This is a genomic window from Microbacterium sp. 77mftsu3.1 (assembly GCF_900100525.1).
Lineage (GTDB): Bacteria > Actinomycetota > Actinomycetes > Actinomycetales > Microbacteriaceae > Microbacterium > Microbacterium aquilitoris.
The window spans coordinates 393585-448929 of record NZ_FNCR01000003.1 but is presented as its reverse complement, the minus strand read 5'-3'; the positions used below and the strand labels follow the sequence as shown (position 1 = coordinate 448929).

General features: G+C 70.8%; 58 protein-coding genes (2 of these 58 only partly in view). 33 read left to right on the top strand and 25 right to left on the bottom strand.

All coding sequences use genetic code 11. The features are described from left to right. On the top strand, positions 1-66 hold the final stretch of the coding sequence (locus BLR68_RS17985) for a hypothetical protein (RefSeq protein ID WP_018186813.1). 84 nt of this gene lie to the left of the window's left edge; 66 of the gene's 150 nt are visible here — the last part of the coding sequence; the start codon falls outside the window, past its left edge; its stop codon occupies positions 64-66. Between the two features lie 3 nt (positions 67-69). Here the strand turns inward: BLR68_RS17985 and BLR68_RS10755 are convergent, their stop codons facing one another. Then, positions 70-864 (bottom strand): aspartyl protease family protein, encoded by a 795-nt coding sequence (locus BLR68_RS10755; protein WP_018186814.1) that lies wholly within the window; start codon positions 862-864, stop codon positions 70-72. A 20-nt stretch (positions 865-884) separates the two neighbouring features. Next, positions 885-1451 carry a TetR family transcriptional regulator gene (locus BLR68_RS10750; RefSeq protein WP_018186815.1) on the bottom strand — a complete coding sequence of 189 codons (567 nt, stop codon included), beginning with the start codon at positions 1449-1451 and terminating at the stop codon, positions 885-887. Positions 1452-1532: 81 nt separating this feature from the next. Between BLR68_RS10750 and BLR68_RS10745 the strand changes: the two genes are divergently transcribed. After that, positions 1533-2657: a zinc-binding alcohol dehydrogenase family protein gene (locus BLR68_RS10745; RefSeq protein WP_018186816.1), complete on the top strand. Its 1125-nt coding sequence runs from the start codon at positions 1533-1535 to the stop codon at positions 2655-2657. Between the two features lie 22 nt (positions 2658-2679). On the opposite strand, the gene BLR68_RS10740 is transcribed toward BLR68_RS10745, so the two are convergent. Together BLR68_RS10740 and BLR68_RS10735 are read right to left on the bottom strand one after the other, a co-directional pair. Then, positions 2680-3516: a GNAT family N-acetyltransferase gene (locus BLR68_RS10740; protein WP_018186817.1), complete on the bottom strand. Its 837-nt coding sequence runs from the start codon at positions 3514-3516 to the stop codon at positions 2680-2682. Positions 3517-3541: 25 nt separating this feature from the next. Beyond that, on the bottom strand, positions 3542-3754 hold the full coding sequence (locus BLR68_RS10735; protein ID WP_018186818.1) for a hypothetical protein: 213 nt from the start codon (positions 3752-3754) through the stop codon (positions 3542-3544). Between the two features lie 68 nt (positions 3755-3822). Here BLR68_RS10735 and BLR68_RS10730 point away from each other — a divergent pair, with 68 nt between their 5' ends. Beyond that, the gene (locus BLR68_RS10730; protein WP_018186819.1) at positions 3823-4644 is read left to right on the top strand and encodes an alpha/beta fold hydrolase; all 822 of its coding nucleotides are present in this window, start codon (positions 3823-3825) and stop codon (positions 4642-4644) included. Between the two features lie 3 nt (positions 4645-4647). Here BLR68_RS10730 and BLR68_RS10725 read toward each other — a convergent pair whose 3' ends face one another. Beyond that, positions 4648-5583 carry a DNA-3-methyladenine glycosylase family protein gene (locus BLR68_RS10725; RefSeq protein WP_018186820.1) on the bottom strand — a complete coding sequence of 312 codons (936 nt, stop codon included), beginning with the start codon at positions 5581-5583 and terminating at the stop codon, positions 4648-4650. A gap of 61 nt (positions 5584-5644) precedes the next feature. Continuing rightward, the gene (locus BLR68_RS10720; protein ID WP_018186821.1) at positions 5645-6361 is read right to left on the bottom strand and encodes a winged helix-turn-helix domain-containing protein; all 717 of its coding nucleotides are present in this window, start codon (positions 6359-6361) and stop codon (positions 5645-5647) included. 422 nt (positions 6362-6783) lie between these two features. Here BLR68_RS10720 and BLR68_RS10715 point away from each other — a divergent pair, with 422 nt between their 5' ends. After that, positions 6784-7083 (top strand): GNAT family N-acetyltransferase, encoded by a 300-nt coding sequence (locus tag BLR68_RS10715; RefSeq protein WP_018186822.1) that lies wholly within the window; start codon positions 6784-6786, stop codon positions 7081-7083. On the opposite strand, the gene BLR68_RS10710 is transcribed toward BLR68_RS10715, so the two are convergent. Then, positions 7080-7412, bottom strand: coding sequence for a hypothetical protein (locus BLR68_RS10710; protein ID WP_018186823.1), 333 nt, complete (start codon positions 7410-7412; stop codon positions 7080-7082). The genes BLR68_RS10715 and BLR68_RS10710 overlap by 4 nt on opposite strands. A 120-nt stretch (positions 7413-7532) precedes the next feature. Here BLR68_RS10710 and BLR68_RS10705 point away from each other — a divergent pair, with 120 nt between their 5' ends. Genes BLR68_RS10705 through BLR68_RS10680 form a run of 6 tightly spaced genes read left to right on the top strand, consistent with a single transcriptional unit; the run spans position 7533 to position 14061 of the window. Then, positions 7533-7790, top strand: coding sequence for a hypothetical protein (locus BLR68_RS10705; RefSeq protein WP_018186824.1), 258 nt, complete (start codon positions 7533-7535; stop codon positions 7788-7790). 42 nt (positions 7791-7832) lie between these two features. Further along, on the top strand, positions 7833-8150 hold the full coding sequence (locus tag BLR68_RS10700) for a DUF2277 domain-containing protein (protein WP_018186825.1): 318 nt from the start codon (positions 7833-7835) through the stop codon (positions 8148-8150). Positions 8151-8192: 42 nt separating this feature from the next. After that, the gene (locus BLR68_RS10695) at positions 8193-9674 is read left to right on the top strand and encodes an MFS transporter (RefSeq protein ID WP_026302857.1); all 1482 of its coding nucleotides are present in this window, start codon (positions 8193-8195) and stop codon (positions 9672-9674) included. 55 nt (positions 9675-9729) lie between these two features. After that, positions 9730-10878: an exonuclease SbcCD subunit D gene (locus BLR68_RS10690; protein ID WP_020665440.1), complete on the top strand. Its 1149-nt coding sequence runs from the start codon at positions 9730-9732 to the stop codon at positions 10876-10878. Next, entirely contained in the window at positions 10875-13877 is a 3003-nt protein-coding gene (locus tag BLR68_RS10685; RefSeq protein WP_018186828.1) for an AAA family ATPase, read from the top strand. The genes BLR68_RS10690 and BLR68_RS10685 overlap by 4 nt, the downstream gene beginning before the upstream one ends. Positions 13878-13881: 4 nt before the next feature. Next, positions 13882-14061, top strand: coding sequence for a hypothetical protein (locus BLR68_RS10680; RefSeq protein ID WP_018186829.1), 180 nt, complete (start codon positions 13882-13884; stop codon positions 14059-14061). A gap of 15 nt (positions 14062-14076) precedes the next feature. On the opposite strand, the gene BLR68_RS10675 is transcribed toward BLR68_RS10680, so the two are convergent. Next, on the bottom strand, positions 14077-14634 hold the full coding sequence (locus BLR68_RS10675; protein WP_018186830.1) for a nucleosidase: 558 nt from the start codon (positions 14632-14634) through the stop codon (positions 14077-14079). A 22-nt stretch (positions 14635-14656) separates the two neighbouring features. Continuing rightward, complete coding sequence (locus tag BLR68_RS10670; protein ID WP_018186831.1) at positions 14657-16723, bottom strand: NAD(+) synthase; 2067 nt, start codon at positions 16721-16723, stop codon at positions 14657-14659. Positions 16724-16779: 56 nt separating this feature from the next. On the opposite strand from BLR68_RS10670, the gene BLR68_RS10665 reads away from it, so the two are divergent. Together BLR68_RS10665 and BLR68_RS10660 are read left to right on the top strand one after the other, a co-directional pair. Then, positions 16780-17679 (top strand): hypothetical protein, encoded by a 900-nt coding sequence (locus tag BLR68_RS10665; RefSeq protein WP_018186832.1) that lies wholly within the window; start codon positions 16780-16782, stop codon positions 17677-17679. A gap of 22 nt (positions 17680-17701) precedes the next feature. Further along, entirely contained in the window at positions 17702-21238 is a 3537-nt protein-coding gene (locus tag BLR68_RS10660) for a TM0106 family RecB-like putative nuclease (protein WP_040570558.1), read from the top strand. Here BLR68_RS10660 and upp read toward each other — a convergent pair. Beyond that, complete coding sequence (gene upp / locus BLR68_RS10655) at positions 21223-21855, bottom strand: uracil phosphoribosyltransferase (RefSeq protein ID WP_018186834.1); 633 nt, start codon at positions 21853-21855, stop codon at positions 21223-21225. The two genes, BLR68_RS10660 and upp, sit on opposite strands and share 16 nt — an antisense overlap. Positions 21856-21923: 68 nt before the next feature. On the opposite strand from upp, the gene tadA reads away from it, so the two are divergent. Then, positions 21924-22352, top strand: a complete 429-nt coding sequence (tadA, locus tag BLR68_RS10650; protein ID WP_018186835.1) for a tRNA adenosine(34) deaminase TadA — start codon at positions 21924-21926, stop codon at positions 22350-22352. Between the two features lie 9 nt (positions 22353-22361). On the opposite strand, the gene BLR68_RS10645 is transcribed toward tadA, so the two are convergent. Then, positions 22362-23474 carry an alpha/beta fold hydrolase gene (locus tag BLR68_RS10645; RefSeq protein WP_026302858.1) on the bottom strand — a complete coding sequence of 371 codons (1113 nt, stop codon included), beginning with the start codon at positions 23472-23474 and terminating at the stop codon, positions 22362-22364. 59 nt (positions 23475-23533) lie between these two features. On the opposite strand from BLR68_RS10645, the gene proC reads away from it, so the two are divergent. Further along, on the top strand, positions 23534-24367 hold the full coding sequence (gene proC / locus BLR68_RS10640) for a pyrroline-5-carboxylate reductase (protein WP_018186837.1): 834 nt from the start codon (positions 23534-23536) through the stop codon (positions 24365-24367). Positions 24368-24376: 9 nt separating this feature from the next. Here the strand turns inward: proC and BLR68_RS10635 are convergent, their stop codons facing one another. Beyond that, positions 24377-25633 (bottom strand): MFS transporter, encoded by a 1257-nt coding sequence (locus BLR68_RS10635; protein WP_018186838.1) that lies wholly within the window; start codon positions 25631-25633, stop codon positions 24377-24379. A 65-nt stretch (positions 25634-25698) separates the two neighbouring features. Between BLR68_RS10635 and BLR68_RS10630 the strand changes: the two genes are divergently transcribed. Then, complete coding sequence (locus tag BLR68_RS10630; protein WP_018186839.1) at positions 25699-26196, top strand: MarR family winged helix-turn-helix transcriptional regulator; 498 nt, start codon at positions 25699-25701, stop codon at positions 26194-26196. A gap of 9 nt (positions 26197-26205) precedes the next feature. Here the strand turns inward: BLR68_RS10630 and BLR68_RS10625 are convergent, their stop codons facing one another. Both BLR68_RS10625 and BLR68_RS10620 read right to left on the bottom strand, forming a co-directional pair. Further along, positions 26206-26904 carry a potassium channel family protein gene (locus tag BLR68_RS10625; protein ID WP_371130025.1) on the bottom strand — a complete coding sequence of 233 codons (699 nt, stop codon included), beginning with the start codon at positions 26902-26904 and terminating at the stop codon, positions 26206-26208. Beyond that, the gene (locus BLR68_RS10620; RefSeq protein ID WP_018186841.1) at positions 26870-28312 is read right to left on the bottom strand and encodes a TrkH family potassium uptake protein; all 1443 of its coding nucleotides are present in this window, start codon (positions 28310-28312) and stop codon (positions 26870-26872) included. The genes BLR68_RS10625 and BLR68_RS10620 overlap by 35 nt, the downstream gene beginning before the upstream one ends. 67 nt (positions 28313-28379) lie before the next feature. Between BLR68_RS10620 and BLR68_RS10615 the strand changes: the two genes are divergently transcribed. From BLR68_RS10615 to BLR68_RS10595, 5 genes are all read left to right on the top strand, one after another. Next, positions 28380-28784 carry an ArsR/SmtB family transcription factor gene (locus tag BLR68_RS10615; RefSeq protein ID WP_018186842.1) on the top strand — a complete coding sequence of 135 codons (405 nt, stop codon included), beginning with the start codon at positions 28380-28382 and terminating at the stop codon, positions 28782-28784. Positions 28785-28883: 99 nt separating this feature from the next. Next, positions 28884-29075: a helix-turn-helix domain-containing protein gene (locus BLR68_RS10610; protein WP_018186843.1), complete on the top strand. Its 192-nt coding sequence runs from the start codon at positions 28884-28886 to the stop codon at positions 29073-29075. A gap of 80 nt (positions 29076-29155) precedes the next feature. Next, entirely contained in the window at positions 29156-29254 is a 99-nt protein-coding gene (locus BLR68_RS10605; RefSeq protein WP_003792170.1) for a 30S ribosomal protein bS22, read from the top strand. A gap of 97 nt (positions 29255-29351) precedes the next feature. Continuing rightward, positions 29352-29609 carry a glutaredoxin family protein gene (locus BLR68_RS10600; RefSeq protein ID WP_018186844.1) on the top strand — a complete coding sequence of 86 codons (258 nt, stop codon included), beginning with the start codon at positions 29352-29354 and terminating at the stop codon, positions 29607-29609. Beyond that, positions 29606-29905: a Dabb family protein gene (locus BLR68_RS10595; RefSeq protein WP_018186845.1), complete on the top strand. Its 300-nt coding sequence runs from the start codon at positions 29606-29608 to the stop codon at positions 29903-29905. The genes BLR68_RS10600 and BLR68_RS10595 overlap by 4 nt, the downstream gene beginning before the upstream one ends. 5 nt (positions 29906-29910) lie before the next feature. Here the strand turns inward: BLR68_RS10595 and BLR68_RS10590 are convergent, their stop codons facing one another. The 6 genes from BLR68_RS10590 to aspS all read right to left on the bottom strand — a co-directional run bounded on the left by BLR68_RS10590 (position 29911) and on the right by aspS (position 36571). After that, complete coding sequence (locus tag BLR68_RS10590; RefSeq protein WP_018186846.1) at positions 29911-31023, bottom strand: ABC transporter ATP-binding protein; 1113 nt, start codon at positions 31021-31023, stop codon at positions 29911-29913. Beyond that, on the bottom strand, positions 31020-31823 hold the full coding sequence (locus BLR68_RS10585; protein WP_018186847.1) for an ABC transporter permease: 804 nt from the start codon (positions 31821-31823) through the stop codon (positions 31020-31022). Before BLR68_RS10585 ends, BLR68_RS10590 begins: the two co-directional genes overlap by 4 nt. After that, entirely contained in the window at positions 31820-32725 is a 906-nt protein-coding gene (locus tag BLR68_RS10580; protein WP_051082807.1) for an ABC transporter permease, read from the bottom strand. The genes BLR68_RS10585 and BLR68_RS10580 overlap by 4 nt, the downstream gene beginning before the upstream one ends. Beyond that, a complete protein-coding gene (locus tag BLR68_RS10575; RefSeq protein ID WP_018186849.1) occupies positions 32722-33855 on the bottom strand; it encodes an ABC transporter substrate-binding protein in 1134 nt (377 codons plus the stop codon). The genes BLR68_RS10580 and BLR68_RS10575 overlap by 4 nt, the downstream gene beginning before the upstream one ends. Before the next feature lie 114 nt (positions 33856-33969). Next, the gene (locus BLR68_RS10570; RefSeq protein WP_018186850.1) at positions 33970-35142 is read right to left on the bottom strand and encodes a mechanosensitive ion channel family protein; all 1173 of its coding nucleotides are present in this window, start codon (positions 35140-35142) and stop codon (positions 33970-33972) included. An 88-nt stretch (positions 35143-35230) separates the two neighbouring features. Then, positions 35231-36571, bottom strand: a complete 1341-nt coding sequence (gene aspS, locus BLR68_RS10565; protein ID WP_018186851.1) for an aspartate--tRNA(Asn) ligase — start codon at positions 36569-36571, stop codon at positions 35231-35233. Between the two features lie 108 nt (positions 36572-36679). Between aspS and BLR68_RS10560 the strand changes: the two genes are divergently transcribed. The 7 genes from BLR68_RS10560 to BLR68_RS10530 are packed head-to-tail and all read left to right on the top strand — an operon-like array spanning position 36680 to position 43094. Next, entirely contained in the window at positions 36680-37369 is a 690-nt protein-coding gene (locus BLR68_RS10560; RefSeq protein ID WP_026302860.1) for a DedA family protein, read from the top strand. A 60-nt stretch (positions 37370-37429) separates the two neighbouring features. Beyond that, positions 37430-38059 carry a histidine phosphatase family protein gene (locus BLR68_RS10555; RefSeq protein WP_026302861.1) on the top strand — a complete coding sequence of 210 codons (630 nt, stop codon included), beginning with the start codon at positions 37430-37432 and terminating at the stop codon, positions 38057-38059. Further along, on the top strand, positions 38056-38655 hold the full coding sequence (locus BLR68_RS10550) for a TlpA family protein disulfide reductase (RefSeq protein ID WP_018186854.1): 600 nt from the start codon (positions 38056-38058) through the stop codon (positions 38653-38655). The genes BLR68_RS10555 and BLR68_RS10550 overlap by 4 nt, the downstream gene beginning before the upstream one ends. Further along, positions 38652-39458 carry a cytochrome c biogenesis CcdA family protein gene (locus tag BLR68_RS10545; RefSeq protein ID WP_018186855.1) on the top strand — a complete coding sequence of 269 codons (807 nt, stop codon included), beginning with the start codon at positions 38652-38654 and terminating at the stop codon, positions 39456-39458. Before BLR68_RS10550 ends, BLR68_RS10545 begins: the two co-directional genes overlap by 4 nt. Then, positions 39436-41172, top strand: coding sequence for a cytochrome c biogenesis protein ResB (locus BLR68_RS10540; RefSeq protein ID WP_018186856.1), 1737 nt, complete (start codon positions 39436-39438; stop codon positions 41170-41172). Before BLR68_RS10545 ends, BLR68_RS10540 begins: the two co-directional genes overlap by 23 nt. A 28-nt stretch (positions 41173-41200) precedes the next feature. Continuing rightward, positions 41201-42220: a c-type cytochrome biogenesis protein CcsB gene (ccsB, locus tag BLR68_RS10535; RefSeq protein ID WP_018186857.1), complete on the top strand. Its 1020-nt coding sequence runs from the start codon at positions 41201-41203 to the stop codon at positions 42218-42220. A 4-nt stretch (positions 42221-42224) separates the two neighbouring features. After that, on the top strand, positions 42225-43094 hold the full coding sequence (locus BLR68_RS10530; RefSeq protein ID WP_018186858.1) for an alanyl-tRNA editing protein: 870 nt from the start codon (positions 42225-42227) through the stop codon (positions 43092-43094). Between the two features lie 60 nt (positions 43095-43154). Here the strand turns inward: BLR68_RS10530 and BLR68_RS10525 are convergent, their stop codons facing one another. Next, complete coding sequence (locus tag BLR68_RS10525; protein ID WP_018186859.1) at positions 43155-45458, bottom strand: YhgE/Pip domain-containing protein; 2304 nt, start codon at positions 45456-45458, stop codon at positions 43155-43157. Next, positions 45455-48340, bottom strand: a complete 2886-nt coding sequence (locus tag BLR68_RS10520) for an MMPL family transporter (protein ID WP_018186860.1) — start codon at positions 48338-48340, stop codon at positions 45455-45457. The genes BLR68_RS10525 and BLR68_RS10520 overlap by 4 nt, the downstream gene beginning before the upstream one ends. Positions 48341-48447: 107 nt before the next feature. On the opposite strand from BLR68_RS10520, the gene BLR68_RS10515 reads away from it, so the two are divergent. Beyond that, a complete protein-coding gene (locus BLR68_RS10515) occupies positions 48448-49038 on the top strand; it encodes a TetR/AcrR family transcriptional regulator (RefSeq protein WP_018186861.1) in 591 nt (196 codons plus the stop codon). A gap of 20 nt (positions 49039-49058) precedes the next feature. Here the strand turns inward: BLR68_RS10515 and BLR68_RS10510 are convergent, their stop codons facing one another. Beyond that, positions 49059-50045 carry an o-succinylbenzoate synthase gene (locus tag BLR68_RS10510; RefSeq protein ID WP_018186862.1) on the bottom strand — a complete coding sequence of 329 codons (987 nt, stop codon included), beginning with the start codon at positions 50043-50045 and terminating at the stop codon, positions 49059-49061. Between the two features lie 55 nt (positions 50046-50100). Next, positions 50101-50913, bottom strand: coding sequence for a DUF1206 domain-containing protein (locus tag BLR68_RS10505; RefSeq protein WP_026302862.1), 813 nt, complete (start codon positions 50911-50913; stop codon positions 50101-50103). A 76-nt stretch (positions 50914-50989) separates the two neighbouring features. Between BLR68_RS10505 and BLR68_RS10500 the strand changes: the two genes are divergently transcribed. The 5 genes from BLR68_RS10500 to BLR68_RS10480 all read left to right on the top strand — a co-directional run bounded on the left by BLR68_RS10500 (position 50990) and on the right by BLR68_RS10480 (position 55108). Beyond that, positions 50990-52003 (top strand): LacI family DNA-binding transcriptional regulator, encoded by a 1014-nt coding sequence (locus BLR68_RS10500; protein WP_018186864.1) that lies wholly within the window; start codon positions 50990-50992, stop codon positions 52001-52003. A gap of 215 nt (positions 52004-52218) precedes the next feature. Beyond that, positions 52219-53730 (top strand): arabinosylfuranosidase ArfA, encoded by a 1512-nt coding sequence (locus BLR68_RS10495; RefSeq protein ID WP_018186865.1) that lies wholly within the window; start codon positions 52219-52221, stop codon positions 53728-53730. A 69-nt stretch (positions 53731-53799) separates the two neighbouring features. Then, entirely contained in the window at positions 53800-54237 is a 438-nt protein-coding gene (locus BLR68_RS10490; protein WP_018186866.1) for a hypothetical protein, read from the top strand. Beyond that, a complete protein-coding gene (locus BLR68_RS10485) occupies positions 54234-54791 on the top strand; it encodes a hypothetical protein (protein ID WP_018186867.1) in 558 nt (185 codons plus the stop codon). Before BLR68_RS10490 ends, BLR68_RS10485 begins: the two co-directional genes overlap by 4 nt. A 62-nt stretch (positions 54792-54853) precedes the next feature. Then, a complete protein-coding gene (locus BLR68_RS10480) occupies positions 54854-55108 on the top strand; it encodes a hypothetical protein (RefSeq protein ID WP_018186868.1) in 255 nt (84 codons plus the stop codon). A 2-nt stretch (positions 55109-55110) separates the two neighbouring features. On the opposite strand, the gene BLR68_RS10475 is transcribed toward BLR68_RS10480, so the two are convergent. Beyond that, a protein-coding gene (locus BLR68_RS10475) for a zinc-ribbon domain-containing protein (protein WP_018186869.1) crosses the window boundary here: on the bottom strand, positions 55111-55345 show its 3' portion. 659 nt of this gene lie beyond the right edge of the window; only the last 235 of its 894 coding nucleotides appear in the window; the start codon falls outside the window, past its right edge; its stop codon occupies positions 55111-55113.

The following is a 55345-nucleotide window of genomic DNA, read 5'->3' as shown; positions in this document are numbered from 1 at the left end:
ATCGTGCGGCTCGCCGCGCGCCACGGAAGTGAGGATGCCGCCGACCGTCGGTCACGCGTGGGCTAGGGTTCAGGCGAGATATCCCCACCAGCCGTCGCGCAGGTCGACGGCCCAGTCCGCGTGGCGGAGCACCGGCATCCCCAGGATGAGCTCGAACGGCGGATCGCCGGGCCGGACGAGTCCGGCGATGTCGGCGACGGCGGCGATCGATGGAGCGAACCGACGACCTCCGATCGTCACCTCCGGGAGCAAGACGAGGGGAAGCTCGTTCGCGGCACCCGAGGCATCCGTCCCCTCCGCCTCGCCCGCAGGACGGAAGTGTTCCGGATGCCGCGCCACCACACCCCGGTCGATGACGCTCACGCTCGCACCCGAGTCCCAGATGGCGGGCCACGCGCCGCCCGCCCAGGCGACGTCGACGTAGGGATGCCCGCGCGAGGACTGCACCAGATCGCGCCGCTCGTCCACGGGCGACTCGGCGTCGAGCTCGAGCAGCGCGGCGTAGAAGCGGAAGTCCAGCCGGTGGCGACGCAGCACATCGAGCCCGAGCAGCGACGGCGCCGCGGGATTCGGTTCGAGGTCGAACACCGGCCGCTCGACCACGAGGTCGCCGATGCGCAGCTCACGCGCGGTGACGCGCTCTGTCGACCCGGCCCGGGAGAAGACCCCGCCGCCGCCCGGGTCCTGCGGTGTCAGCCGCTCGAGCCCGGCCGTGAGCGGACCGTCGACGAGGCCGCTGCGCGCGCCGCCGGTGTCGACGATGAGGCTGTGGATCGTGCCGTCGATCTCGGCCACCACCCGCACCGCGATCGCGTCGGGCAGGTCCGGATCGGCATCCAGGTCGAGCGGGATGACTGTGCTCACGGCATCACCCTAATGAGCGCTCAGAGCGACTGCAGCAGCACCCGCATCCGGCGGAGCACCTCGTCGAGGTGATCGGTCAGAGAGGCGCCTGCGGGCTCGGATGCCCATGCCTCCAGTGCTGCCTGCAGGGCTTCGACGGTGACTCCCGCGATCGCCGCCGCCGTCGCCTTGTCCTCGCCGCGGCGGCGGAAGCCCTCCCTGATGGCGTCCCGCAGATCCGCCTGCTTGCGCAGGTCCCGCTCGCGCAGCGCCGGCTCGGATGCGATCACCTGGCGGGCGAAGCGAATCTCGGCACGCCGGGGCTCGAAGCGCTCGCGCGCCAGCATCCGGAGACCGTCGATCACGACCTGCATCGGCTGCGCGTCCCGCGGCGCCTCGGCGATCATGCGGGTCGCGAGCTGCGGGATCTCGTCGTCGTCGAAGAAGACCTCGCGCTTGTCGCTGAAGTGGCGGAAGAACGTGCGGCGCGTCACGCCGGCCCGGTCGACGATGTCGGGCACGGTGGTCGCCGCGTAGCCGCGCTCCTCGAAGAGCGAGAGCGCCGCCGCTCGCAGTCGTTCCCGGGTGTCCGGTGCCCATCTGGCCATCCGGACAGCATAGTGACGACACCCTGTGTCATGCGAGGTACAGTGATGACACCACGTGACATCACGACCGGAGGAACCGACATGCCCCGACACCACGACGCCGCCGTCCTCGCCGCGCCCCGCGCGCGACTTTCCGTCGAGCGGATGCCGACGCCCGACCCGGCGGCAGGCGAGGTCGTCGTGCGCGTCCACGCCGTCGCGGTCAATCCGGTCGACTGGGTCATCCAGGGCACGGGTTCGGTCACCTACCGGTGGCTGCCGACGCCGGCGGTACTCGGCTCCGACGTCGCCGGCGACGTGGTCGCTATCGGCTCCGAGGTCACGCGGTTCCGCGTCGGTGATCGTGTCTTCGGGCTCGCGACGGGAACGGATCGCGGTCGCGATTCCCGGCGCGAGGGCGCGTTCCAGCAGTACACGACGCTCCTGGAACACCTCACGGCCCCCATCCCGGACGGCATCTCGGACGTGGAGGCCTCCGTCCTCCCCCTCGGCGCCTCCACCGCCGCGTGCGCGCTGTTCCAGCCGCGCCATCTCGGACTGGCGATCCACGACCCCGCCGACGCCCGTCCCCGCGACCGCGGGGTCGTCGTCGTGTGGGGCGGGTCGACGAGCGTCGGCATGAACGCGATCCAGCTCGCCCGCGCGGCCGGATACGACGTGGTCAGCACGGCGTCGCCGCGCAACGCCGACCTCGTCAGGTCGCTCGGTGCCGACGTCGTCGCCGACCACGGTTCCCCCCGCGCCGTCGACGATCTCGTGGCGGGGATCGGCGGGCGCCCCGTCGTCGGTGCCGTGGCCCTCGGCGAGACGTCGACCGCCGGATGCCTCGAGGTGCTGCGCCGGACGGGCGGTTCGGTTCTCGCGATGGCGAGCATGCCCGTCTCGCTCGCTGAGCTCGCCGGGCGCCGCCGGCTCTTCCCCGCGATGCTGCCCACGTTCGCACGCCTGGGGCTGAGGACGCTTCTGCTGAACGCTCGCGCGCGTCGGGCTGGCATCCGAGCCGCCTTCATCTGGGGGACGAGCCTGCGCGACGACGAGATCGGGCGCCGGCTGTGGGGGCGACTGCTGCCGCAGTGGCTGGCGGACGGCACCGTCCGTCCGCTGCCCGAGCCGGTCGTGGCCGGCGACGGGGTGGGTGCGATACAGGAGGCGCTGGATCGTCAGCGCGCGGGAGTTTCCGCGCAGAAGATCGTCGTGACCCTCTGAACCGGAGCGGGTCGCCGGGCGATCACGCCGGGATCTCGACGAGGCGGAACCAGTGGCCGGTCGGCTGCAACCGGGCGAGAACCGGAAGGAAGTGCGGATCGCTGACGTGACCGTCGAACTCCACGTCCGCGATCCCGCGCTCCGCCAGCACGTCGAGCGAGCGGCGGATGCAGGCTTCGACGAGGCGCTCGCCGTCGGGGGCCGCGGCATCCGTCGTCTCCGCCGTCAGCAGCGGGGTCTCGCCGTCAAGGTAGACGAGGGCGAGCGCGAGGACCCGACCGGTCGCATCCCTCACGACGGAGGATGCCTCGGTGTCGATCTCGTCCCACAGGTCCTCGTTGAGCGCATCGGCGAAGGCGGGTCCGACCGGGCTCCACGACGCATGCGTCCACTCGTAGATCCGGGCGTTCGCCGCCTCGATCACCGTCCGGTCGACCGCGTCGACGGCGATCACAGCCGGATCGGCGCGCAGGGCGGCCCGCGCCGTGGTCGTCGACTCCGCAGGCGGCACGACCTGGATCGTCCGTGCGCCGAGCGCGTCGGCGAAGGCGAGCGCGGGGTCGTCCACGTATGCGCGTGTCATGAGGGGGAGGGGCGCGGCGCGAAGGCCTGTGAGGTGCCGGACGGCGGCGGTGCCGATCCCGCGACGGCGGTGTGCGGGGTGCACCACGACGTCCACCCAATAGCGGTCGCCGTGCACGCGGCTCGTCCACATGATCCCGACGGCGACGATCTCGTCGGTCTCCAGGGCCACGGCTCGGGTGTGCTCGCCGCGCCAGAGATCCGGTCGGAGCTCGTGTCCCGCCGTCCACTCGGGAGCGGAGGTCAGGTCTGACTCGCGCAGCGGTCTGAACTCCACCGGAGGATCCTTCCGCGCGTCGGGGTCAGAGCTGGGCGCCGTCGTCGTCACGGTCGTAGATTCCCTGGTTCCGCCCGCGGCGCGACTCGTAGGCGATGAGCCACCCGATCGAGATCGCCGCCGCCAGGACGAGCCCGACCCACACGTTCTGCCAAATGAGTCCGAACAGGATGCCGCCGGCGAACAGCAGAACCGTCCCGAGGATCCAGAATCCGCGTCCTCGCTGTCGCTGCACCATGCGGCCAGCCTACGGTTCCCGTCGCCCGGCGCTCGCGCTTCGGACCGTAGGGCGTTACCGTGACGCGCATGAGGCTCATTCGTCCGGAGCTGGCCGACCATATCGTCCACGCCAGCGTCGAGCAGCCCGGGGTGGAGCGCCCGGTACTCCTGTGGCATCACGGCTCCCCGCAGACCGGTGCCGTCCTGCCGCCCGTGGCCGCGATGGCGGATGCCGCAGGTTTCGACGTCGTCTCCATCGCCCGGCCGGCGTACGGGGGAGCGCCCCGCCTGCCCGGGCGAAGCGTCCGTGACGCGGCCGCACGGGCCGCCGACGTGTTGGACATCCTCGACCTTCGGGACGTCGTGTCGGTGGGAGCCTCCGGGGGCGGCCCCCATGCCCTCGGCGTCGCTGCACTCTCACCCGAGCGCGTCGCCGGCGTCGTCACCCTCGCGTCGATCGCCCCGTTCCGTCCCGGCGACGCGTCGTGGTTCTCGGGCATGGCCGATCCGTCCGGTCTTCGATCCGCCACCGCGGGGATCGCGTCGCGCACGGCTCACCTCGAGGTCGAGGAGTTCGATCCGACCAGCTTCGTCGAGGCGGACTACCGCGCGCTCGAAGAGACATGGGCGTCGCTGGGCGAGGACGTCGCGGCATCCGCGCGGTGGGGGTCGGACGGATTGGTCGACGACGACGTCGCCTTCACCCGGCCGTGGGGGTTCGCGCTCGCCGACGTCGTCGCTCCGGTGATGGTCCTGCAGGGCGAGCTCGATCGCGTCATCCCGCCGTCGCATGCGACCGCGATCGCCGGCGGCATCCCTCAGGCGACGCTGCTGCGGATCCCTGACGTCGGACACATCGCGGTCCTCGACCATTTGCCCGCCGCACTCGCTGCGCTCCAGCGGATCTGACGGTCAGCGGCCCCGGTGGTCCTCCGGGGCGAGGCGGGGACCGCGTCGCGGCTCGATGACGCCACTGGCCCCGATGAGGCGGATGACCCGCTGCCGCTGTCCCTTCCACGGCTCGAGCAGCTCCCGCATCCCGTCGTCGTCGACGCGTGAGCCGGTCAGCGCGTAGCCCACCTGATGGGCGACGTGATAGTCGCCGAAGCTGACCGCGTCGGGGTCGCCGAAGGCGCGGATGCGGGTCTCGGCACTCGTCCAGACGCCCACGCCCGGCAGGCTCGTGAAGACCCGGTCGCGGTCGTCTCCCGTCGTGGCCGCGGCGGCGGCACGCTCGATCGAGGCGCGGCGGCGTGCGGCGTCGACGATCGTGCGCGACTGCGGCGGTTCGAGGCCAGCGCGGTGCCACGACCAGCTCGGTATCATCCGCCAGTCCGCCGGCGGTGCGTACATCTGCCGCGGTGTCGGGCCGGGCGCGGCGTCGCCGTAGCGGGTCAGGATCCAGCGCCACGCCCCGAAGGCCTGCAGCCCCGTGACCTTCTGCTCGAAGACGCTGCTGACGAGCGCATCGAAGACGAGGTCGGTCGCCCCGATCCGCAGGTCGGGCCGCCGGTGGTGGGTCGCCGCGATGAGCGGATGCCGAGACGCATCGAAGTCGCCGGGGTCGTCGTCCGCGCCGCACAGCCGCGGCAGCTGGTCGAGTGTCCACGCGGCACCCGGTCCCCAGGCGGCCGCCCGGACCGTTCGCAGACCCGGGCGGATCGCGATCGTCGCGAGCCCCTCGGGAGTGCGGGTCGCCCGCCAGATGACGCCGTCCGCCGTGGTCTGCGACGGGTCGTGCGCTCCGCGCTGCTGATACCGGATCGCGCCCGCCACGTCGGTGGGAACGGTCGGGCGGTACTCCGCCTCGAGCGGCTTCAGGTGCGAGGACGGCGACGGATGCGGCATCCGTTCACGCAGTCCCGACCTCATGCCGACACCCTACGTCCGGGCGCCGACAGCGGCCTGATCAGAAGCGGTCGGGCGAGGGGGTGCCGTGGCCGTAGCGGATCACGACGTCGGCGTGCCGGTCGAAGCGGTAGCCGATGCCGCGCACCGTGCGGACGATGTCCTCGTAGCGGCCGAGCTTGGAGCGCAGCCGGCGGACGTGGACGTCGATCGTGCGCTCGCCGGGAGCGTCGTCGCCGTCGGTGTGGCTCCACAGCGATGAGACGAGCTCGGTGCGTTCGATAGTGCGGCCCTCGCGCAGCACGAGGTACTGCAGCAGCTCGAACTCCTTGAAGGTGAGCGACGCGGTCTCGCCGTCGATGTGCACGCGGCGACGGGAGATGTCGATCGTCACGCCGCCGGGCACGTGCTCGTCGAGGGGCTCTTCGGGCTTGGTGCGGGCGACGGCGGCGGGCTCGTGCAGGGCGAGTCGCACGACGTCGACGTCGCGGCCACCGGCGCCGACCGGGGCGAGGGCGACCGTCGCGTGGGTCTCGGCAGACGGGGCGAGCTCGGCGATCGTCCGGCGGAGCGCATCGACGATGACCGAGAGGCTGACGCCGTCAGCGGCGGCCTTCAGCTCGTCGAGACCGACGTAGAGGGCGAACCCGCGGGGGGCGGTGCCGGCGGGGAGTCCCTTAGGAGCGGGGCGCTCCGTCACAGGCGGCGTGGCGATGTCCTCGACGGCGCGGAGGTGACGGGGAGCGGCGGGGGCGGAGAGGAGAGCGGAGGTCGACATGGCGATGTCCTTCGAAGGGGGAACCCGGAGCGGGACGTGGGTTCGAGAGTGTTGCGCGGGTGGCCTCGCATAGGCCGATGTGCGAGAAACCGGCATCCGCGTTGTGGGCGGCAAAGCTGGAGTCTCGGGGGTCGGACTCGCCGTGTTCAGAAACGGCGGCGCGACCCGGCGGGGATCACCGTGTCAGCGACACATTCGGCAACACATGACAGCACGCTGCGGCATCATGATGCCGGCAGTTCCGTTCGCCTCCCGGGCGGACAGAGTGCGTGCGAAGTCAGTCATGTGGCCGATTATGACGAACCGCGTCGGGATGTGTCAAACCGCCCGGCCCCGAGGACCTCCGCATGACGGAATGTGACAGATTGCTCAATCCGTCGGAGATCGTGTGTGGCACCCGGCGATCGGCGTAGCGTGAGCGCATGAGCGAGCTGATCTTCACCGACGAGAAGGATGCCGCGCGGTACAGCCTGCACCGCGGCAAGGATCTCGTCAGCATCCTCGATTACAACGACGACGGCACGACGATCGCGTTGACCCGTGCGTACACGATCCCCACTTTCCGTGGGTCCGGGTACGCGGGAGAGTTGGTGCGGCGGGTGGTGTCGGACCTCGAGCGCCGTGGTGATCGGCGCGTCATCCCCGTCTGCTGGTACGTCGCCGACTGGTTCGACGCGAACCCGGGTCACGAGTCCCTCCTGAAGGAGCGGCGGACGGCCTAGGCCTCACCGGGCTTCGGATCGCGGATCCGCCAGCCCAGGTTCTCGAGTGCTCCCTTGAGCCTGTCGGCGGCGGCCCGGGCGACTGCTGTCGACTCGTCGGAGCAGACGTCGATGGCGAGCGGCGGCGGGTCGGCGAACTTAGGGATCTGGACTTCCGCCCACGCGCCGGGGGAGAGGCTCACGCGCGGATAGGCGGTACGCGCATGCTCGACGACACCGTCGCACGCGAACGCGATCGTCTCCAGAGCGTCGGGCTTCGTGATCGGCAGGTCGACGACGAGAGTCACCACGAACGGCCCGCCCGCCGTGTCCCGACCGTGTCCCGACATCCCGTTCCCTCCGCCCCGTCCTCTTCGTTCGTAGTCGCGACGCGGCGACCGGGTCAAGCCCGTCGACCGCCCGACACATCCGGGCCAGCATGGCTGCACGACCACGATGAGGAGACGGCCATGGACAACGACGCAGACGACCGGACGAGCGAAGCGGCCCCCGCCGGTGGATGGTCGGAGGAGGACACCGCCGTCGTCGCCTCCGGCGCCGTCACGAATGAGCAGAAGGAAGCGGCCGACGAGGCCGATCGGGGCCGGGGCGACGGTGCCCCGATGCCGGAGCCCGCATCCGACCAGTTCGTCGAGAGCGCCGAGATCCAGCAGGGCCTCGACCCCGACGTGCTGACGGATGAGCAGGCGGATCGTCGCGCCGAGTGAGCCCCCTGGTGGACGCGGACACGCGGGCGTACCGTGACGGCCATGTGCCGCAACATCGTTCCGCTCCACAATTTCGAGCCGGCGGCGACGGATGCCGAGTGCTACGACGCCGCGCTGCAGTTCGTCCGCAAGATCAGCGGGATGAACAAACCGTCGCAGGCGAACACCGAGGCGTTCGACCGCGCCGTCGACGAGATCGCCGCGGCGACGCGACGGCTCCTGGACGACCTCGTGTCGACGGTCCCTCCGAAGGATCGCGATGAAGAGGCGGAGAAGCGTCGTGCCCGCTCCGCGGACCGCTACGAGGCCCTCCGGGAGTTCCAGGACCGGAAGAAGGCGGAGCGCGTCGCCGCATCCTGACATCGCCCTCGTCCGCCGGGCTGCCGGTAACGTGGGACGGTCATGACATCGCCTGTAACAGCCAGCATCCCCCTGTCCTCCTCGCAGCGCTGGCGGGCGTTCTGGGTCTGCGTGTCGGTGGCCGCGTTCACGATCCTCGACCTCAGCAAGGTCAACGTCGGGCTCCCCGCCATCGAGACCTCCCTCGGTGCGACCTCGACCCAGCTGCAGCTCGTCGTCTCGGGGTACATCCTCACCTTCGGCCTCGCACTCGTCCCGTTCGGCCGCCTCGGAGACCAGCGGTCGCGCAAGGCCCTCTTCATCATCGGCCTCAGCCTCTTCACCCTCACGAGCGCCGCGTGCGCACTCGCGCCGAGCATCGAGGTGCTCATGGCGGCCCGACTCGTGCAGGGCATCGCGGCCGGCATCCAGATGCCGCAGGTCATGGGCACGATCCAGCAGCTGTTCACGGGCAAGGAACGCGGCCGCGCGTTCGGCCTCTTCGGTGCGACGATCGGCATCGCGACCGCGTTCGGACCCACCCTCGGCGGACTGATGATCGCGATCGGTGGAGAGACCGACGGGTGGCGCGGCATCTTCTGGTTCAACGTGCCCCTCTGCCTGCTCGTGCTCGCCGGCGTCATCTGGCTGCTGCCGCAGACGCGCACCGCGAGCGGAAAGCGCCTGCAGCTCGATCCGATCGGCATCGTCCTCTTCGCTTTCACGGTCATCTCGTTGATGTGGCCGTTCCTGTTCACGACCGGCTCGCCCGATGACGACCCCAACCGCTGGTGGCTCCTGACGGCCTTCGTCCTGTTCGCGACGCTGTTCTTCTGGTGGGAGCGGCGGTACGCGGCATCCGGCCGTCAGCCCCTCATCCCGTTCCGGATGTTCCGCATCCCCTCGTATCGAAACGGCACGTTCGTGGTGGTCGCCTACTTCACCGCGATCCCGCCGATGTTCCTGCTGGGGACGCTGTTCCTGCAGATCGGTGTGGGCCTCGAGCCGGTCTTCGCGGGCATGGTCTCGATCGGCTTCGCGGTCGCGAGCGCCTTCTCGTCGTATTACGGCGGACTGCTCGTCAACCGGTTCGGTCGCCAGCTGGTGACCATCGGGCTGCTGACCGTCCTCGTCAGCGTCGTGGCGCTCACGATCGTGGCGTACACGATGCCGCCCGAGACCGTCGCCTACGGCATGGCCGCCGCGCTCCTGGTCGCGGGCGCGGGAGGTGGCCTCGTGGTCTCGCCGAACCAGACCCTCACCCTGTCCGAGATCCCGGTCCGCGAAGGCGGACTCGCGGGATCCGTCGGTCAGCTCGGCCAACGCGTGGGCACCGCCGTCGGCACCGCCATCGGACTGTCCCTGTTCTACGCGACGATCTACCGCGAATCGGATGCCGGCCTCGAATCCCTCGCCGTCTTCCACGACGCGTACGCCTACGGGATGGCGGCGGTCGGGCTCTTCCTGGCGATCGCGACCCTCATCTCGGTCGTCGATCTGATCAACCTGCGTCGTCGAGGAGCGGTGTCTCCCGCCTCCGAGTGACGCCTGCGCGGCACGCCTCGGCGGCGATGTCGGAGCCTCGACCTAGCGTGTGAGCATGCGCATCCTGCACACCTCCGACTGGCACATCGGGCGGACCTTCCACGGTCACTCCACGCTCGATGCGCTCCGAGGTGTGCTGAGCGAACTGACGGCGCAGGTCCGCGAGCACGGCGTCGACGTCGTGATCGTCGCGGGTGACGTGTTCGACTCCGCGACCCCGGCCGCCGCGTCGTACACGCTCCTGTCCGACGTCCTCCGCGGCATCGCCGACGCGGGTGCACGGGTCATCGTCACGAGCGGCAACCACGACTCCGCGGCGCGGCTCGGGTTCCAGGCAGGGCTGCTGCGCGACGGCATCCACGTCCTGACCGATCCGGATGCCGTCGGTACCCCGCTCACGATCGAGGACGCCGACGGGCCGGTGCGGTTCTACGGCATCCCGTACCTCGAGCCGGCGCTCCTGCGTCACCGGTGGGAGGGGGTGCGGACCCAGGCCGCCGTCCTCGGGCGGGCGATGGACCTCGTCCGCGCCGACCTCGCCGAACGGGGCGGGCGGTCGGTGGCGATCGCGCACTGCTTCGCCGCGGGCGTCGAGCCGACGCCTCAGCTCGAGCGCGACATCCAGCAGGGCGGTCTCGATGTCGTGCCCCTGTCGACCTTCGACGGTGTCGACTACATGGCGCTCGGGCACATCCACGGGCGGCAGCGTCTGTCCGAGAGTGTCCGCTACGCCGGCGCGCCTCTGCACTACAGCTTCGGCGAGGGCGACAAGCCCCGCGGCTCCTGGCTCATCGACCTGGATGCCGACGGCCTCGCCGGCGTCGAGTGGCTCGACCTGCCGGTTCCCCGTCGCCTCGTGACGCTCCGCGGTCCGTTCGCCGAGATCCTGACCGACGAGGCGCTCGCCGAGCATGCGGAGGCATGGGTGTGCGTCGAGTACACCGACGACCTGCCCGAGGCCGACCCGCTCCGTCGGCTGCAGCAGCGGTTCCCCTTCTGTGCGAAGGTCGTGCACGCGCCTGCCAAGGTCCGCACCGGCGACACGGCGACCTACGTCGACCGCGTCCGCGCGGCGCGCTCCGACCGCGAGTTGGTCGAGGCCTTCCTCGAGCACGTGCGAGAGGGGCAGGGGGCGACCGAGCGCGAGGCCGGGCTCATCGACGAGGTGCTCGACGAGCGCGTCCGCCAGGAGGCGATGGCGTGAAGCTGCACCGCCTCGAACTCACCGGGTTCGGGCCGTTCCGCGAGCGTCAGGTCGTCGACTTCGACGCCTTCGACGACGACGGTCTCTTCCTGATTTCGGGGCGCACGGGCGCCGGCAAATCCAGCATCCTGGACGGCGTCAGCTTCGCCCTCTACGGCTCGGTACCGCGCTACGAGGGCGGCGACCGGCGTCTCCGGAGCGACCACAGCTTCCTCACCGACCCGACCGAGGTGCGCCTCGAGTTCACGGTCGGGGGCACCCGTTGGCGCGTGACGCGCGCGCCCGAATACGAGCGGCCCGCCAAACGCGGCGGCGGTCTGACCCTCGAACCGGCGCGCGCCGAGCTCGAGGAGTGGGTCGACGACCGGTGGGTCGGACGTGCCGCAAAGCAGCGCGAGGTCGGGATCGCCCTCGACGAGGTGCTCGGGCTCAGCGCGCAGCAGTTCCAGCAGGTCATCCTGCTCGCGCAGAACAAGTTCTCCCGGTTCCTGCTCGCGGCCAACGCTGAACGCCAGCAGCTGCTTCGCACCCTCTTCGGGACCAAGCGCTTCGAGGCGTACAAAGACGCTCTCGACGAGCGACGGCGCGACGCGCAGAAGCGGCTCGACGAGACCGGCGCCAGGGTGCGCACACTCCTCGAGGTCGCCGAGCGCGAGGTCGCGGCCCACGACCTCCACGGGACCGATACGGGCGACGCGCCCCTCGAATCCGACGTCCTCGGACGTAAGGACGCCGTCGAGCGCGCACTCGCCCGAGCCGAGTACCGGGTCGACGCCCGCGGTAACGAACGAGCGGTCGCGACGTCCCGGGCCGAGGCGGCGGCCGCCGAGCATCGGCGGCTCGTCCAGATCGCGGAGCGTCTTGCCGACCTTGAGAAGGCGCGCACGGATCTCTCCGCGCGCGAGTCCGAGTCCGCCGAGATCGACGCCCTTCGGGGGCGCCTCGACCGCGCACGTGCTGCGGAGGCGCTGCGCGCTCCCGTCGAGAACGCGACGCGTGCGGCGGGAGTGCTGGCTGCGGCGCAGACGGATCGTCGTGCCGCTGAGGACGCCTGGAACACCGCGGGCGGTTCGCCGGACGACGACCTCGCCGCGACGGTCGACGATCTCACGAGCCGCATCGCCCGCGCCCAGGCTGCCGCCGAGGCGGAGCGGGATGCCGCGGCCCTCGGTGACGCGCAACAGCGTCGCCGCGACGAGCTGGCCGGCTTGGATGAGGCACTCCGCGACCTGGATGCCGTGCTCTCGGCCGTTCCCGAGCGCAGGCAGCGCGCGGCGAAACAGCTCGCAGAAGCCCGCGCCATCGCGGGGCGGCACGATGACCTCGCCGCCTCGCGCATCGATCTCGACGCGCGACTCGACGCCGCCCGGTCGCTTGAGCGGCTGACTCCCCGCGCGGCCGACGCCGACGCCGCGTACCTCGACGCCAACGCGGCCTCCGCCGCGGCATCAGCTCGCGTCGGAGAGCTGCTCCGCCGCCGCCTGCGCGGGTACGCGGGAGAGCTCGCGGCATCCCTCGCCGACGGTGAACCGTGCGCGGTCTGCGGCTCGACGGCGCACCCCCGCCCGGCCGTGCACGACAGCGAACCGGTCACCGACGACGACCTCGCAGCCGCCGAGAAGGCGCGGGACGACGCGGCAGCGGCGGAGAAGGATGCCGCGAGGGCGGCCGCCGCAGCGCGAGAAGCCGTCACGACGGCCGCGGCCACGGCAGGCGGTCGCGGGGCCGACGATCTGGCTGCCGCCCTGGCCGACCTCGACGACGAGCTCGCGGCCGCTGCGGCGGCGCGTTCGCGCGTCGACGAACTGACGCGCGACGCCGAGCAGATCGACGCGCTCGAGGCAGACGCCGTCCGCGAAACAGCTGCTCTTCGAGAGCGCGCGGGCGCTCTGCGCGAAGAGCTCGCGACGGTCGAGGGCACGCTCCAGACCGCGCGGCGAGCGGTCGAGGCGGCGCGCGGCGATCACGAGAGCGTCGCCGCGCGCATCGCCGCCGATGAGGAGCTCCGCCGTCTCGCTGCGCGTCTGCTCGAAGCCCGTCGTGACGAGCAGACCCGTCGAGAGGCGGCCAACGCCGCAGCGGGCGACCGCGACGCGCGCATCGCCGACACGGTGTTCGAGACCCTCGACGACGTCGTCGCGGCGTTGCTGCCGGCCGACGAGACGAGCCGACTCGCGCATCGGGTCGAGGAGCATGCCGCCGCCCTCACCGCCGCGCGGGCGCGCGCTCTCGAGCTCGAACTCGAGACCGTCGACGCGCACCTCGAGCCCGAAGCCCTGGCCGCCGCGGCACGCGCAGCGGCCGAGGCGGACGAGGCCCGCTCCGCCGCGATCACCGCCGAGGCCGACTCCGTCAACGTCGCGACGGGCCTGCGCGACCTGGTCGAGCGCATCGACGCCGCCGCGGGCGCCGTTGCGAGCCAGGCCGAGGATGCCGCCGCGATCACGCGTCTCGCCGACACCGTCGCGGGCAGGGCTCCCAACACGATGAAGATGGACCTCGAGACCTTCGTCCTTGCGGCCGAGCTCGAGGAGATCGTCGCCGCCGCGAACCTGCGCCTGGCCGAGATGTCGTCGGGCCGGTACACCCTGCGTCACTCCGATGCGAAGCAGGCTCGGGGCGCGGCATCCGGTCTGTCCATCGAGGTCCTCGACGCGCACACGGGACGGCTCCGCTCGCCGCAGTCGCTCTCGGGCGGCGAGACCTTCCTGGCCTCGCTCGCGCTCGCCCTGGGACTCGCCGAAGTGGTCACGTCGCGTGCCGGCGGCATCCGGCTCGACACGCTGTTCATCGACGAGGGCTTCGGCTCGCTCGACCCCGAGACACTCGAGCTCGCGATGCGGACTCTTGACGAGCTGCGTGCCGGCGGCCGTATCGTGGGCGTCATCAGCCACGTCGAGGCGATGAAGGAGCAGATCCCCGCCCAGCTCGTCGTCGAGGCGACCCCCGAAGGCCCCAGCATCGTCCGGCAGGACGTCGTGGCGCAGCCCTTAGGCTGAAGGCATGAGAAAAGGCACGATCTGGACCATCCTCGGCGTCGTCGTCGCGGTGATCATCGCGTGGATCGTCGTCGACATCGCGCTCAAGGCGATCTTCCTCGTCGGCAAGCTCCTGCTCGTCGCCGTCGTCGCGCTGATCGTCTTCTTCGTGCTGCGTTCGCTGTTCAGCCGCCGGGACGCCTGAGGTCTCTCGCGGACGTCAGACGCCGTACAGCTCGCTGATGCGCTCGCGCAGCTGACCGCTGCAGATCGCGACGGCGTCACGCCAGTCGGTGATCGCATCGTCCTGCGCGCTGTCAGAGACCGCCTTCAGGATGCGGATCGGCACACCGAACTGCTGGGCCACCCAGATGTAGGCGTATGCCTCCATGTCGACGAGTGTTCCGCCGAGGGCGCGGATCGCCTCGACCGTGTCGGCGTCGTCGACGAAGTGGTCGCCCGTCGCGATCGTCGTCCCCTCGCGGCCGGCGATCGACACCGTCGGCGGCAGCGAGACGTGCTGACCTGCGACGCCGTCGACGTCCGACACGTCGTGCTGCAGCGCGGTGGTCACCTCGTGCACACCCACCGTCTCGGCATCCACCGATCCGGCGGTGCCGACGACCACGATCTCGTCGTAGCTCGCGCGGTCCAGCGCTCGCGTCAGGGCGTACGTGGCCTGCAGCTTGCCGGGCCCGGTGACGAGCCGGTCGAAGCCGGGGAGCTCCTCGGGGAAGGCGACGAGTTCGGAATCCAGAGCGGCGACGAGGAGCTTCACCGAACCATCATCCCACCGTGGATCAGGACGCTTCGCCGGGGAAGGCCGCATCGAGCTCCGCGAGCCACGCCGTCGCGTTGCCGTCGGACGGTGCACGCCAGTCGCCGCGCGGCGAGAGTGAGCCGGCGGGCGACACCTTCGGCGCGTTCGGGACGGCGCTGCGTTTGAACTGCGCGAACCCGAAGTAGCGCTTCAGGAACACCCGCATCCACCGCACGATGGTCGCGCGGTCGTAGGCGAACCGGTCGTCGGCGGGGAAGCCCGGAGGCCACGCTCCGGTCTCCGCATCCGACCAGGCGTGCTCGGCGAGGAAGACGATCTTCGACGGGCGGAAGCCGTAGCGGAGCACGTGGAAGAGCGTGAAGTCGTGCAGGGCGTACGGCCCGATCGTGCTCTCGGTCGACTGGACTTTGCCGTCCTGACCGGCCGGCACGAGCTCGGGGCTGATCTCGGTGTCGAGGACGGCCTGGAGCACCTCCTTCGCACGGTCGGTCAGAGTCGCGCCCGACTCGTCGCTGTGCGCGATCACCCAGCGGATGAGGTGCTGGATGAGGGTCTTGGGCACGCCCGCGTTGACGCCGTAGTGGGCCATGTGATCGCCGACACCGTAGGTCGCCCAGCCGAGGGCGAGCTCCGACAGGTCCGACGTGCCGATGACCACGCCGCCGCGCTGGTTGGCGAGGCGGAACAGGAAGTCGGTGCGGGCGCCGGCCTGCACGTTCTCGAACGTCACGTCGTAGACGGGCTCGCCCTTCGCGAACGGATGCCCGAGCCCGGCCAGCAGCTCGGTCGCCATCGGACGGATGTCGATCGTCTCGATCGTCGCGCCGATCGCCTCGGCGAGGGCGATCGCGTTCGACTTCGTGTGCTCGCCGGTCGCGAAGCCCGGCATCGTGAAGGCCAGGATGTCGCTGCGCGGGCGTCCCATGCGGTCCATGGCGCGCGCGACGACGAGGAGGGCGTGGGTCGAGTCGAGCCCGCCCGAGACGCCGATCACGGGCTTCGGCTGCCCGATCGCGCGGAGGCGCTGCTCGAGACCCGACACCTGGATGTTGAAGGCCTCGTAGCAGTCGAGGTCGAGGCGGGCGGGGTCGTCCGGCACGAAGGGGAACCGGTCGAGCGGGCGGCGGAGCCCCGAGACGGATGCCGCGGGCCCGACCGTGAAGGGGATGCGATTCGACCAGGTGGATTCGCTGCGGGCGTTGTCCTCGAAGGTGCCCTGACGCAGGCGATCCTGGCGGAGGCGATCGAGGTCGATGTCGGCGATCGCGTGCCGCGGTCCGTCGGGGAAGCGCTCGGTCTCGGCGAGGAGCGTGCCGTTCTCGTAGATCAGCGTCTGCCCGTCCCACGAGACGTCGTTCGTCGACTCGCCCTGGCCGGCGGCGGCGTACACGTAGGCGGCGAGGCAGCGGAAGGACTGCGACTGCGCGAGGACACGGCGGTCCTCGGCGCGGGCGATCGTGATCGGGCTGCCCGAGAGGTTCAGGAGAACGGTCGCGCCGGCGAGGGCCGCGTGCGAGGACGGCGGCACCGGCACCCAGAAGTCCTCGCAGATCTCGGCGTGGACGACGAGTCCGGGGACGTCGGTCGCCTCGAAGAGCAGGTCGGTACCGACCGGCACCTCGTCGCCCGCAAGCGTCACGGTGTCGGGTGCGCCGTCGCCGCGTGCATACCAGCGGGATTCGTAGAACTCGCGGTAGGTGGGCAGGTGCGACTTGGGCGCGACGCCGAGCACGCGCCCGCGGTGGATGACGACGGCGCAGTTGTAGAGCCGGTTCTGGATGCGCAGCGGTGCGCCGACGACGAGGAGGGGGGAGAGGTCGACGGATGCCGCGACGAGCGTCTCGATGGCCGTGAGGACGGCGTCGAGCACGACGTCCTGCATGACGAGGTCCTCGATCGCGTACCCCGAGAGGCCGAGTTCGGGGAAGACGGCGACGGCCACACCCTCGTCGTGGCAGGCGCGGGCGCTGGTCAGGACCGCCTCGGCGTTGGTCGCCGGATCGGCGATCGCGACCGGCACCGTGCACGCGGCGACGCGCGCGAAACCGTGCCGGTAGGGGTTCTCGAACGGGAGGTCCTGGGTCACGGCTCCAGTCTGTCAGGTGCCCGCCCGCGTGCGGCAGCCTGTGCTTTCATCGTCAGGTGCCCACCCGTGCCGGCGGATACCCGCCGCTCCCGCCGCCGTATCCGCTCCCGAAGGACTGGCGGGTCGGCACGCCCACCCGCATCCGTCCGTGGACGGTCGTGATCTACAGCCTGGTCGTGCTCGGGAGCGCTGCGGCGCTCGCGTTCGCGGTGCTCGGCGGGAACGTCGGTGCCGCGACGTGGTGGGTGCTCGTCTTCGCGGGCGCGACGCTCGGGTTCGGCGTCCACTTCGAGCGCGCCGGCGGTGAACGGGGCATGCCGGAACTCCTCAACGCCGTCGCCCTGACGCGAGCGGAGAAGCGCCCTCCCGACTCGTGGGTGCACTTCTTCCGCGAGCGCGGTGCCGGGTCGTGGGTGAGCGCGTGGTTCACCGTGGCGGGCGTCGTCTCGACCGCGGCGTTCGTCTGGGCGATCGTCCGGTCCGTGACGACGGATGCCGCCCTCGCCCTCATCTGGCTCATCCCGCTGCTCCTGGGGGCTCTCGTGGTCCTCCTGGCGGGCAGCATCGCGATCGTCTCGACGTGGCGCGCGGCATCCTTCGGTCGGCTGCCTATCGGCGTCGGGATCGGACCGTCGGGCGTGACCCGCTACTACCTCGACGACACGGACGACATCGACTGGGCCCGCATCGCGCGCGTCGCCCCGACGGTGTCGGCCGTCGACGAGACGACGGGGGACTTCACCCCGTCCGTCGAACTCCGAGCCGCCGATGACGAGATCCTGCTCGACCTCAACATCAGCGGCTTCCGCGCCCACGCGTGGCTCATCTACGCCTCCATCCGGTTCTGGGCGGAGCATCCCGAGATGCGCCACGAGCTCGGGACGACGTTCGCGCAGCAGCGCATGGACGGGTGGCGTCGCGGCATGCTCGGGAAGAGTGTCGGCGACCGCGGATAGTGTCGATTCCCGAGAGGGGATCATGCGATACATCGAAGACGACGGCCGGATCGTCTGGAGCGCGAGCGACCTGAAAGCCGCGGCCGAGTGCGAATTCGCCTGGCTGCGGGTGATCGACGCGAAGCTCGGCCGGATCGCGGCGGTCGACGATCCGGAAGACCTCACCCTCGAACGCGCGGGCCGCCTCGGCACCCAGCACGAGCGGCGGGTGTACGAGGCCTACCGCGTCGCGCACCCGGGGGCGGTCGTCGAGATCCCCGAGACGAGATCGTCGGATGCCGCGGGCCTGGCGGCGGCGGTCGCCGCGACCGATGCGGCGCTCGCCGATCCCGCCGTCCACGTCGTCTACCAGGCGGCGTTCTCGACCGAGGAGTTCGTCGGCTTCGCCGACTTCCTCGTCCGCGGCGACGACGGCCGCTGGATCGTGCAGGACACCAAGCTCGCCCGCCACGCGCGGGTCACGGCCCTCATGCAGCTGGCGGCATACGTGGATCAGCTCGACCGACTCGGTGTGCCCCGCGCCGACGAGGTGCAGCTGCTCCTCGGCGACGGCACGACCTCGACGCACGCCGTCCGCGACCTCATGCCGGTCTTCTCACTGCGACGCGAGCGCCTCCGCGCGCTCATCGCCGACCGGGACCTCGCCGCCGGTGCGGCAGGCGAGCCCATCCCGTGGGGCGATGACCGCGGCGAGCTCCGGGTCGTCGCGTGCGGACGGTGCGCGACGTGCGATCTCGAGGTCGTCTCCCACCGCGACCTGTTGCTGGTCGCCGGCATGCGTCCCGTCCAACGCGACCGCCTCCGCGCGGCGGGCATCACGACGATTGACGACCTCGCGGCATCCCGCGAAGCTCCTCCTCGGATGTCGTGGGACACGTTCTCGGGGCTCCGGACCCAGGCGCGCCTGCAGCTCGAGAGCCCCGCCGGCGGCGTCGACGACACCCCCGCCGGGACGGGGCCCGCGATCCCGACGTTCGACGTCGTCTTCCCCAAGGCCCTGGGGGCACTGCCGCGACCCGACCACGGCGACCTGTTCTTCGACTTCGAGGGCGACCCGCTCTATACCGAGGGCGCGGCCGTGCAGTGGGGGATCGATTACCTGTTCGGCTGGGTCGACGAGACCGAGCAGTACTCCGCGCTGTGGGCCCACTCGTTCGCCGACGAGAAGCGCGCGCTCGAGGACTTCCTCGAGTTCGTCGCCGTCCGCCGCCGCGCCCACCCGGGCCTGCACATCTACCACTACGCGCCGTACGAGCCGACGCACCTGCTCGCCATGGCGGCACGGCACGGCGTAGGCGAAGCGGCCGTCGATCGGCTGCTCCGCGACGGAGTGTTCGTCGACCTCTACCCGATCGTCCGGCGTGCCCTGCGCGTCGGCTCGCGGTCGTACTCCATCAAGAAGCTCGAACCGCTCTACATGGGCGACGAGGTGCGCACGAGCGACGTGCAGCGCGGGGACGACTCGATCGTCCGCTACGTCGAGGCTCGCGGATTGCAGGATGCCGGCGATGACGAGGCCGCGCGTATGATCCTCGACGACCTCGCCGATTACAACCGCTACGACTGCGTGTCGACGCGTCGGCTGCGCGACTGGCTCGTGGAGCGGGCCCGCGAGGCGAACCTCGTGCCCTCGCGGGAGCCCGACGCCGGCGAAGCCGTCTATGAGCCCTCGCCGCGCGCGGATGCGCTCGCCCGGTTCGCCGCCGACGCCGAGGACGAATCGGTCGCGCAGGCGCTCCGACTCGGGGCGGCGGCGATCGACTACTACCCGCGCGAGGCGAAGACCTTCTGGGCGACGCATTTCCTCCGCCTCCGCGAGCCGGTGTCGGTCTGGGAGGACACCCGCGACGTCGTGGTCGTCGATCGCGACCGCTGCCGGGTGCTCACCGATTGGCACCGCCCGGAAGGCCTGACCGCCGTCCGCCGTGTCGTCGAAATCCGGGGCGAGTTCGCCCCCGGCACGCGGGTGACCGTGGGGCAGAGCCCGTATGCCGTCTACGAGCTGCCGGCGCCGTTCCCCATCGAGACGAGCCCGCGGTGGATCCACGCGGCGCGGTCCATCTCCGTCGTCGACGTCCTCGACGACGGTGTCGTGATCGAGGAGAACGCCTATCAGGGGTTCACCTGGCAGGAGCTGCCCGTCGCGCTCACCCCGCCCGCGCCACCGCGAGCAGGCAGCCAGCAGGCCGCCGTCGACGAGTGGGCCGACGCCGTGCTGGCCGCGGCGCCGGCACTGCCGACCGATCCCGCGACCGACCTGCTGCTCCGCCGCCCGCCGCGCCGTGAGACCCCGTTGCCGCGCACCGGCGACGACGTCGCCGACATCTCCGCGGCGCTCGCTGAGGCGACCGACGGCTACCTCGCCGTGCAGGGCCCTCCGGGGACGGGCAAGACCTACGTCGGGTCGCACGTCGTGGCGCGCCTCGTTCGCGAGCGCGGCTTCCGCGTCGGCGTCGTCGCGCAGTCGCACAACGTGGTGGAGCACATGCTCGACCGGATCGTCGAGGCGGGGGTGGATGCGGCGCAGGTCGCCAAGGCGCCCAAGGGGCCCGCCACCGGGCAGGAACGCTTCACCGTCATCGCCAAGAACCAGCTCTCCGCCTACATCGACTCCCAGCCCGCGGGGTTTGTCGTGGGCGGCACGGCATGGGACCTCACCCACACCGGACGGGTCGGGCGCCGCTCGCTCGATCTGCTCGTCATCGACGAGGCGGGTCAGTTCTCGCTCGCCTCGACCATCGCGGTCTCGGCCGCCGCGAAGCGGCTGCTGCTGCTCGGCGACCCGCAGCAGCTGCCTCAGGTCAGCCAGGGCACCCACCCCGAGCCCGTCGACACGTCGGCACTCGCGTGGGTGATGGACGACCATGCGGTCATCCCGGCAGATCGCGGCTACTTCCTCGCCCGCACGCGACGGATGCGGCCGGAGGTCGCCGAACCCGTCTCGCAGCTCGCCTACGAGGGCCGGCTCGAGGCCCACCCCGACACGGCGCTCCGGCGGCTCGAGGGCGTGCCCGCCGGTGTGATCCCCGTGCCGATCGCCCACACGCGCAACGCGACCCAGTCGCCGGAGGAGGCGGAGGAGGTCGTCCGGATCGTCCGCGACCTCAGCGGCACCCCCTGGTCCGACGGCGACGCCACCCGTCCCCTCGCACCCGAGGATGTCATCGTCGTCACGCCCTACAACGCGCAGCAGGTGCTCGTCGAAGAGGCGCTCGTCGCGGCAGGGTTCCCCGGCGTGCGCGTCGGGACGGTGGACCGGTTCCAGGGGCAGGAGGCGGCCGTCGTCGTCGTCTCGCTCGCGGCGTCGTCGGGTCGCGATGCGCCGCGCGGGCTCGAGTTCCTACTGCTGCAGAACCGCATCAACGTCGCCGTCTCGCGTGCGATGCACACGGCCTACGTCGTCTACAGCACGGGCCTGCTCGACGACCTGCCGCGCACGCCCGACGGGGTCGCGCGTCTCAGCGCGTTCGCCCGTCTGGTCGGGACGGCATCAGCAGAGGGGGCGGTGCCGCCCCAGACCGAGCTGTCTCAGACGGTGCCGCCTCAGACCGTCCCGTAGAGGCGGTCGCCCGCGTCGCCGAGGCCGGGGACGATGTAGCCCTTCTCGTTGAGGCGCTCGTCCATCGCGCCCAGCACGAGGGTCACATCGCGGTCGCCGACCTGCTTCTCGATGGCGGCGACGCCTTCGGGGGCGGCGAGGATGCAGACCGCGGTGACGTCCTGCGCGCCGCGCGCGAAGAGGAAGTCGATCGCGGCACCGAGCGAGCCGCCGGTGGCGAGCATCGGGTCGAGGACGAAGCACTGCCGATCGCTCAGGTCGTCGGGAAGCCGCTCGGCGTACGTGTACGGCTCGAAGGTCTCCTCGTTGCGAGCCATGCCGAGGAAGCCGACCTCGGCCGTCGGCAGCAGCGTCGTCATGCCCTCGAGCATGCCGAGACCGGCGCGGAGGATCGGGACGACCAGCGGGCGGGGCTCGCTGATCTTGAGTCCGGTCGTGCGGGTGACCGGGGTGTCGATCTCGATCTCCTCGACGCGGACGCCGCGGGTCGCCTCGTACGCGAGGAGCGTGATGAGCTCCTCCGTCAACTGGCGGAAGACCGGTGAGGTGGTGCGCTTGTCGCGCAGCACCGTGAGCTTGTGGGTGATGAGGGGGTGGTCGGCGACGTGCACACGCATGAGCCCAAGGGTACCGGGGCTACGCTGACCTCGTGAGTCTGCCCGTTCCCGCCGCCGATGATGCGGCGATGACGAGGGCGCTGGAACTCGCGGCATCCGCCCCCGCCCACGGTGATGTCCCCGTCGGCGCGGTGGTCACGCGGGCGGGCGAGGTCATCGGCGAGGGTCGCAATCTGCGCGAGCGCGACGGCGACCCCCTCGCGCATGCCGAGATCGTCGCGCTGCGGGCCGCGGCATCCGCTCTGGGGTCCTGGAACCTCGAGGACTGCACCCTCGTCGTCACCCTCGAGCCGTGTGTCATGTGCGCCGGGGCGATCCTGCAGACGCGCGTCGGCCGGGTCGTGTTCGGTGCCTGGGATGAGAAGGCCGGCGCCGCCGGATCGGTCCACGATCTGCTGCGCGACCGCAGGATGCCGCACCGCGCCGAGGTCCTGGGCGGCGTGCGGGCCGAGGAGGGTGCGACGCTCCTGCGCGCGTTCTTCGACGAGAAGCGCTGATCCCGCGCGTCAGTCGGACGAGCTGAGGATGATCGCCTCGGTCGGAGGGGCGGGGGATGCCGGCGACCCGATGTACCCCGTCAGTTCGAGCAGCGCGCGACGGAACACCGCGGGACGCTCGAGGTGCGGCGTGTGGCCGACGCCGGGGAGCGCGAGCTCGGTGGCGACACCCCCGGCATCCGTGTAGCGGCGCAGGACCTCACGGGTCTGCGACACCATCGGCTGGGCGGGCGCAATATCGGCGCCGGGCCAGTCCGGCAGGATGCCGAGCGCGCCGAGGTGGTTCGGGTCGGAGAAGGATGCGTCCGACACGATCGGGTCGAGGACGCCGCGCACCCACAGGATGGTCGGCTTGACGGGCAGCTCGACGATCGCCGACACGTCGAAGTTCGACGGCGCGAGCGCGTTGAGCACGCCGAAGCGGCCCGGGGCGTATCCGGGCCAATGCGGGCTGGTGACGGCCTCGCCGGGGTAGTTGCCGGTCGCCGTCGAGGTCGACAGCATCGCCTCGACCCACAGGTCCTCGTGCTCGGTGGTGAAACCTTCCGCCACGAAGGACGAGCGGAAGATGCTCCGCGGCGAGCTGGGGGACTCCTCGTCGGATTCGCGGGCGTTGAGTCGGCGCACGAACTCCGCGTTCGCCATGCCCGCGCCGCAGCCGGCGTCGTCGTCGGTCAACCGGGTGCCGTCCAGGCGCGTGCCGCCGAGCCCGTAGGGCGAGATGGGGGACTCGAGCAGGATCGTCCGCACGGGGTGGTCGAGGGCGAACTGCAGAGCGACCGCTCCGCCGAGATCCCAACCGACGAGATGCGGTGCGTCGATGCCGAGCTCTGCCAGCGCGACGGCGACGTCGTCGCTGAGGTCGCGGACGCCGCGGCTCGCGTCGACCGGCATGTGCTCCGTGCCGCCGAACCCGCGCAGATCGACCGCGACGACGCGGAACTCCGCAGGCAGGTCCTGCATGAGCTCCTGCCAGACGAGGGCGGAGGAGAGCCCGCCGTGCAGGAGGACGACGGTGCGGTCGGGCGCGGTGCCGGGGTCGTCGCCGGTGCGCTCGAGGATGTTGACGCCCAGGCGGTCCGTGTCGATGATGCGGGACGAGATTCCGTCGAGGAGGGTCATGACCCGATGATAGGCGGCCGCCGCATCCATGCCGAGGGCGTCGATGACAGGATGGGTCCATGACGCACCACCTCCCGCCCGTCGCCATTCTCGGAGCAGGTTCGATGGGGGGTGCGATCGCCCAGGGCATCTCACGCTCGGGAGAAGCATCGTCGGTCGTGGTGACCAACCGCACCGCCGCCAAGGCCGGCGAGCTCGACGGGCTCGACGCCGTCACCAGCGTGGCGCTGGTGGACGAGCCGAGCGCGAACACGGATGCCGCGGCATCCGCCGACATCGTCCTCATCGGGGTGAAGCCCGCCATGGTGCCCGACGTGCTGCGCGAGATCGCGGGCGCGCTGCGCCCCGGGACGATCGTGGTGAGCCTCGCGGCGGGTGTCACGATCGACACCTTCGAAGCGATCGTCGGCCCCGGCATCCCCGTCATCCGTTCGATGCCGAACACACCGGCCGTCGTCGGAAAGGCCGTCACGGGCCTCGCTGCCGGATCGACCGCGACGCCCGAGCACGTCGCCCTCGTGCGGCGGCTGTTCGAGACGTGCGGCGTCGTGATCGAGGTTCCCGAGGCGCAGATCGACGCGCTCTCGACGATCTCGGGGTCGGGCCCGGCCTACGTGTTCCTGCTCGTCGAGGCCCTCACCGAAGCCGCGCGCGGCAAGGGGTTCGACGAGGCCGATGCGCGGCTCATGGCCGAGCAGACCTTCATCGGGGCGACCGCGCTGCTCGCGGCATCGGGGGAGGATCCCGCCGAGCTCCGCCGCCGCGTCACGAGCCCGAAGGGGACGACCGAGCGCGCCATCGGGGTCCTGCAGACGGGGAACCTCGACGGTCTCTTCGCGCAGGCGACGGATGCCGCGCTGGCCCGCGCGCGCGAGCTGGCGACCGGCGTCTGAGGCCGGCGCTCAGGCGTCGCCGAGGGTGAGGTCCTCGGCCGTCGTCCGCTCGCTGAGCACCGCGGTGTGGTCGGCCCGGCCGACGACGCGGCGAACGGCGAACAGGATGGCTGCGCCGACCGCCGCCGACACCGCAGCGGCCGCGTAGGGGGCGCCGACGCCGTACACCGCGAGGGCGGTGCCGACGGGTGCGCCGATGGCGCCGCCGAAGAAGCGGAATCCGGAGTAGGCCGAGCTCGCGACGGCACGCGGCAGGGTCGTCGCCTCCATCGCCGCTTCGGTGAGGATCGTGTTCACCGCGCCGATCTCGACGCCGAGGAGCACGACGCAGACGACGAGCAGGGGACGCGAGCCTGCGCTGAGCGAGGCGGCGACGTGGGTCGCGGCGAAGGCGACGAGGAACCAGAACAGCACCCAGACGACCGAGTACCGCTTCGTCAGGCGGGGGGCGATGAGCACGCCGGCGATCGCGAGGCCGATGCCGAAGCCCATCATGACCAGGCCGATCCCGACGGCCGGCAGCTCGAGGGCGTAGGGCGTGTACGACAGTGTGACGAAGAAGCCGGCGTTGTAGAGGAAGGCGACGACGCTGATCGCGAGCAGCCCCTTGTCGGCGAAGGCGCGGAAGGGCGCGCCGATCGAGCTGCGCTGCGCGGCGTGCCCGGGGTCGCGGACGAGGGTGAGGAGGGCGACGACGCCGACGGCGAGGAGGGATGCGGTTCCCCAGAACGCCGCGAACCAGCCGATCTCGCCGAGCAGGCCACCCACGAGCGGGCCGACGGCCAGCCCGATGCCGAGTGCGGCCTCGTAGAAGATGACGGCGTGCTCGCTGCGTCCGCCGGAGGCCGAGACGATCGACGCGAGTGCGGTCGAGAGGAACAGCGCGTTGCCGAGGCCCCACACAGCGCGGCAGGCGATCAGGGCGCCGATGGTCGGAGACAGCGCGCAGCCGACGGCGGCGAGGGCGATGACCGAGAGCCCCAGGATCATGACGGCGCGCGTGCCGATACGTGTCGACAGCCAGCTCGTGAAGAACATAGCCGAGGCCGTCACGGCGAGGTAGCTCGTGAACAGGAACGACGTCTCGACGGGGGCGGCGTGCAGCGTGGCTGCGACCGTGGGCAGGATGGGGCCGACGAGCCCGATCCCCATGAACGCGATCATCGCGGCGAAGGCGATGGCCCAGACGGCGGGCGGCTGCGAGAGCAGGCGCGGAGCGGTGGTCTCGGGGGCGGTCGAGGTGGTTCCGGTGTCGAGGGCGGTCATTCGTCCAATTGTACACCGATGATTTACTAGTGAACTAATTAGGTGTGCACGGCTACAGTGGACCCGTGACCGAGCGCGCCGACCTGATCGACCGCATCCGCGCCGCCTGGGCGTCGTCGATGCCCGAGATGGACACGTCTCCCATCGATGTCTGGGGGAGGCTCAACCGCACGAGCGCGCTCGCGACCGCGCAGATCGAACGCCTCCTCGCCGACAGCGGCGTCTCCCGCTCCGAGTTCGACGTCCTCTGCGCCCTGGCCCGCATGGACCGACCCCTGCGGGCGAGCGAGGTGACAGCCGAGACGATGCTCAGCGGGGCGGCGACGACGAAGCTCACGACGCGACTCGAGTCGGTCGGGCTGCTGCGCCGCGAGCGCTCCGACCGGGACGGCCGAGCCGTCCAGCTGTCGTTGACGGATGCCGGCCGTGCCGTCGTGGAACGCGAGATGCCCCGTGCCCTCGCTCACGACGAGCGGCTGCTCGACGGATTCTCGCCCGCCGATCGCGACGCCCTCGCGGGCCTCCTCGCGCGCCTCCTCGCCAACGCGCAGCGCGAGATCTGACCGAGGTCCTCAGCGGTCGAGCGACGCGAACCGCTCGATGTCGGAGTTCGTCCCCGACACGATGATGAGGTCGTGGTTGGTCACGACGGTCGTCGCTTCCGCGTACCGGAAGGGCTTGCCGGGGCTCTTCACGCCGACCACGGTCACGTTGTACTTGGAACGGACTCCGGACTCGTTCAGGCCGACGCCGCGGATGAAGCGCGGCGGGTACATCTTGGCCAGCACGAAGTCGTCGTCGAAGCGGATGAAGTCGAGCATCCGGCCGCTCACGAGGTGGGCGACGCGCTCGCCGGCCTCGCGCTCGGGGTAGATCACGTGGTTCGCGCCGACGCGGGCGAGGATCTTGCCGTGCGACTGCGAGACCGCCTTCGCCCAGATCTGCGGGACCTTGAGGTCGACGAGGTTCGCCGTGATGAGGACGGATGCCTCGATCGAGGACCCGACCGCGACGACGGCGACCTGGAAGTCCTGTGCGCCGATCTGCTTCAGCGCATCGATGTTGCGCGCGTCGGCCTGAACGGCGTGCGTGACGCGCTCCGACCACTTCTGCACGAGGTCGAGGCTGTCGTCGATCGCGAGGACATCACGATCGAGACGGTCGAGTTCGCCGGCGCACGCGGCGCCGAAGCGACCGAGTCCGATGACGAGGACGGGCGAATCGCTGCGCAACTGCTCAACCAACGATGGGCCTCTCCACGGGCAGCGCATAGTGCTGCGTTCGATTGGTCGCGGCCACCGCCGCGGCGAGTGTCACTGTACCAACGCGCCCCATGAACATCGTCAGGGCCATGACGAAGACGGCGGGGTCGGGGAGTTCCTGCGTCAGCCCCGTCGACAGGCCGACCGTCGCGAAGCCCGACACCACGTCGAAGAGCACCTCGTCGAGCGGCGCTTTCGTCAGGTGGGCGATGGTGATCGTCGACAGGGCGACGATCGTCGCGCCCCACGCGACGACCGAGAGGGCGACCCGCTGCACGTCGCTCGGGATGCGGCGTCCGAACGCCGAGACGCTCGGGCGGCCCTTCGCCTCGGACCACACCGCGAGTGCGAGGACGGCGAGCGTGGTGACCTTGATGCCGCCCGCCGTCGACGCGGATCCGCCGCCGACGAACATGAGCATCGACCCCACGACGAGCGAGGATTCGTGCATCTCGCCGATGTCGATGATCGAGAATCCGCCCGAGCGTGTCATGGCCGACAGGAACAGCGCCTGGAACGTCGTGTCCCAGGCATCCATCGTCCCGAAGGTCTTCGGATTGCCGTATTCCAGGATCACGAAGGCGACGGCGCCGGCGAAGAACAGGACGACCGTGGTGATCAGCGTCAGCTTGACGTGGATCGACCATTTGCGCAGGTGCCACTGGTGCTTCCAGAGTGCGTAGATGACCGGGAAGCCGATCGACCCGAGGAAGACCCCCGCCATGAGGACGGTGAGGAGCAGGTAGTTCTGGGCGAAGGGCGCGAGCCCCTCGGCGTTCGGCGCGAAACCGGTGTTCGTGAAGGCCATCGCCGCGTAGTACGGCGCCTCCCAGAGCGCGGTGACGGCGTCGACCCCGCTCGCCAGCAGCAGCGGGTAGAGGAGGATCGCGAGGGCGGCTTCGATGACGAGGGTCGAGAGCGCGACCGTGGCGAGCAGCTGACCGACCTCGCCCAGGCGCACGGCCTGGCCCTCGTTGACCGGGCCGCCGTGCGCGCGCATCGGGTTGCTGTCGCCCGCGGCGAGGAGCTTGGCCCGGAGTCCGAGTCGCTTGGAGATCACGAGGCCGAGGATCGAGGCGAGAGTCAGCACGCCGAGGGCGCCGACGTTGACGCCGATGAACACGACGACGTGACCGAGGGGCGACCAGTGGGTCGCCATGTCGACGGTCGAGAGGCCCGTGACGCAGATCGTCGAAACCGCCGTGAACAGCGCGTCGGGGAGCGGGGTCACCCGGCCGTCCGAGGCCATGATCGGCAGCGAGAAGAGAGCGGTGAAGACGAGGATCAGCGCCGAGAAGATGAGGACGGCGAACCGGGACGGCGATGCCGTGGCCAGGTCGCGCATCGCGGAGGACGCGCGGCGATGCCACGCCGGTCCGCGCCGTCGGGCGCGCTCGTCGACGGATAAGCCCGTCATCCGCGCCCCTTCCTCGTTCGGATCGTTGTCATGGTACTCCCGCGCGCGGGCGGGCTAACCTAATGCCATGGCGGACATCTTCGACGTGATCGCCGACGGAACCCGTCGGGACATCCTGCAGTTGCTCCGCGAGCGCGGGGCGTCCGGGGGTAACGGGACGAGCGTCTCGCAGATCGTCACCGCGCTCGGCGTCAGCCAGCCGACCGTGTCGAAGCACTTGAAGGTACTGCGCGAGGCATCCCTCGTCTCCGTCCGCGAGGACGGCCAGCACCGGTACTACAGCCTGTCGCCCGAGCCGCTCGACGCGGTCGACGATTGGCTCTTCCCGTTCTTCGCGGTCGCCGACGACGAATATGCCGCCGGCGCGACGCTGACGGAGGGAGCGGCGCACGCCGCCGAGGTCGTGGGGCGGGCCGCCGCGTCGGCCAAGCACGCGGTCACCAGCGTCTTCAACAAGCTGCCGGGTCGCTGACCCGCCTTCCGTCACACCGGTCACACAGGTTTACAGGCGTCCCAGCGAACCCCTAATGTGGAGGGACTCGCGGGGATGAAAAATTCAAAGGGGACACACATGTCGGACATCTCGGATGTGCGCTTTCTCACGGTCGCCGAGGTCGCAGACCTCATGCGCGTCTCGAAGATGACCGTCTATCGACTGGTGCACTCCGGCGAGCTCCCCGCTGTCCGCTTCGGTCGCAGCTACCGCGTCCCCGAGACGGCCGTCACCGCAGCGTTGCAACGTCCCATCGCCGACGTCGGCTAGACTGATCCGAGGCATTTTTCGTTCTGCCGTTCCCGGACGCCGATATCGGGCGTCCAGACCCCTACTTAGTGAGGTTTACCGTGGGTTCAGTCATCAAGAAGCGCCGCAAGCGCATGGCGAAGAAGAAGCACCGCAAGCTGCTTCGCAAGACTCGCCACCAGCGCCGCAACAAGAAGTAAGCGGCATCGCACACCAAGCGCCCCCGTCCGGTCAGCCGGTCGTCGGGGCGCTTCGTGTTGCGTCCGGGGCATCCATTCCCGGGTGAGAATGGATGCCGTGACCGCACTCACCCTCATCTCGAAACCCGACTGCCACCTCTGCGACGTCGCGCGCGAGATCGTCGACACCGTCGTCGCCGATCTCCCCGAGGGGCAGGTCGAGGTCCGGGAGCTGTCGATCGCCGACGACGCCGAGCTGTATTCGAGGTGGTGGGAGAAGATCCCGGTGGTCCTCATCGACGGAGATCTGCACGCCCACTGGCGACTGTCTGCGGATCGCCTCCGCGCCGCCCTGGCCGAGAAGGACCGCGCATGATCCGGCACACGGTCATCTGGCGGATGGCCGCCGACGACGCCGAGACGAGAGCGGAGCACGCGGCCGAGGTCGCGCGCCTCCTCGAGGGCCTGGTCGGCGTCATCCCCGTCATCCGCTCGCTCAGCGTCGGCGTGAACGTCGCCGTGCCCGAGAGCAACGCGGACGTCGCTCTCGTCATCGACCTCGATGACCTCGCCGCGCTGGATGCCTACCAGACGCACCCCGCTCACCAGGAGGTCGCCGGCTACATCCGCAGCGTCACCGGTGACCGCCTAGCGGTCGACTTCGAGGTCTGAGGTCGCTAGCGGGTCTGCCGAGGCGTCGCGACGACGGGAACCGGCCGGACGGCGATGCGGACCCGCTCGCCGAACTGGAGCCTCTCGTCGGCCGCATGCTGCAGGCGGACGAGCGACCCGTCGTCGGTGCGCACGAGTGAGCGGCGGATGCTGCCGAGGAACATGCTCTCCTCGACGACGGCGCCCACACCTGATCCGGCACCGACCAGATGAACGTGCTCGGGACGGAGCAGGACGTCGACCTCCCCGTCGGGGACGTCGCTCTGGAGCGGCACATCCGTCCCCCACACGGTGGCCGTGCCGCCCGCGGCGACGCCGGGCACCGAGCTCGACAGCCCGATGAACGCGGCCACGCGGGGTGTGGCGGGTCGGAGATAGAGCTCTTCGGGGGACCCGATCTGCTCGATGCGCCCGGCATCCATGACGGCGATGCGATCCGACACCGCGAGGGCCTCCTCCTGGTCGTGCGTCACGAAGACGGTCGTGGTGCCGAGGCGGAGCTGGATGCGCCGGATCTCGTCGCGCAGTTGGACGCGGACCTTGGCGTCGAGGGCCGACAGCGGCTCGTCGAGCAGGAGGACCCGGGGCTCGGTCACGAGCGCGCGAGCGAGCGCCACGCGCTGCTGCTGCCCGCCCGAGAGCTGGTGGGGGTAGCGGTCTGCGAGGTGGTCGAGGCCGACCAGCTCGAGCGCTTCACCGGCCCGGCGACGCGCAGCCCGGGCATCCACTCGGCGTCGGCGGAGCCCGAAGGCCACGTTGTCGCGCACGCGCAGGTGGGGGAAGAGCGAGTAGGCCTGGAACACCATGCCGATGTCGCGCTTGTTCGTCGGCGTCCGCGAGACGTCGGTTCCGCCGAACGAGACGGTTCCCGCCGTGGCGTCCTCGAGGCCGGAGATCACGCGCAGCGCGGTCGTCTTGCCGCACCCGGACGGCCCCAGGAGCGACACGAACTCGCCCGGTGCGATGTCGAGGTCGACGCCGTGCAGCACCCGGGTCGGACCGTAGTCCTTCACGATGCCGCGCAGCGCCACGCGGGTGCCGTCGCCGGCGGCGGCGAGCAGGTGGTTGTCCGCGGTCTGGGGCAGAGCGCGGGCAGCGGGTGTCACGTCGAGAGTCATGAGGTCTTCCTTCCGGCGCCGACGCGTCCCGCGCGGCCGATGATGAGCAGGAGCCCGAAGGCGAAGGCGAGCGCCAGCAGGGTGAAGATCGCGGAGGCCCAGGCATCCTGCTTGTTGACGAGGACGAGTCCCGTCTGCAGCACCTGCCGGTTCAGCAGCGAGGCGATCGTGAACTCGCCGAGGACGACGGCGACCGTCATGAGGGATGCCGCCAGCAGCCCCTGCCGCAGGTTCGGCGCGATGACGCGGATCAGGACCGCCGGCCAGCTCGCGCCGAGCGTGCGCGCCGCCTCGGCGAGCGTCCGAAGGTCGACGGCGTCGATCGAGGCCTGGATCGACCGGTAGGCGAAGGGGAGGACGATGATGCCGTAGGCGAAGGCGAGACTCCACGTCCCGGTGCCGAACGTCCTGCCGATCGCGAGGTAGATGGGTGCCAGACCGACCACCAGGACGATGGCCGGGATGGTGATCGGCAGCAGGGCGAAGAACTCGAACACCCGTCGGAGAGCGGGGTAGCGCAGGGCGACGAGCACCATCGTGGGCGCGAGGACGACGAGGACGATCGCGACCGTCACCACCGCGAGGACGAGGGAGTTGACCAGGCCCGCCCAGACGGGCACGTAGGCCGCGGCGCGGGCCGGGTCAAACAGCGCGGTCCAGCGGTCGAGCGTCAGGCTGCCGTCGGCGGCGGTCAGGGTGAACAGCAGGGTCGCTGCGAACGGGACAGCGAACACCGCTCCGACGAGGATGCCGATGGTCCACCGTGTCGCCCGGGAGGGGGCGAGGGGCGAGCGGGTCATGCCTGCCACCTCGAGGCCCGCCGCTGGACCAGGTTGTAGACGACCATCGCCGCCGCGACGACCAGGATCATGCCGAGCGCGAGCGACCCCGCGAGGTTCTCGCGGCCGAGCACGGTCTCGCTCGTGAGCGCGGTGCGGATCTGCAGCGGCACGATCGACGAGCCCTGGCTGGCGAGTGCGGCTGCCGTCGCGTAGGACGAGAACGCGTTCGTGAACAGCAGGAGGAAGCTCGCGAGGAACGAGGGGGCGAGGACGGGGAAGCCGACGTGTGCCCAGAAGCCGGCGCGCGTGCCGCCGAGGGTCATGTGCGCTTCGGCCCACTGGGGGCGGAGGGCGGCGAGGGCCGGCATGAACGTGAGGACCATGAGCGGCACCTGGAAGATGATGTACGCGGGGATGAGGCCCGGCAGTCCGTAGATCCAGGCGCCGTCCGCGAAGATGTCGATTCCCAGAGCGCCGGCGATCAGGCGGGTGATGACACCCTGCGTGCCGAGCGTCGCGACCATCACGAAGGCGAGCATGACGCCGCCGAACTGCGCGAGGACACCGGATGCCGCATCCACCGCGGCGCGGATCACTCCGGTCTCGGGCAGCCCCAGCAGAGCGAAGCAGACGAGCGATCCCACGATCGCGCCGATGGCCGCGGTGAGCAGCGAGACCCAGGTCGAGTTCCAGAACGTCTCGGTGATCACCGGATCGACGAGGGCGGTCAGGTTGTCCCACGTGAACGCCCCGGTGCCGTCCTGGAAGCCCGTGACGACGGCGAGGACGGTGGGGAGGAGGAGGAACAGGGCGAGGTAGGCGAGGAAGGGGACGAGGCCCAGCCATGACCATCCGATCCGCCGCGAGCGGGGGAGCGGGGAGCCCGTGACCGGGCTCCCCGCGGGGGCAACAGCGGTCACTGGACCGCGGCCGCCCATTCCTTGCCGAGGAGCGTGCCGGCCTCGGTCGACTGATCCTCGCTGGGGACGACCGTGTCGGCGGGGGCCTTCGGGAGCTTCGCGGCGAGGTCGGCGTCGATCGTGCCGGCCTTCGTCATCGCCTCCATGCGGACGGGACGTGCCCCGCCCTTGAGCCAGAGGTTCTGCACCTCGTCGCTGTAGAGGAACTCCTCCCACAGCCGCGCGGCGGCGGGGTGGGGGGCGTCGGCGTTGATGGCCTGGTTGTAGTAGCCGGCATAGCCCACGCCGTCGAACACGACCGTCTTCCAGGTGGGGACGTCGGCGGAGTGCGCCGAGTTCAGGTAGTCCCAGTCGAAGACGACGGGCGTCTCACCGCTCGCGACGGTGGCGCTCGTGACGTCGAGCTTCAGCATATTGCCGGCCTTGTCGAGCTTCGAGAAGAAGTCGATCCCCGGCTGGAAGTCGTCGAGCGACCCGCCGGACTGCACGGTAGCGAGCCCGACGGCGGCGAAGGCGGCACCGGCCTGCGTCGGGTCGCCGTTGATGGCGACCGAGCCGCGGAACTCCGAGCTCAGCAGGTCGCTGAGCTGCGTCGGCGCGGCGAACTTCGAGGAGTCGTACCCGACCGACATGTACCCGCCGTAGTCGCCGACGAACAGGCCCGTCGACTCCTTCAGCTCCGCAGGGATGTCGTCCCAGGTCTGGACCTTGTACGGCGCGAAGCGGTCGGTGTTCTGGAGGGCGACGGTCAGGCCCAGGTCGAACACGTCGGGCGCGGTGTCGAGGCCCTCGTTGGTCTTGGCCGCGGTGATCTCCTCGGCGCTCGAGAAGTCGGGCGACTGCTCGGTGACGGTGATCTCGGGGTAGCGCTTGGTGAACAGGTCGAGGATCTCGCCGTAGTTGGCCCAGTCGCGGGGGAGGGCGATGACGTTCAGGGCGCCCTCGGCCTTGGCCGCCGCCTCGAGCTTGTCGAAGCCGCCGAGGTCGCTGACGCTCTTCGCGGTCGCCGCGGCGGGCTTGGCGCCGGAGGCGTTCTCGGCGCCGGTGGCACCGGCGCAGCCGGCCAGGGACAGCGCGGCGATGGTGGTGAGGGCGAGCGTGACGGCTCGCCGCCGGGACATGCGGGACATGCGTTTCCTCTCGGGTGTTCCGGCGTCCGCGGATGCGGGGCGCCGGGGGGAACGAGGGGAAGCTACGTCCGGCCGATGACCCGAGGACTCCCGATGCGTGAACGGTCGGTGACGTTACGTCGACGGCTCCGCGTCGTCGTCCCGCAGGATCGGGATCGCGTTCGTGAAGGTGCTCGCGCGTCGCTCGGCCTCGGCGCTGCCCGTGAACAGTCCGTCACCGGTGGGCGTCGGGTCGGTGGGCGTCCGGGGTGCGGGGGCTGCGGCATCCGTCATCAGGACGCGCTGGACCGGCAGGGCCTGCGGCATCGATTCCTGCACCCACGCGACCATGGCCTCGCGGACGAGGCAGCGGAGGTCGAACAGGGTCGGTGCATCCTTCGCCGTGACGAGGATGCGGACGCGGACGTAGCCGGCGACGGCATCCGTCACCTGCAGGACCGACGTCCGTCCGTCCCACAAGTCGGTGCGCTCGAGGACCTGCCGCAGGTGCGCGCGCATGAGGGCGGGCGAGACGTTCCAGTCGAGGTCCATCTCGACGGCGCCGAGGAGCTCCGATCCCTTGCGAGTCCAGTTCTCGAAGGGGGTCGTCGTGAAGTACGTGCACGGCAGGACCAGGCGTCGGTCGTCCCACAGGTCGAGGACGACGTAGCTCAGGGTGATCTCGCCGACTCGGCCCCACTCGCCGTCGGCGACCACGACGTCATCGACCCGGAGGGCGTCGCTGAAGACGATCTGCAGACCCGCGAACACGTTGGCGAGCACGGACTGCGCGGCGAGGCCCGCGACGATCGAGGCGATGCCCGCGGACGCGAGCACGCTCGCCCCGATCGCGCGGACCGAGTCGAACGTCAGGAGCACGGCGCCGATCCCGATGATGACGATGATCGCGATCGCCAGACGCCGGACGACGAGGGTCTGCGTGCGGATGCGGCGGGCCACCCGGTTGTCGGGCACGTCGATGCGGTACCGCCCGAGCGCCACGTCGGTGGCGACGACGACCAGCGAGGCCAGCAGCCACGCGCTCGCCGCGATGATGAGGATCGTCAGGATCTGGCCCAGGATGCCGCGCCACGTCTCGTCGGGGAATGCCACCCGGACGGCGACCCAGAGCGCGACCACGAGCAGCAGCAGCCGGAACGGAGCGCGGGACTGCCGGCTCAGGACCCCCGCCCATCGCCGGCGACGCGCGACGACCGCCAGCACGATCGTCGCGATGACGGCGACGACGATCGCGACGCCGATACCGACGACGACCGCGATCCCGAAGTCCACCCATCCATCCCACATACCGCTGATCCTTCCGTCGGAGAGTCAGCCACCATACGACAACCGCCCGGCCGGAGCCGAGCGGTTGCCGAGAGTGCGGGGTGCCGTGTTACGGGGCGAGGCGCGTGGGTCCGCGGAAGAGGTACGTGACCTCGCGGATCGAGTCCTGGCCGAGTAGCAGCATCAGCACGCGGGCGAGGCCCATGCCGAAGCCGCCGTGCGGCGGCGCGCCGAAGCGGAAGAAGTCGAGGTAGAAGTCGAGGTGCTCGGGGTCGAGACCCTTCTCCTTGGCCTGCTCGATCAGGACGTCGACGCGGTGCTCGCGCTGCGCGCCGGTGGTGATCTCGACGCCGTTGAAGAGCAGGTCGTACGACTTCGTCAGCCCGGTCTCCTCGTCACGCATGTGATAGAACGCGCGGATCTCGGGGTGGTAATCGGTGATGAAGACGAACTGGTGACCGTAGGTCTCCTGCACGTGCGCCGCGATCTGACGCTCGCCCTCGGGGTCGAGGTCGCCGTCGGTGCGGGGGATCTCGTACCCGCGCGCTGCGACGATCTCGCGCGCCTCGGCGAGCGGGATGCGCGGGAACGGCAGCTCGGGGACGACCACGTCGATGTCGAAAAGGGCCTTGATCTCGTCGCCGTGCTTGTCGGCGACGGCGCGGATCGCGGTCTGCAGGAGCTCCTCCTGCATGCGGGCGACGTCCTCGTGCGAGTCGATCCAGCTGATCTCGGCGTCGATCGAGGTGAACTCGGTCGCGTGGCGCGAGGTGAACGAGGGGTCGGCGCGGAAGGCGGGCGCGATCTCGAAGATCTTGCCGAAGCCGGCGACCTGGGCCATCTGCTTGAAGAACTGCGGGCTCTGCGCGAGGTAGGCCGTCTTGTCTTCGAAGTAGGGCACCTCGAAGAGTTCGGCGTTGGACTCCGACGGCGAGGCCATGAGCTTGGGGGAGTGGACCTCGATGTAGTCGCGCTCCACCCAGTAGGTGCGCATCGCGTGCTCGAGGGTCGTCTGGATGCGGAAGACGAGGTTGTTACGACGCTGGCGCAGGTCGATGAAGCGCCAGTCCATGCGCTTGTCGAGGCCGGAGTCCGCCGCGATCGGCGTCTCGGGCAGAGCGGCGGCCGCGATGTCGAGCCCGCCGATCTTGATCTCGACGCCGCCGAGCTTGACCCGCTCGTCGTGCTTGAGCTCACCGGTCGCGGTGAGGAAGGTGCCGGTCGACAGGTTGGAGATGAGGTCCGTCAGCGCCAGGGCCGCGGCATCCTGCTCACTGCCGTCCTCGGCGGGGCGCGTCGCGGGATTGACGAGCTGCACGGCGCCCGTCTCATCGCGCAGGATGACGAACTGCACCTTCTTCTGGTCGCGGACGGTCTCGACCCATCCGGAGACCGAGACGGGGCCGTCTTCACGGGACTGCAGCTGCTGGACGAGGGTGCGTTCACTCACGAGGGTCGAGTCTACCCGGCGCCCAGGTTCCGAAACCTCCCGCCCCGTAGGCTGACCCGACGGGGGGCCCGGCCGGGCATCCGATCACCGAGGGCGAGAGAGCACCCGATGACCGTTGTGAACATTGCCGCCACCTCCTCCTCGGGTGGCGGGTCGTGGCTGTCGGCCCTGGCCGACTGGCTCGTGATGCTGATGGAGACGATCGGGCCCGCGGGCGCGGCCATCGCCGTCGGCCTCGAGAGCCTCTTCCCGCCGATCCCCAGTGAGGCGGTGCTACCCGTAGCCGGTCTCGCCGCGTCGCGTGGGTCGTTCACCCTCGCCGAAGCGATCGGCTGGACCACCTTCGGGTCGCTCGCCGGCGCGTACATCCTCTACGTGCTCGGCCGCGTGCTCGGCGCGGAGCGTCTCACGCGCGTCGCCGAAAAGCTGCCTCTCATGAAGGGGGAGGACGTCACCAAGACGGTCGCCTGGTTCGAGCGGCACGGCTCGGTCGCGGTCTTCTTCGGCCGGATGGTGCCGCTGTTCCGCAGCCTCATCTCGATCCCGGCGGGCGTCTCGAAGATGCCCTGGTGGAAGTTCGGGCTCCTGACGACGGCCGGCAGTCTCATCTGGAACTCGATCTTCGTGCTCGCGGGATTCTTCCTCGGCGAGAACTGGCACATCGTCGAGCAGTACGCCGGCGTCTTCCAGAACATCGTGATCGTCGTCGTCGTCGCCCTCATCGCGTGGTTCCTGTTCATCCGCATCCGCGCTGCCGTCCGTCACCGCCGGGAGTCGACGGAGGATGCCGCCGGTTGAGGCCCCGCATGCGGCCGGCGCTCAGGCCCTGCATAGGACCCCCTCACGTAGACTGAAGGCGTGCCTGCCGCCCGCCTCCATCTCGTGCGCCACGGGGAGGTCCATAACCCCGACCGCGTGTTGTACGGGCGACTTCCGGGCTTCCACCTCAGCGAGGACGGTCAGGACATGGCCCGTGCCGCGGCCGAGCACCTGAAGGCGCAGGGGCGTCCCGTCAAGTCGCTCGTCTCGTCCCCGCTCGAGAGGGCCCGCGAATCCGCCGCCCCGATCGCGGAGCTCTTCGGGCTGACCCCCGTGATCGATGCCCGTGTGCTCGAGCCGACGAACGTCTTCGAGGGGAAGCGGATGCGGAGCGCACTGCGCAACCCGCTCAACTGGTGGCACCTGCGCACTCCCGCGCTGCCGAGCTGGGGAGAGGCCTACCTCGAGGTGGTCGAGCGCATGCAGGCGGCGATGCGCGACGCGTGGAACCGCACGCCCTCGGGCGACGCGGTGATCGTCTCGCACCAGCTCCCGATCTGGATCACGCACCTGTCCGTCGCAGGACTCCCGCTCCGTCACGACCCGCGTCGCCGCCGGTGCGACCTGTCGAGCATCACGAGCTTCGAGCTCGACGGCGACGTCTGGCGCGAAGTCGACTACGCCGAGCCGGCCCCGACCGCCGGCGCTGTGGACGTGGGGGCCGTATGAGACGCCGCATCCTCGCCGCCGTCGCGGCTCTGACGCTCGTCGCGGGTCTCGCAGCCTGTTCGAGTGAGAACGACAACCTCTCCGACCTGTACCGCGAAGGCAACACGCAGGGCTTCATCTCGAGCGACGGTCGCGTCGAGACGATCCCCGCCGCTCAGCGCGGGGACGCCCTGTCGTTCACGGGCACGAGCACCGACGGGTCGGAGATCTCGAGCACCGACTTCGCGGGCGACGTCGTCGTCCTCAACTTCTGGTACGCCGCCTGCGGTCCGTGCCGGGCGGAGGCACCCGTCCTCGAGCAGACCTATCAGGACACGAAGGGCGACGGAGCCCATTTCCTCGGCGTCAACATCTACGACGGTCCTGAGCAGGCGACCTCCTTCGACGAGACGTACAAGATCACCTACCCGTCGATCCTCGCCCGTGGCGACGTCGACCTGAAGCTCGCATTCGCGGACTGGACCTCGCTCCAGGCGGCACCGACGACGCTCGTCGTCGACCGCAAGGGCCGGGTGGCCGCACGACTGTTCGGTCAGCTGCCCGATGCGACCACGCTCCGCGAGCTCGTCGACGACACCCTGGCGGAGAAGGGATGAACCCCGGTTCAATCGTGGTCGACGGGTCGCTGTGGATCGCGATCCCGATCGCGGCCCTTGCCGGACTCGTCTCCTTCCTCTCGCCGTGCGTGCTGCCGCTCGTCCCCGGGTACCTCGGCTTCCTCGGCGGGGCGATGACCCCTCGCGCCTCACGGGTGACATCGACGGATGCCGCCGCCACCGCCCCGGCGGGAGCCGCGACGCGGACCCGCGTCGATGCGCCGGCCCGCGGACGCCTCCTGCTCGGGGTCGCCCTCTTCATCGCCGGGTTCACCGTCATCTTCCTGATGATGGGCGTGTTCGCCGGTACCCTCGGACGTCTCTTCATCGAGTACCAGGACCTCATCACCCGCATCCTGGGTCTCGTCGTGATCGCGCTCGGACTGGTCTTCGTCGGCGTCTTCGGCTTCGCGCAGAAGATCTATCGTCCGCAGCTCACGCAGAACCTCGGCATCCTCGGCGCCCCGCTGCTGGGTGTCGCCATGGGGATCGGCTGGGCGCCGTGCATCGGCCCCACGCTCGCGGCGATCCTGACGATGGCCTACAGCCAGGCGGACCCCCTCCGGGCCGGGACGCTGGCGGTCGCCTACTCCCTCGGACTCGGGCTCCCGTTCGTCCTCCTCGCGCTCGGCGCGGGCTGGGCGACACGCTCCGTCTCGTTCGTGCGCCGCCACATCCGGACGGTCAACATCGTCGGTGGCGTCCTGCTGGTCGCGCTCGGGGTCCTCATGGTGACCGGAGTGTGGACGACGCTCATCTCGAACTTCCAGGGGGTGATCGGTGGTGTCCCGACCTTCTTCTGACCGTTCCGGCGCGACGGCCGTCGACGGACCGCTCCGACCGAGCGACCACCTCGACAAGACGGGCGAGCGGGGCGCGGCCGACGACGGCTCGCCGACTCAGCCCGTGCTCGGCATCGTCGGCTGGCTGCGGTGGGGCTGGCGGCAGCTGACGAGCATGCGGACGGCCCTCGTGCTGCTGCTGCTGCTCGCCATCGCGGCGATCCCGGGATCGCTCGTGCCGCAGCGCAGCGCCGACCCGAACGGCGTCACCCAGTGGCGGGCCACCAACCCCGACCTCTACCCGACCTTCGAGACGCTCCAGCTCTTCGACGTCTACTCGTCGGTGTGGTTCTCGGCGATCTACATCCTCCTGTTCATCTCCCTCATCGGCTGCGTGCTGCCGCGCACCAAGCACCACTGGAAGGCGTTGCGCGCCCGCCCGCCGCGCACCCCCGCGCGCCTGTCCCGCCTGGACGACCACGTCGAGTCGCGCGTCGCCGTTCCCGAGGGTGAGGATGCCGCGGGTCACGCGGCGCACGCGGTCGACCTCGCCGAGGCGCAGCTGCGCTCGGCCCGTTACCGCGTCGAGCGGTACGACCGGAACGGCGTCGCCTCGGTCTCCGCCGAACGCGGCTACCTCCGCGAGACCGGCAACCTGATCTTCCACGGCGCCCTGGTGGGAGTGCTCCTCTCGGTCGGCATCGGCGGCGGGTTCACCTACACCGGTCAGACGGTCATCACCGAGGGCGACGGCTTCGTCAACTCGCTCGGCCTCGGCTACACCTCTTTCAACCCGGGCCGTTTCGTCGACACCGAGGCGCTGACGCCGTACTCCATCACCCTCGACCGCTTCGACGTGACCTACGCGCCGCCGCCGTCGGGGCAGGCGGGCGACTTCGCCGCTCACGTGACGACGCGCTTCCCCGGGCAGAAGGCCGAGGATCAGGTCATCGAGGTGAACCACCCGATCACCATGGCGGGCGACCGTGTCTACCTCATGGGCAACGGCTACGCTCCGACGATCACCGTCCGCAACGGCTCGGGCGACGTCGTCTTCAGCGAGTCGGTGCCGTTCCTGCCGCAGAGCCCCACGATGACCTCGTCGGGCGTCGTCAAGATCCCCGACACCGGCGGTGAGCAGCTCGGCCTCGTCGGCTTCTTCTACCCGACGGTCGCCACGCTCCAGAGCGGCGCCCTCACCTCGGCGTACGGCGACCTCGTCGACCCGCGCCTGACGTTCTTCGTCTACGAGGGTGACCTCGGCATCGACAACGGCGATGCGCGCTCCGTCTATGCGCTCGACACCGACGGCATGACCGAGATCGCCGGGCGCAACGCCGACACCCCGTCGCTCGAGCTCTCGCCGGGGCAGACCGTCCAGCTGCCGGGCGGCCGCGGCAGCGTGACCTTCGAGGACGAGACGAAGAACGGCGCCGCGGAGTCGGTGAAGCGCTACGTCTCGCTGTCGATCCACAACGACTCGAGCGCCCCGTGGGTGCTCGCGTTCGCGATCCTCGCGATGGTCGGTCTCTTCACGGCCCTGTTCGTCCCGCGCCGACGCATGTGGGTGAAGGCGACCCCGGACGGCGACGCCGTGACGCTCGAGTACGCGGGACTGGCCCGCGGCGAGGATCCTGCGATCGCGATCGCGGTCGCCGATCTCGCCCGGCGGCACGGCAGGGTGCTCGATGACGAACCGGCATCCGCCCCGGCCGTCCCCGCGAACGTAAACTGAACCCACCCATCTCCTCCGGAGGACCCTCATGTCGTTCGATGACATCTCCGTGCTGCTGCTGTGGACCGCGATCGCGATCTACACGCTCGGCTTCCTCGCGTTCACCGTCGACCTCGCGCGCCGTTCCGAGCTGGCCATCAAGGCGCAGGACGCGAAGGCGCGCACGCTCGTCGCGGCCGGCGGCGGTGGTCAGACTATCGACGAGATCCACGCCGAGGAGGCGGCCGCCAAGGTCGCCCTCGAAGCCGCGCCGTCGAAGCGCGGCCGCTACCTGTTCGCGCGCCTCGGCGTCGTGCTGACGATGATCGGCTTCCTCTTCCACGTTGGCGCTGACGTCACCCGCGGCATCGCCGCCGGCCGTGTGCCGTGGTCGAACAACTACGAGTTCGCCCTCACCGGCACGATGCTCGTCGTGATGGTGTTCCTCACCGTGCTCGTGAAGTACGACCTCCGCTTCCTCGGCGCCTTCATCAACGGCCTCATCGTCATCCTCCTCGGCGGTGCCGCCCTGGCCTACTACGTCGAGGTCGTCCCGCTGTCGGACCCGCTGAAGAGCGTCTGGCTCGTCATCCACGTCTTCGTCGCCTCGCTCGCGTCGGCCTTCTTCGCACTCGCGTTCGCCCTGTCGATCGTGCAGCTCCTCCAGTCGCGACGGGAGCGCATCGCTCTCGCGGCCGTCGGGTCGGATGCCGCACCCCGCACCCGGCTGCCGTTCCTGCGGACGCTGCCCAGCGCCGAGGTGCTCGAGTCCCTCGCCTACCGCTTCGCGATCATCGGCTTCGTCCTCTGGACCTTCACCCTCATCGCCGGGGCGATCTGGGCGAACGACGCGTGGGGCCGCTACTGGGGCTTCGACACCAAGGAAGTCTGGACCTTCGTGATCTGGGTGGTCTACGCCGGCTACATCCACGCGCGGGCGACCCGCGGGTGGCGGGGGACGCGGTCGGCCTGGTTGTCGATCGTCGGGTTCACCGCCGTGCTGTTCAACTTCACGATCGTGAACCAGTTCTTCCAGGGGCTGCACTCCTACAGCGGCCTGCCCAGCTGATCCCGTGACCGTCATCCCCGCCACCGTCGTGACCTACCCCGATGGGGAGCTCACGGGAACGGCCGACGTCGTCCACATCGCGCCGTTGCCCGACGGGCGTTCCGGAGTCGTGCTCGACCGCACCCCGTTCCACCCCGTCGACACGGCGTGGCCCGACCAGCCCGCCGACATCGGGGTGCTGCGGACGGCCGCGGGCGACGTGCCGGTGCTCGCGACGCTGACGGGCGGCATCCACGACGGCGCGCTCGTCATCGGCCCCGACCTGCCCGTCCGCATGGGGACGGAAGGGTGGACCTTCGTCGTCGTCCACGTCGTCGAGGGGGCCGCGCCCGCCGTCGGGGAGAGCGTCGCCGCTCACGTCGACCCCGAGCTGCGCGCTGCGCTGTCCGCCGGGCACACCGCCTGCCACCTGGCATCCCTCGCCCTGGACGCCGCGCTCGAGGACGCCTGGACGAAGCAGGTGCCGACGGATGCCGCGGGTCGTCCCGCGTTCGACATGCTCGCCATCCAGACGTCCCGCATCACCCCGTACGGCTCCACCGACGTCTACCGCATCGGCAAGTCGCTGCGGAAGAAGGGGTTCGACCCCGCTGCGCTGGCTGACCTTCGAGCCGTCGAGGCGCGCGCCGACGCGACCCTCGCCGAGTGGGCGGGCGCGCCGGGAGCCATCGGCATCCATCGCGACGACCACACGCTTGCGGGCCGACGTACCTGGCGCTGCGAGCTGCCCGAGGGCGCCGTCGAACTGCCGTGCGGCGGGACGCATCTGACATCCCTGGCGGGCATCGAGGCGATCACCGTGGCGCTCGCGTTGACCGAGGTCCCGGGCGGCCTCGAACTCGTCATGACGACGACGATCCGCCTCGCCGGCTGAGTCGCGGGCTACCGTCGGCCGGGCGGCGCCGAGCCCTGCGGGCCCGACGCCGCGTCCGGCTCAGGCGGGCTGGGTGAGGACGGCCCGGGCCGACGTGGAGCGGTGTCGGGTGACGGCGAGGATGCCGGCGCCGATCGCGACCAGCGTCCAAAGGACGAGTCCCATGGCTGCGGGTGCGCCGCCCCCGGCATCCGTCAATGCGGCCAGCATGGCCGTGTAGGCCGGGGCGGTCGGCAGGAGGCCGGCCACGTCGAGGAGCGTGCCGGGAACCGTCGAGACGATGCCGGTGGCGAGGGCCATGACTCCGACGAGCGCCGAGACCCACCGTCCGATGCCGCCGAACAGCGCGACGAGGGCGTGGTTGACCGCCGCGAACGCGACTCCGGCGAGCACGCACATCGCGGCGAAGAGCCACCAGGCGCCCCAGTCGTAGCCCGCGGCGAGCTGGACGACGGTGGCCACCAGGACGCCCTGCAGGGCGCCGAGCAGCGCTCCGGGGGCGAGGGCGCGCAGCGCGAGTGCGGCGGAGGAGCGGCGCGACGTGAGTGCGGCGCGGGGGACGGCGCGAAGCACGATGAACGACGCCAGCCCACCGAACCAGAGCGCGAGGGTCGCGAGCAGCGGGACGGCGGAGGCGCCGAACAGCGAGGTGCCCGCGCCTTCGGCGACGACGGGGTTCGCGACGATCGACGCGAGGTCCGCCGCCTGGGACTTCGTGTAGCTCGGGACGCCGTCGACGGCCTTGTCGAGACCGGTCGCGAGGTCGCCGGTGCCGTCGGCGAGCTTGCCGACACCCGTCGACAGTTCGCCGGCGCCATCGGCGAGCGAGCCGACGCCGTCCGCGAGCTGGTCCGAGCCGTCCGCGGCGGTGCCGGCGCCGGTGGCGAGGGCCTGCGCACCGGTCGCGAGCTGGCCTGCGCCGGACGAGAGCTTGTCGGCTCCACCCGCGAGCTTGTCGGCACCGCCGGCGAGCTGCCGCACGCCGGTCGCCGCCGCGCCCGCGCCGTCCGCGAGGCCCGAGGCGCCGGTCGAGAGCCCGCCCGCGCCGGTGGCGAGCTTGTCGGCCCCGTCGGCGAGCTGATCCATTCCGCCGGCGAGCTTCTTCGCGGCGGCGGCCGACGTGCTGAGACCCTCGCTCAGGTTCGGGCCGAAGTTCGCCAGCGCGTCGAGGTCCTTCGCCAGCTGCTCCGAGTCACCCACGGTGTTCTGCAGCTGGGGCAGCGCCTTGGTCGCCTGGGCCGCGGCAGCCGTCAACTGGTCGCACAGTGCGGTGCCCGCCTGCGCAGGGACGCACGCCTTCGCGGCGGACGACAGGGCGTCGACGATGGATGTCACGGCCTGGCTGTTCTGCTCGCCGTTGGCGGTGAGGGCCTTCACCCCGTCGACGAGTTCCGACGGAATCGCGGGGATTGCGGCGGTCTGCTCGGCGGCCTTGGCCAGGCCGTCGGCGAGCTCCTTCGTGCCGTCGGCGATCGGTCGCGCGCCCGCGGACCACTCGTCGAGACCGCGCGAGGTGGCGGCAGCGCCGTCCGCGAGCTGGTCCGCGCCACCCGCGAGAGTGTCGAGCCCGTCGGCCGCGGCGCCTGCGCCGTCGGCGAGCTGGTGGGCGCCGGTGGCGAGGCCCGACGCGCCGGTGGAGATCGCGTCGGCGCCGCTCGCGATGCCGTCAGCACCGGTCTGCAGCTTGCGGATGCCGTCGGCCAGGGAGTACCCACCGTCGGACGCGGTCGACGCGCCGTCGGCGAGCTGGGCAGCACCGTCGGCGGCGCTCTGGGCGCCGTCGGTGAGTTGGGTCGCCCCGTCGGCCGCCTTGCCCAGCTGCTCGCCGAGCGTCGTGAAGCCGAGGAACACGTTCTCGAGGTAGCCGCTCGTGAGCCGCTCTCCGAGGACGGATGCCGCGGTCGAGGTCACTTGCGACGTGATGGCTTCGTCGACGATGCGCGAGTCGGGCGACGACGTCAGTTCGATCGTCGCGCGCTCGGGCGTCTTGCCGGGAGCGGTCGAGGTCGCCGCGGCGGAGAAGTTCTTCGGGATGGTGACGATCGCGTCGTACGTGCCGTCCTCGAGCCCTTCCTTCGCGTCATCCGAGTTGGAGATCGTCCACGTGAGGTTGCTGTCCAGGTCGTCGGAGCCCTCGACGAGGCCCGCCGTCAGCAGACGGCCGAGAGGTGTGGTCTGGCCGTTCACCTCCACCGACTTGTCGTTGTTCACGATCGCGGTGTTCAGTGCGTCGAGCCGCTCGGTGGGGTTGTAGAGGGCAGCGACGAGGATGCCGCCGATGACGGCCGGCAGCAGGAGCACACCCAGGAGGGTGAGCCACGAGATGGGGCGCCGGGTCTGCGCGCGTTCGATGGGGAGAGTCATGAGGGGATCACCTGGGTGGGGGTGTCGGCGTCGAGGGCGGCGGAGGTGTCAAGACGCAGGGTGTCGGGTTTCGGGCGGTAGGCGTCGGCGAGCAGCTCGCGGGCGGCGCCGAGGTCGCGGGCCGAGGCCGCGACGGTGAGCTGCCCGGCCTTCGCGGCGACGGCGTTCGATGCGTCGCGGAGGAGGGCGGCGGCCTGATCGCGGTCGGCTCCGGTGAGGGCGTCGAGACCGATGATCGTGACGAACCGGGTGCGGCCGGCGAGGGCTCGCCGCAGGTCGGCGAGCGGCGACTCCGAGCCGGTCAGCTCGGCGACGGAAACATGGGCTCTCACCCATGCGGCGCGCCCGGGGAGCAGGTGACCGGAGACGCGCAGCAGGCCGGAGGTCGGGGCGATGCGCCCCGCCACGGTCAGCAGGAAGGCGCGGGACGCGTGCGGATCGGCTGCCGTCACGAGCAGCGTGCCGCCGTCCGCGACGCGGGCGTGCGCGCCGGAGAAGAGCACGACGTCGGTGTCGGCCGACTCGGCCCGCACCTCGAGGTCGTCGGCCGCGAGGGCACCGTTCCAGTCGGGCTCGGGCCAGTCGGCGTGTGCGCGCTCGTGCTCGACCGCTTCGCCCTCGATGTCGACCTTGGGGAGCAGCCGCTCGAGCCAGCGCGGCATCCACCAGGCCTTGTCGCCCAGCAGGGCCATGACCGCCGGGGTCAGGGTCATGCGGACGAGGAAGGCGTCGACGGCGATGCCCACGGCGAGGCCCAGGGCGATCGGTTTGATCGAACTGTCGCCTTCGGGGACGAAGGCGGCGAAGACGGCGAACATGATGACGGCCGCTGCGACGACGACGCGGGCCGAGGCGGTGAAACCGCTGCGGACGGCCGCGACCGCGGTCTCGCGGTTCGCGCGTCCGCCTCGGGCGCGCACCGCGTGGACGAAGTCCTCGCGCATGCGCGAGACGAGGAACACCTCGTAGTCCATGGCGAGTCCGAACAGCACGCCCATGAGGATGATCGGCATGAAGCTGATCACGGGGCCGGTGCGCGTCACGTGCAGGGCGTCGGCGAGCCAGCCCCATTCGAACACCGCGGCGACGGCGCCGAACGCGGCGAGGATCGACAGCAGGTAGCCGAGCGTCGCCTTCAGCGGCACCCAGATCGAGCGGAACACGATCATCAGGAGGATGAAGGACAGGCCGACGACGAAGATGCCGAAGGGCAGCAGTGCGGCCCCGAGCCGGTCGGAGACGTCGATGCCGACGGCGGTGTAGCCGGTGACCTTGAGGTCGACGCCGTACTCGTCCTGCCACTCGTCGTGGTGCGAGCGGAGCTCGCGCACGAGGTCGGCGGTCGCCGGATCGTCGGGTGCCGTGGTCGGCACGATCTGGATGAGACCGGTGTCGGCGGTGGCGTTGGGGGTGGCGAGGGCGACGCGCTTCACGCCGGGGATCGCCTCGACCTCCTTCTTGAGGTCGTCCATGAGGCCGAGCGGATCGGTCGAGGTGACGATCGTGCCGGCCATGACGAGGGGACCGTTAGACCCCGCGCCGAAGTACTCGGCGTTCAGGTCGTACGCCTGGCGCGCCTGACTCGACGGCGGCTGGACACCGGCGTTCGGCAGCGCGAGGTGGAGGCTCGCCGACGGGATGGCCATGATGCCGAGTCCGACGACCACGGCGACGGTCGCGATGATCGGATGCCGCGTCACGAGCATCACCCAGCGGTTGGGTCGCGCGGGGGCCACCGGCCCGGCGGCGGGTGCCGGCTCGGGCTCGGGTGCGGCGTCGTCACCCTCGGTCGCCGCTGCGGCGACCTCGGCCGCGCGGCGACGGCGGGTCGGGACGCCGCGCTGCAGCATCCCCCCGCCCCAGCCGACGACGCGACCCTTCGCGAATCCGAGGAGTGCCGGGGTGAGGCTGATCGCGACGGCGACCGCGACCGCGACGGCGACGGCAGCCGCGATGCCCATCGTCGACAGGAACGGGATGCCGGCGATGCTGAGTCCCACGAGGGCGATCATGACCGTCACTCCGGCGAAGACGACGGCCGATCCGGCGGTGCCGACGGCACGGGCGGCGGACTCCTCGGGATCCATGCCGGCGCGGACCTGGTCCTGATGTCGCGACACGATGAACAGCGCGTAGTCGATCCCGACGGCGAGGCCGAGCATGACGGCGAGCATGGGTGTCGTGGCGGAGATCGTCGTCACCGCGGTTGCGAGGAAGATGAGGGCGATCGCGAGTCCGACGCCGATCAGAGCGCTGACGAGCGGGAACCAGGCGACGGCGAACGAGCGGAACGTCACGATCAGGACGAACAGCGCGACGAGCACGCCGACGACCTCGACGATCGACAGCGCCGGGATGGATGCCGCGAAGAGGTCGCCGCCGAGCGCGGACTGCGCGCCGTCGGGCAGGTTCGCGTGGAAGTCGGCGGCGGCCTTCTCGACGGCGTCGACGGTCGCGTGGCTGACCTCGGTGGACGTACCGTCGAACTGCATCTGCACGAGCGCGGCGCGGTCGTCGTCCGACACGAGGCCGGTGACCATCTCGTCGAAGGGGGAGGTCGCCGAGGTGACGCCGTCGATGTCGCCGAGCCGGGTGACCAGGTCGTCGATCTCGCCGCGGAGCGGCTGATCCTCGACCGTCTCGCCGTCGGGAGCGACGACGATGAGCTGGGCGCTCGCCCCGCTGGCCTGCGGGAATGTGCGGTTCAGCAGCTCGAGTCCCTGCTGCGCCTCGGTCCCGGGGATCGTGAACGAATTGTCGGTGCCCTTCATGAAGAGGGCGACACCGCCGCCGATGATGCCGAGCAGCAGGATCCAGGCGATCAGCACGCGCCACGAGTGCCGGTAGGCCCATCGGCCGAGGGTGAAGAGGATGGTGGACACAGGCGCTCCTGGATTAGAGTCGGACGGTTTCGATACAGCGCTGTATCCAATACACATGTGTATCGTAGACCCGAATACAGCTCCCAATCCTGAAGGGCGGGTGTGAGATGGCGCGAAGTCGCGAGAACACGCGTGCGCGCCTGCTCGAAGCCGCACACGAGGTGTTCGCCGAGGTCGGGCTCGATGCGGCATCCGTCGAGATGATCTGCGAGCGCGCGGGATTCACGCGGGGCGCGTTCTACTCCAACTTCGAGTCGAAGGACGAGCTCTTCCTCGCCCTCATCACGCAGCTGTCCGAGGACAAGCTCGACGAGGTGTCGGTGCGCGTCAAGACGCTCTCGGGCGGCGGCGACGTGGTCGATCTCGTCCGTCAGATCGCCGCGATGTCACTGTCCGAGCGGATGGAGCCGCAGCTGCTCAGCGAGGTCCGCACGCAGGCGCTCCGCGACCCGCGCCTGGCGGAGGCGTTCCTCTCGTGGCGCGCGCAGATGCTGCGACGCATCGAGACGATCGTCGGCGACGTGAGCGAACGGCATGGACTGCCCCTGCGGATGACGGTCGCCGACGCCGCCCAACTGCTCCTCGACGTCTCGGAGCAGTGCAGCGTGCAAGCCGCGCTCGAGCGGCTGTCGGAGCGTCAGGCGAACCGGGCCATGCAGTCGCGGCTCGAGCAGCTCGTGCCGCTCCTCGTCGGCTGACCCGGGTCTCCTGGGGATCGTCAGCCGGCCTGCAGGACCGCGTGGCACCGCTCCAGGCGGGCGAGCCACCAGTCCCGGCGCTCCCGCGTCGCGGCGTGCGCGTCGAGCAGCGCGGCATCGGGCACGACGCGGCGGACGGGCAGCATCCCGCCCTCGGGCCGCAGCGGCTCGCCGGTGACGTCCGCCGCGAGGAGCGACGCGGTCCCCAATCCGCAGTCGACGTCCAGCCCGGGGAGGGATGCCGCCAGGGCGACCCCCATGGCGAGGCCGACCGAAGTGTCGAGGGCGCTCGACACGACGGCGGGGAGCCCCGCTTCGGCGACGACCGACAGGGCCCGCCGCACCCCGCCGAGCGGCTGCGCCTTGATCACGAGCAGGTCGGCCGCGCCGGCCCGGGCGACGGCGACCGGGTCGTCGGCCTTGCGCACGCTCTCATCGGCGGCGACCGGGATGTCCATGTACCGGATGCGTCCGCGCAGCTCGGCGAGCTCGGCCACCGTCGCGCAGGGCTGTTCCACGTACTCGAGGTCGAACGCCGCGAGCGAGTGGACGGCGTGCTCCGCCTCGTCCAGGTTCCACCCGCCGTTGGCGTCGATGCGGATGCGCCCCTCAGGACCCATCGCCTCGCGGACGGCGCGCACCCGCGCGACGTCGTCGGCCAGCACCTGACCGGGCTCGGCGACCTTGACCTTCGCAGTCCGGCATCCGTCGAATCGCGCCAGGACATCGGGGACGGATGCCGCGGCCACCGCCGGCACCGTCGCGTTCACCCCGATCTGGTCGCGCAGCGCTGCCGGGGTCGGCTGCCAGCCGAATTCGATCGCCGCGGCGAGCCACGACGCCGACTCGACATCGCCGTACTCGGTGAACGGCGAGAACTCGGTCCACCCTTCGGGGCCTTCGAAGAGCATTGCCTCACGGATGTCGATGCCGCGGAACCGGGTGTGGAGCGGGAGCGAAACGACGCGCGCGCTCGCGCGGAGGTCGGCGAGCGAGGGCAGATGCATGACCCCATCCTGGCCCGCGCGGGCGCCGTTGTGCGGAAGGTTCGACGACCGCACGTCATAGGCGGGTGTAGCGGGCGCGGAAGAAGGCGTAGACGCCGTACGCGATCCAGCCCGCACCGATGAGGACGAGGAGGATCTTGCCCGCGGGGAGCTCGGCGAACGACCGCAGCGCTCCGTCGAGACCGGTCGACTTCTCGGGGTCGTTCGTCGCCGCGCCGACCAGGAACAGCACGCCGACGCCGGCGAATGCGACGCCACGGGCGATGTATCCGACCGTGCCCAGGATCCGGACGCCCCGGCCCGCCGTGCCCGACGGCAGGGACAGGTCGCGCTCGAAACGGCGGGTCGCGCCCTTGAAGACGAGGTACCCGGCGATGCCGATGACGACGAGGCCGATCGCGACGACGAGGAACACGCCGCCCGGGGTCGAGAGGAGATCCGCGGTGAGCGAGCGGGTCGACCCGGCCGAACTCGTGGATCCGCCGGCCGCGAAGGTGCCCGCGCTGAACGCGATGACGAGGTAGACGACGCCCTTCGACGCGTTCTTCACGATGTGGACTGCGCGCTCCTTGCCGTCGGAGGCACTCCGGTCGAGGAAGGCGCTCAACAGATGCCAGAGCCCCAGGGCGGCGAGGCCGATCGTGGCGCCCCAGAGCAGGAACACGCCCCCGGGGGCGGCCGCGAGCTGGGCGAGGGCTCCCGACTGGTCGGCCTGCCCTCCGCCGGAGAGTCCCAGGGCGAGGGAGACGGCGATGAGGCCGACGATGATGTGGACCACGCCGCTCGCTGCGAAGCCCGCTCGTGCGAGCACGTGCACCGCCCTGCTGTTTTTCGCGCCGTGTGCTGCGGTCTTGGTTGAGGAGCTCATCGCGCCAGCGTAGTGACGCCGCCGCCGGTCCGCGCGGGGGTTGCGCGCGCGGTACAGTGACGCCCAGGAGGGCCGGATGACACCGACACTGCACGACGTCGCGCGGCTGGCGGGTGTATCGATCAAGACGGTCTCGAACGTCATCAACGGTCACCCCCATGTCCGACCCGAGACCCGCCGGAACGTCGAGCGAGCGGTCGCCGAGCTCGGATACACGCCGAACCTTACGGCGCGGAACCTCCGCAGCGGCCGGACGGGCGCCATCGCCCTCGCCGTCCCCGATCTCGCGCTCAGCTACTTCGCCGAGCTCGCCGGCATGGTCATCGCACGAGCCGAGGAGCGCGGCGTGGTCGTCCTGGTCGAGCAGACCGGCGGCGGGCGGGAGCGTGAGCGCGAGCTGCTGCGGAGCCCCCGCCTCGGTCTCACCGACGGCTTGATCATGAGTCCGTTGGGCCTGGATGCGGCGGACCTCGCCGCGCGCCCGGAGACGTACCCGACCGTGTTGCTCGGGGAGCGGGTGTTCGACGCACCGCTGGACCACGTCACGATGCGGAACGCCGAGGCCGCACAGGCGGCGACGGCGCATCTGCTCGACGCCGGCAGGCGTCGCATCGCTGTCCTCGGCGCCCACGACGGCGATGCCGACGGCGCGGCGGGCCTTCGCCTGCAGGGGCATCGCGCCGCGCTGGCGGCGGCCGGGGTCGCGCTCGACCCCGAGCTGATCGTCGCCACGCGCTTCTGGGACCGCTCGGGTGGAGCCGACGCCGTGCGTGACCTCGTGGCCCGTGGCGTCGCCTTCGACGCCGTCTTCGGGCTCAACGACACCCTCGCGCTCGGTGCCATCCGCGCATTGCAGGAGGCGGGACTCCGGGTGCCTCACGACGTCGCCGTGGTCGGGTTCGACGACCTCGACGAGGCGCAGTACTCGATCCCCTCCCTGACCACGATCGATCCCGGCCGACGGTGGATCGCACAGACCGCGGTCGACACCCTGCTCGGTCGCGTCGCCGCGGCATCCGACATCCCTCACCGGGTGCAGTCGGGCGAATTCACGCTGCGCGTGCGGGAGTCGGCGCCGGGGCGTCGCTGATCGCGGTCGGCGGCGCTGCGCGTGGCGCGCGGGCCTGGCGTTCGCGGATGCAAGAGTTCGTGCGCGCCACGCCGTGCCTCGCGCGCGGGCACCGGCGTGTCGGGCCGGATCCATTGCATCCGTCGACGCGGTGGGAGGCGCGGAGGCCTTGACGCCCGGCATCCGCGTCGCCATCATGATTTACAACGTTTACCTCCCGGACAAGGACGCCCCACATGACCTCCGCACGCCTCACCGTCGACGCCGCATCGCCCATCGGGGAGGTCCGCCGCAAGATCTTCGGCGGCTTCGTCGAACACCTCGGCCGCCACATCTACGACGGCATCTTCGAGCCGGGTCATGAGGCAGCGGATGCCGAGGGTTTCCGCACGGACGTCATCGACCTCGTCAAGGAGCTCGGGGTCGACACGATCCGCTACCCCGGCGGCAACTTCGTGTCGGGCTTCCGGTGGGAGGACTCGGTCGGTCCCGTCGACGAGCGGCCCCGCCGGCTCGACCTCGCCTGGCACTCGACCGAGACGAACGAGGTCGGCCTGCACGAGTTCTCGTCGTGGCTCGACAAGGTCGGCAGCGACCTGATGATGGCCGTCAACCTCGGCACCCGCGGCACGCTCGAGGCGATCGATCTGCTCGAGTACTGCAACATCCGCTCGGGCACTGCGCTCAGCGACCAGCGCGTCGCCAACGGCGCGACCGACCCGTTCGGCATCCGCATGTGGTGCCTGGGCAACGAGATGGACGGTCCGTGGCAGCTCGGGCACCGGTCGGCCGAGGACTACGGCAAGCTCGCGTCGCGGACCGCGAAGGGGATGCGGCAGCTCGACCCGTCGATCCAGCTCGTCGTCTGCGGTTCGTCGGGCGCGACGATGCCCACGTTCGGCGAATGGGAGCGCGTCGTCCTGACGCACACCTACGACGACGTCGATCTCATCTCGTGCCACGCGTACTACGAGGAGAAGGACGGCGACATCGGCAGCTTCCTCGCCTCGGCGGTCGACATGGACCGCTTCATCGAGACCGTCGTCGCGACGGCCGACCACGTCGCCGCCGTGAAGCGATCGTCGAAGAAGATCGACATCTCGTTCGACGAGTGGAACGTCTGGTACCTGTCGCGGTGGGAGAACGTCGAGAAGATCGACGGCATCGACAACTGGCCGGTCGCGCCGCGCCTTCTCGAGGACGTGTACTCCGTGGTGGATGCCGTGGTGTTCGGCGGCCTCATGATCTCGCTGCTCAAGCACGCCGACCGGGTGGCCAGCGCTTCGCTCGCGCAGCTGGTCAACGTGATCGCGCCGATCATGACCGAGCCCGGCGGCCCGGCGTGGCGTCAGACGACGTTCTTCCCCTTCTCGATCACCTCGCGCCTCGCGCAGGGCGACGCGATGCGGGTCCTCGTCGATGCGCCGTCGTACGAGACCGCCGCGTTCGGCGAGGTGCCGCTCGTCGATGCCGTCGCGACGCACGACGACACCACGGGCCGCAGCGCCGTCTTCCTCGTCAACCGCAGCACGACCGAGTCGATCGAGGTCACCGTCGACGTGACGGGGCTCGGTGCCGGCTCGATCGTCGAGACGCACACCCTCTCGGACGACGACGTCTACGCGAAGAACACCCTCGCCGACCGCGAGCGCGTCGCCCCGCGGCCGAACGAGTCGGCCCGCGTCGATGACGGGACCCTGACCATCACGCTCCCGCCGGTGTCGTGGACGGCGGTAGCGCTCGGCTGAGTTCTGCCGTTCCGCACCCCTGGCGAGACGATGTCCCAGGATGGGACACTCCTCGGCAGGGGGTGCGGGATGCGGCGAAGATCGACGATCGCGGTCGGGCTGATGATGCTGGGGGTCGGGCTCGCCGGATGCGATGGTGTCCGGCTCCCTTTCGTCGAGGTCCAGGCGTGCGCGTCGTGGGTGTCGTTCGAGACCGACGCGGAGCGCGCCGCCGGGTCGCAGGCGGTCGTGGTGACGAGCTCGGTCGAACCGGACGGCACGACGCGGATCATGGAGTACGACACGAACGTGTATCTCGTCACCGTGGACGTGGCCGAGAAGGGCGACATCGCAGCCGGCGACAGGATCCGCGTCGCCTCGACCGCGGACGCGTGCGGCACCTATCCGTATGGGGATGCCGGCGGTGACCCGATGCTCGGCTCGGCGCCCCTCCGCCTGTTCCTGTTCGACGAGGGCGGCACGTGGCGGACGATCACGCCGTTCGACGGTGTTCGGCCGGCGACGTGAGGTTCGTCTTCCACCAGCGCGTCGACCTCGCCGGGGATGCGTTGATCCCGGCATCCGATCTCGCGTCTGTCGACCCCGCGGCGTACGCGCGGGCGATGGCGAAATACGACGACACGCCGGAACGCCGGCGTCTGCGCGACACGGTCCTCCCCGGCCTCGGCAGGGGATGGACCGAGGTTGTGTTCTTGAGTCCCGTCCACCCTCACGCGATCTGGCGGGCGTGGCGCGAGATCCGAGGCAAAGCGCTGCCGCGGGCGGAGTTCTGGGCGATCCCGGCGGACGACCTGCCGCACGGGACGGTCGTCCTCGACCGGACGGTCTCGGCGGTCGGCGACCCGATCGACCCGGCAGAGGTCGCACCGTTCGATCCGGCGTCGTTCACGACGGCCGAAGAGGTTCCGCCGGCGAACCGTGCCTGGCTCGAGGAGATGGTCCTCTGCGGTGTCAGCGGGGCGTGGTTCCACGGCATCCCCCACGTCCTCGCGCCGGGGGCGGTGCCGCTCCATGAGGCCCGCGTGATCGGGTGGGAGGAGCCGGTGCGCGAGCCGCTCTGAGCAAGACATTGATTCGAAGCTGTGGCTCGACGCATGGGAACAGATGTTCTAATCTGGGTCTCATGGAAGCCCGGGCATTCGAACACGATCTGACGCTGTGGTTCGTCGACGACGTGCCCGCCCGCATGTTCTTCGGCGGCCGGCGGTGGACCGTGACCGACACCCCCACACGCCTCGGTCGAGGGATGTGGCCTCCACTTCCCGCGTCGGCCGCTCGCGCATGGCGGTTCCAGGCGACCGACCAGGCGGGCGAGGCCTTCGTCTTCGACATCTACGACGACGGCGACCACTGGCACGTACATCGCGCATACGCCTGATCTCACCGCAGGTACGCGTCGACCACGAGGTCACCCCGGATCCGGCGGAGCGCGTCGACGATCGTGGGAACGGTTCGCGTGCCCGCCGTCCGGAGGATGACGTCATGCGGCCCCAGCGGTTCGAGCCCTCCCGTGCGCACGCGCACGACCTCCCACCCCGCGGTGCGCAGGAGCGCGTCCTTGCGCCGATCGGATGCCTCCCGCTTACCTACGTGCTCGAGCCCGTGGCGCCCGGGG

Bases quoted from the DNA above. Each gene is read 5' to 3' on its own strand.
- BLR68_RS10750 (WP_018186815.1), bottom strand. From the start codon at position 1,451: ATGGCCAGATGGGCACCGGACACCCGGGAACGACTGCGAGCGGCGGCG.
- BLR68_RS10745 (WP_018186816.1), top strand. From the start codon at position 1,533: ATGCCCCGACACCACGACGCCGCCGTCCTCGCCGCGCCCCGCGCGCGA.
- BLR68_RS10735 (WP_018186818.1), bottom strand. From the start codon at position 3,754: ATGGTGCAGCGACAGCGAGGACGCGGATTCTGGATCCTCGGGACGGTT.
- BLR68_RS10730 (WP_018186819.1), top strand. From the start codon at position 3,823: ATGAGGCTCATTCGTCCGGAGCTGGCCGACCATATCGTCCACGCCAGC.
- BLR68_RS10725 (WP_018186820.1), bottom strand. From the start codon at position 5,583: ATGCCGCATCCGTCGCCGTCCTCGCACCTGAAGCCGCTCGAGGCGGAG.
- BLR68_RS10720 (WP_018186821.1), bottom strand. From the start codon at position 6,361: ATGTCGACCTCCGCTCTCCTCTCCGCCCCCGCCGCTCCCCGTCACCTC.
- BLR68_RS10715 (WP_018186822.1), top strand. From the start codon at position 6,784: ATGAGCGAGCTGATCTTCACCGACGAGAAGGATGCCGCGCGGTACAGC.
- BLR68_RS10710 (WP_018186823.1), bottom strand. From the start codon at position 7,412: ATGTCGGGACACGGTCGGGACACGGCGGGCGGGCCGTTCGTGGTGACT.
- BLR68_RS10705 (WP_018186824.1), top strand. From the start codon at position 7,533: ATGGACAACGACGCAGACGACCGGACGAGCGAAGCGGCCCCCGCCGGT.
- BLR68_RS10700 (WP_018186825.1), top strand. From the start codon at position 7,833: ATGTGCCGCAACATCGTTCCGCTCCACAATTTCGAGCCGGCGGCGACG.
- BLR68_RS10695 (WP_026302857.1), top strand. From the start codon at position 8,193: ATGACATCGCCTGTAACAGCCAGCATCCCCCTGTCCTCCTCGCAGCGC.
- BLR68_RS10690 (WP_020665440.1), top strand. From the start codon at position 9,730: ATGCGCATCCTGCACACCTCCGACTGGCACATCGGGCGGACCTTCCAC.
- BLR68_RS10680 (WP_018186829.1), top strand. From the start codon at position 13,882: ATGAGAAAAGGCACGATCTGGACCATCCTCGGCGTCGTCGTCGCGGTG.
- BLR68_RS10660 (WP_040570558.1), top strand. From the start codon at position 17,702: ATGCGATACATCGAAGACGACGGCCGGATCGTCTGGAGCGCGAGCGAC.
- upp (WP_018186834.1), bottom strand. From the start codon at position 21,855: ATGCGTGTGCACGTCGCCGACCACCCCCTCATCACCCACAAGCTCACG.
- tadA (WP_018186835.1), top strand. From the start codon at position 21,924: ATGACGAGGGCGCTGGAACTCGCGGCATCCGCCCCCGCCCACGGTGAT.
- BLR68_RS10645 (WP_026302858.1), bottom strand. From the start codon at position 23,474: ATGACCCTCCTCGACGGAATCTCGTCCCGCATCATCGACACGGACCGC.
- proC (WP_018186837.1), top strand. From the start codon at position 23,534: ATGACGCACCACCTCCCGCCCGTCGCCATTCTCGGAGCAGGTTCGATG.
- BLR68_RS10635 (WP_018186838.1), bottom strand. From the start codon at position 25,633: ATGACCGCCCTCGACACCGGAACCACCTCGACCGCCCCCGAGACCACC.
- BLR68_RS10625 (WP_371130025.1), bottom strand. From the start codon at position 26,904: ATGCGCTGCCCGTGGAGAGGCCCATCGTTGGTTGAGCAGTTGCGCAGC.
- BLR68_RS10620 (WP_018186841.1), bottom strand. From the start codon at position 28,312: ATGACGGGCTTATCCGTCGACGAGCGCGCCCGACGGCGCGGACCGGCG.
- BLR68_RS10615 (WP_018186842.1), top strand. From the start codon at position 28,380: ATGGCGGACATCTTCGACGTGATCGCCGACGGAACCCGTCGGGACATC.
- BLR68_RS10610 (WP_018186843.1), top strand. From the start codon at position 28,884: ATGTCGGACATCTCGGATGTGCGCTTTCTCACGGTCGCCGAGGTCGCA.
- BLR68_RS10595 (WP_018186845.1), top strand. From the start codon at position 29,606: ATGATCCGGCACACGGTCATCTGGCGGATGGCCGCCGACGACGCCGAG.
- BLR68_RS10590 (WP_018186846.1), bottom strand. From the start codon at position 31,023: ATGACTCTCGACGTGACACCCGCTGCCCGCGCTCTGCCCCAGACCGCG.
- BLR68_RS10585 (WP_018186847.1), bottom strand. From the start codon at position 31,823: ATGACCCGCTCGCCCCTCGCCCCCTCCCGGGCGACACGGTGGACCATC.
- BLR68_RS10575 (WP_018186849.1), bottom strand. From the start codon at position 33,855: ATGTCCCGCATGTCCCGGCGGCGAGCCGTCACGCTCGCCCTCACCACC.
- BLR68_RS10570 (WP_018186850.1), bottom strand. From the start codon at position 35,142: ATGTGGGATGGATGGGTGGACTTCGGGATCGCGGTCGTCGTCGGTATC.
- BLR68_RS10560 (WP_026302860.1), top strand. From the start codon at position 36,680: ATGACCGTTGTGAACATTGCCGCCACCTCCTCCTCGGGTGGCGGGTCG.
- BLR68_RS10550 (WP_018186854.1), top strand. From the start codon at position 38,056: ATGAGACGCCGCATCCTCGCCGCCGTCGCGGCTCTGACGCTCGTCGCG.
- BLR68_RS10545 (WP_018186855.1), top strand. From the start codon at position 38,652: ATGAACCCCGGTTCAATCGTGGTCGACGGGTCGCTGTGGATCGCGATC.
- ccsB (WP_018186857.1), top strand. From the start codon at position 41,201: ATGTCGTTCGATGACATCTCCGTGCTGCTGCTGTGGACCGCGATCGCG.
- BLR68_RS10525 (WP_018186859.1), bottom strand. From the start codon at position 45,458: ATGACTCTCCCCATCGAACGCGCGCAGACCCGGCGCCCCATCTCGTGG.
- BLR68_RS10515 (WP_018186861.1), top strand. From the start codon at position 48,448: ATGGCGCGAAGTCGCGAGAACACGCGTGCGCGCCTGCTCGAAGCCGCA.
- BLR68_RS10510 (WP_018186862.1), bottom strand. From the start codon at position 50,045: ATGCATCTGCCCTCGCTCGCCGACCTCCGCGCGAGCGCGCGCGTCGTT.
- BLR68_RS10505 (WP_026302862.1), bottom strand. From the start codon at position 50,913: ATGAGCTCCTCAACCAAGACCGCAGCACACGGCGCGAAAAACAGCAGG.
- BLR68_RS10500 (WP_018186864.1), top strand. From the start codon at position 50,990: ATGACACCGACACTGCACGACGTCGCGCGGCTGGCGGGTGTATCGATC.
- BLR68_RS10495 (WP_018186865.1), top strand. From the start codon at position 52,219: ATGACCTCCGCACGCCTCACCGTCGACGCCGCATCGCCCATCGGGGAG.
- BLR68_RS10490 (WP_018186866.1), top strand. From the start codon at position 53,800: ATGCGGCGAAGATCGACGATCGCGGTCGGGCTGATGATGCTGGGGGTC.
- BLR68_RS10480 (WP_018186868.1), top strand. From the start codon at position 54,854: ATGGAAGCCCGGGCATTCGAACACGATCTGACGCTGTGGTTCGTCGAC.